The sequence below is a fragment of the Micromonospora sp. NPDC023737 genome, from assembly GCF_040639715.1.
Lineage (GTDB): Bacteria > Actinomycetota > Actinomycetes > Mycobacteriales > Micromonosporaceae > Micromonospora.
This window is the reverse complement of record NZ_JBFAAL010000002.1, coordinates 684,097-732,193: the sequence shown is the minus strand read 5'-3', so window position 1 is coordinate 732,193 and position 48,097 is coordinate 684,097. Positions and strand designations below refer to the sequence as shown.

Here is a 48,097-nt window from a genome sequence, read left to right as displayed (position 1 = left end):
TATCCGGTATTAGCCCCCGTTTCCGAGGGTTATCCCAAAGCCTAGGGCAGGTTGCTCACGTGTTACTCACCCGTTCGCCGCTCGAGTACCCCGAAGGGCCTTTCCGCTCGACTTGCATGTGTTAAGCACGCCGCCAGCGTTCGTCCTGAGCCAGGATCAAACTCTCCAACAAAAACCTGTTGAACAATCGTCCCGGCAACAAAAGTGTTGCCAAAGGAATCCCAACCAGAAGACCCCCCAAAAAGAGGCCAACCAGTCCGGGGTAATAAATCAATTTGGCACTGGCTTATCAAGCACCCTGTTGAGTTCTCAAAGAACAACCACACACCGGTCAGAAGCTCCGCTCTGCGGAACCCCGTCTCGGGGCAACCGTTCCAAACTACCCGAACCGAACTTCGTCGTCAACCTCAGTCTGAGGTGATCAACTAGTTGGCCGGACCCACGTCGACGCACGCCCGAGCTGGGCGGTCGTTGCTGTCGTGGAAACCGCAGACCGGCCGATCGCCGCTTCGCGGCAACCCGCCCGGCTCCTGCCGGCTTCAGTACTTTAGCCGGTCGGCTTCGCGTTCGCAACCCCAAGTTTCGGAGTGTTTCCCGCACCGCCCGATCCAGCCTCGCTCGGCGTCTCCGCCACGAGCCTGGCGCCCGCTCTCGGCCGGTTTGTCCGGCCTCCCGCGTGCAGAGAGAAAGTTACGCGGACGGCCGGAAGAAGGCAAATCAACGTTCACAACTGTCCGTGGAACGGCCACCCATCCACGGGAGAAGCACTCGCACCTGCCCCGTCCCAGTCCCCCGGTTCACCGGTTCGCATGACCGACGCCCGGGTTCACCAGCGCGGCTGACGGGCTGTCATCTCGCGCGGGACGCCGTACGCACGGATGACTGCTCCACGCGACCGGTGTTCCCCGGTCCCCGCACGTGCCAGAGTGTCTGTCATGGATGTCGTCTCCGAGCAGTCCGCTGCCCCGCTCGCCGAGGAGGCGGTGCTCGGGCTTCTCCTGCCGTTCTGGCAGCTGGTGATCGGCGCCTTCGTCCTCGTCGTCGTTGTGTTGTCGCTCGGTCGGCTGGCTCGCCGGGGACGTTCCCGCATGACCACCGCCCTGGTGGTGACCGCCGCCGCGATCGCCGGCTTCGCGGTGATCGGCGTGCTGTTGCAGGGGTGAGCCCGGTCAGAGCCGCCGGTTGGCGAGGCTGGGCAGCTCCGCGCGGATGGTGGCGAGCCGATCGAGGTCGAGGTCGGCGAACGCCACGCCGGCGCCGTCCGGCACCTGAGTGAGCACTGTCCCCCAGGCGTCGACGACCATGCTGCGACCGAAGCAGGTACGTCCGGGCTCGTGGTCACCGATCTGGCCGGCGGCCAGGACGTAGCACTGGTTCTCGATCGCCCGGGCGCGCAGCAGCACCTCCCAGTGGTCGCGGCCCGTGTGCAGCATGAATGCGGCGGGAACCACCAGCACCTGAGCGCCGCCCTCGGTCGCGAGCCGGCGGTACAGCTCCGGGAAGCGCAGGTCGTAACAGATGGACAGGCCGACTCGCACTCCGTCGACGGTCACCACCACCGGCTGTTCCCCCGGCGCCACCGTCGCCGACTCCCGGTAGGACACGCGGCCAGGGATCTCCACGTCGTACAGATGGATCTTCCGGTACGTGGCGGCGAGCGCGCCGCTACGGTCGAAGACCAGCGAGGTGTTCCAGGTCCGCTCCGGGTCCGGGCCGGCCTCATGGAAGGAGCCGGCGATCACCCAGATGCCCAGCCGGCGCGCGACGCTCGCGAAGAACTCGCTGACCTCCCCGCCGATCGGCTCGGGCGCGGGCATCCTGGCGGCCGGCCCGAGATAGTCGACGTACTCCGGTAGGAGTGCGAGATCCGCGCCACCGGCCGCCGCCCGCTCCAGCAGTTCCGCTGCGACAGCCAGGTTGGCCTTGCGGTCCTCGCGAGCGTTGAGCTGGCAGACGGCGACGCGCATGAGCCTCAGCGTACGGCGAGGACCGTTCCGCGGACAGGCCCGGTGCGCCGGCAAGCCGGGGCACCGGGCCTGGAAACCTGGACGGAGGAACTCCGGCTAGGCGGACTTCTCCTCGCGGTCCCGGCGAGCGCGACGGCCGGTGAACTCGCGCGGCACGATCGTCGGGTTGACGTTCTCGAGTACGACTTCGCGGGTGATCAGCACTCGTGCCGCGTCCGGGTTGCTCGGCACCTCGTACATCACGGAGAGCAGGACCTCCTCCATGATCGCCCGCAGGCCCCGTGCCCCGGTACCGCGCAACATGGCCTGATCGGCGATGGCCTCCAACGCCGGCTCCTCGAACTCCAGCTCCACGCCGTCGAGCTCGAAGAGGCGCTGGTACTGCCGGACCAGCGCGTTGCGTGGCTCGGTGAGGATCCGCACCAGGGCGTCGCGGTCGAGGCTGCGCACGTTCGTGATCACCGGGAGCCGGCCGATGAACTCGGGGATCAGCCCGAACTTGAGCATGTCCTCCGGCATGACCTGGCTGAAGATGTCGTCGGTCGACCGCTCGGAGACCGACCGGAGCCGGGCGCCGAAACCGGTGCCGCCGGAACCGGTGCGGGCCTCGATGATCTGGTCGAGCCCGGCGAAGGCACCACCGCAGATGAAGAGCACGTTGGTGGTGTCGATCTGGATGAACTCCTGGTGCGGGTGTTTCCGGCCGCCCTGCGGCGGCACGTTCGCCACGGTGCCTTCCAGCATCTTGAGCAGCGCCTGCTGGACGCCCTCACCGGAGACGTCCCTCGTGATCGACGGGTTCTCCGACTTGCGGGCGATCTTGTCGACCTCGTCGATGTAGATGATGCCGGTCTCGGCGCGCTTGATGTCGTAGTCGGCGGCCTGGATGAGCTTGAGGAGGATGTTCTCCACGTCCTCACCGACGTAACCGGCCTCCGTCAGCGCGGTCGCGTCGGCGATCGCGAACGGGACGTTCAGCATCCGGGCGAGGGTCTGCGCCAGGTGGGTCTTGCCACACCCGGTCGGCCCGAGCAGCAGGATGTTGGACTTGGCCAACTCGACGGTGTCCGAACCCGGCGCGCCGGCCGCCTCGGCCTGGATGCGCTTGTAGTGGTTGTAGACCGCGACGGAGAGCGCCTTCTTGGCCTGGTCCTGGCCGACGACGTAGTTGTCGAGGAACTGGCAGATCTCCATCGGCTTGGGAAGCTCTTCCCACTTCACCTCGCCGGACTCGGCCAGTTCCTCCTCGATGATCTCGTTGCAGAGATCGATGCACTCGTCGCAGATGTAGACACCAGGCCCCGCGATGAGCTTCTTGACCTGCTTCTGCGACTTACCGCAGAAGGAGCACTTCAGTAGGTCGCCGCCGTCACCGATCCGTGCCACCTACGTTCTCCCTGCACTCAGTCGGCCGGAGACCCGGCCATGACCCGCGGCGGCAGCGCCCCCGCCTCGTCTCGTTCACTCCGCCGGTCCGACCCAGCGAAGCGGTACAGACCCGACGTTACCCGCTGGCGGAGTTTTCTCCGACCCCCAAAACGGGTGTGTCAGAGGTCGGCCGGGATCAACGCCCCGACCGACCTCTGACCCGGTATCGGTCAGCTGGCGGCGTTGGCGGCCAGCAGGCCCTTCTTACGGCTGGTCAGGATCGTGTCGACCAGCCCGTACTCGCGGGACTCCTCGGCCGTCATGATCTTGTCGCGGTCGATGTCCTTGCGGACCTTGTCGATCGGCTGGTTGCAGTGCCGCGAGAGCATCTCCTCCAGCTGGGTCCGCATCCGCAGGATCTCCCGGGCCTGGATCTCGATGTCCGAGCCCTGCCCGTAGCCGCCCTCGGTGGCCGGCTGGTGGATGATGATCCGGGAGTTCGGCAGCGCCATCCGCTTACCCGGCGTGCCGGCCGCGAGCAGCACCGCGGCAGCACTGGCGGCCTGCCCCAGGCAGACCGTCTGGATGTCCGGCCGGACGTACTGCATGGTGTCGTAGATCGCCGTCATGGCCGTGAACGAGCCACCCGGCGAGTTGATGTACATGATGATGTCGCGGTCCGGGTCGGTGCCCTCGAGCGTCAGCAGCTGGGCCATCACGTCGTTGGCCGACGCGTCGTCCACCTGGACGCCGAGGAAGATGATCCGGTCCTCGAAGAGCTTGTTGTACGGGTTCGACTCCTTGACCCCGTACGACGTGCGCTCCACGAACGACGGCAGCACGTAGCGGTTGTGCACGGCCGCGAACTGGGGCGGCAAACTCAGGTCGGTCATCGTCAGCTCCTCAGCTCAGGGTCCCGGCACCTTCCGGAACCTGGGTGGCTCCGGTGATGACCTTGTCGATGAAGCCGTAGTCCACAGCCTCCTGGGCGGTGAACCAACGGTCGCGGTCCGAGTCCGCCTCGATCTGCTCAGGGGCCTGACCGGTGTGGTGCGCGACCCGCTCCTGGAACATCCGCTTCGTGTAGAGCATCTGCTCCGCCTGGATCGCGATGTCGGCGGCGGTGCCGCCCACGCCACCCGACGGCTGGTGCATCATGATCCGCGCGTGCGGGAGGGCGTAACGCTTGCCCTTGGTGCCCGCGCAGAGCAGCAGCTGCCCCATCGAGGCGGCCATGCCCATCGCGACCGTCGACACGTCGTTGTCGATGAACTGCATGGTGTCGTAGATCGCCATACCCGAGTAGACCGAGCCACCCGGGGAGTTGATCCAAAGGTTGATGTCGCGGTCCGGGTCCTCCGCGGCGAGCAGCAGCAGCTGCGCGCAGATGCGGTTGGCGACCTGGTCGGTCACCTCGCTGCCCAGGAAGATGATCCGCTCCTTGAGCAACCGGTTGTAGACCGAGTCGTCGAGGTTGCCAATGTTGTCGCCACCTCGGGCGTCAATCGCCCGGAGCGGCTTCGGTGGGATGTGCATGTCGGTCATGGCAGCCCTTCGCTCTCCGTACCGTCCTACCCGACACTAACCGCTCGGCCGGGCGGCAGAGTCCCGGTCGTGGCACTGTTCGCTCACAGCGCAGCCACTGCCGGGACGTACCCGGAAAAGGGTTTTGGCCGCCACCCACCGCAACTGGTGGATGGCGGCCGCACCCGACGATCAGTGCTCGTGGTTGTGGTGCTCGGCCTCGTTGGCGGCGCGCAGGGCGTCGAGGCTGACCTCGTTGCCCGCGGCGTCCTTGATCGTGATCCGCTCCATGATCGAGGAGAGGACCTTGCCGCGCCGGACGTCGCCGTACACGGCGGGCGCCGTGCCCGAGCGCACCAGCTGGTCGTAGTACTGCTGCGGGGCCATCCCGGCGTGCTGGGCCCGGTGCACGATCTCGTGACCGAACTCGTCGTCGGAGACCTCGACGTTCTCGGCGTCGGCGACGGTGTCCAGCAGCAGCTGGACCTTGACGCCCTGGGTGGCCGCGTCGGTCAGCTCGGCGTCGATCTGCTCCTCGGTCTTCTCCTCCGAGGCGAGGTAGTCCTCCATGGTGGCGCCGATCCGCTCGAGCTGGTCGACCATGGCCTGCTTGCGGCTCGCGACCTCCTCGCGGACGATCCCCTCCGGCGCCGGAACCTCGGCGGCGGCGATGAGCTGCTCCAGGGCCTTGTCCCGGGCGGCGTAGATCTGCTCGACCTGCTTACCTCGGGTCACCCGCTCGCGCAGGTCGTTGCGGAGCTCCTCGATGGTGTCGAACTCGCTCGCCATCTGGGCGAACTCGTCGTTGAGCTCTGGGAGCTCCTTCTCCTTGACCGTGCGCACGGTCACCGCCACGTCGGCGTCCCGCCCGGCGTAGTCGCCGCCGACGAGCTGCGTGGTGAAGGTCTTGCTCTCACCGGCCGCGACGCCGACCACGGCCTCGTCCAGGCCCGGCAGCAGCTGCTTGCTGCCGACCTCGTGCGAGATGTTGGTCGCCGAACCGCCCGGCACGTCCTCGCCGTCGACGGTGGCGTGCAGGTCGATCTGGACGTAGTCGCCCTCCTGGGCGGCCCGCTCCACGGTCTTCAGCGTCGCGAACCGCTCGCGCAGGTTCTTCACCTGCTCGTCGATCTCGCTGTCGTCGATCTGGAGCTCGTCCACCGTCACCTCGACGGTGGCGAGGTCGGGCAGCGTGATCTCCGGACGCACGTCGACCTCGGCGGTGAAGTTCAGGGAGTCGCCGTCGGCGAACTCGGTGATCTCGACCTCGGGGCGACCGAGCGTCTTCAGGTCGTGCTCGCGGACCGCGGCGAGAATCTGCTGCGGGATGGCCTCCTGCACCGCCTCGTTGAGGACGGTGCCCCGGCCCACCCGCTGGTCGATCACCGCGGCCGGTACCTTGCCCCGGCGGAAGCCGGGAACCTGGACCTGCTGGCCGATCTCCCGGTACGCCTTCTGGAGGCTCGGCTCGAGCTCGACGAACGGCACCTCGATGGCGAGCCGCACGCGCGTCGGGCTCAGAGTCTCGACGGTGCTCTTCACAGGCGTACTCCTTGACGGATCTCAGTTGAGTCTGGGCGTGGATTCAGCCCATCGAGTGTAGGCGAGCCGGCCGGGCGCTCCGGCAGCGCCCGGGAACCGCAGCGGAAACGGCGGCACCCGGGGCGACCCGGCCGCGGACGACAGTCGGGGTGGCGGGATTTGAACCCACGGCCCCTCGCTCCCAAAGCGAGTGCGCTACCAAGCTGCGCCACACCCCGTGGCGACGAAGAGTGTATGCCTTCGCGCCCCGGCTCGGGCCTCGGGGCACGGCCAACCCGACACTTCACGCAGTTCCACCCGCGCGTCGACGCGCCGGCACGCACCGGTCGAGCCCACCCGGCACCCCGCCGGGCGGCACCGGCGCGCGAACGGGTCCCGGTCCGGGCGGTGTCCGGACCGGGCCGGGCGGGCACGACTCGCCGGAAGGCCGCGGTGTCACCACGTCGGGAGGCCCCGACTTCGCCGCACATCGAGTCGATCTCGATACGCATGGCGCGGCGCATCGGGTGGGGCTGCGCGCGGCACCGGGACATTGGGTAGGCTGTCGGGCGCGCCTCGCGTGTCGAGGCGTACGCGGGCGTAGCTCAATGGCAGAGCTTCAGTCTTCCAAACTGACGGTGCGGGTTCGATTCCCGTCGCCCGCTCCAGCAACGACGGCCCAGGCAGACCGCATGATCGCGGCACCTGGGCCGGTTGCTTCTCCCGCATGTCGGATCTTGCGTGCCAGCCGCGTGCCACTCAGCGCCGGCGACCGATTTCGGCGGCCCGAACTCCAGGCGATCTTTCAGCGCGGCGAGTTTGCGGGGGCACCCGCACAGTGGCGGCGCCGAGGTCGGCATCGCGCCGCCGCAGGGCGGCCAGCTCTCCCCGCCGCAGACCGCAGAGGGCTGCGACGATGACCAGCGCGGCGAATCGGGCCTGCCTGGCGTCGGCCGGGGCGTAGACCCAGGCGACGGTGCCGGTGGCCCGCCCCGGAGGGTGGTAGCGCTCACAGCCCTCGATCCGACACCGGGTTCCGCCGAAGCCCGCCGTGCCTATGCGCGCCCAAGGGCGTCGGCGTCGTCATCGAGGCGGAGCATGCTCGCAATTGCTCAGGGCAACGCGCTGCCAGTCGCTTCCGGCGAGAGCGACCGGGTAGCCGACCTCTCTGACCTGCTTGTCCTCGGTCTCGACTTCGAACCTCAGCTGCAGCGGCTCTTGGAACAATGCGACCGAGCACTCGGACAACAGCTCGACCACGAGCTGACCGGTGCCGCCAAGGGGTAACAACCGGGGTCGCCCGGAGCTGGTGGACGCCATCCCCGGCGCCTCTACTGCAACTCCGCGGACGGCGATCGGCGCGGGGCCGGCGTTGATCAACAACAGGTGCCCGGTCAGTCTGACTTGGGAGACACCGCTGCCCCCTCCGACGGTGGCCGTCTGAAAGCTCGGGCTTCCCAGGCTGGCCGATTGAGCGACGGCCACGAGCGCGACCGCCGCGTCCCGTTCCCGCCGCTCACGTGAGTCTCGTCGTTGCACGGCGAAGCCGCCGAGCACAACGCCGACCAGGAAGACGGAGAGGAACCCCAGGGCCATCTTCCGCCTGACCATGAGGCGGTCACGGGCAGTGGTCCCCGACTCCGCCGGCTGGTGATTGCGCTCGTCCAGATCGATCAAAGCCTGCTCCCCGACATGGGCGTCAGCCTAGGGTCTCTCCGCACCAGCGCGCGTCGGCCGGCCGTACGGTCAAGCCTGCCCGCTGACGCCGAGGTCGCCCGGCAACGTCAGACGGGACCACCAGGGCACCACGCACCTGACCAGCCGTTGCTACTGCTAACTCCCAGGCCGCGTCCGGCCTTCGGCGGGAACGTAGCCCTCTGAAGAGTGGACGAGCAAGCGGAAGCCCATCGGCACCCGCTGGTGGCGAGGCAGGCCCAGCACGTCGTAGTCGACCGCGAGGTCATCGAAGAACAACCCCGCTCCGGGAGCCTGCTCCACATCCGGGATCCTGATCGTCACGAAGACCGGCAGCTCCATGCCGGCTCCCACTCTGACCGGCCGGAACGGTGCCGCCGTGGCCGGGTCGAACACGACGCCAGTGGACTCATCGACGGCATGGTTTGCCGCCAAGCCGGCGACCTTGAACACGTGCCGATCGGCAGGACCGTCATCGACCGCGATGCCGGTGATCGTGACCGGCCACGGACCGGGATTGCGGATGGACGCGCCGAACGTGATCTGCCCTCCGGGGTTGAAGGCGAACCGCAGTTCCGTCGTCGGCCCTTCCGTGCGGGACTCCGCATCGACCCCGTGCCACCAGGAGCTGCCGTGATCGAGGCGATGGCTGATGGTGGCCGACAGGTAACCGGCACCCAGTGCGACAACCAGCGCCCCGGCGATCAGGAGTTGCCGACGGCGCGTCACATGAGCCTCAGCGGAGGGACTTCACCAGCGTCAGCGTCATGACAGCGCACGCTACAACACGCACACCCCCGCGTTGCCCGGGCCGTCCGTCTGCCAGTGGCTCACTGTCCGACCTTGATGCCCGGTTCACCGGCCATGAACTGGATGACCTGGCGGGGCTCCTGGCCCGGCCGGTCCGGTGCCCGCATCTTGCCGATCGGCAGGATCACCCGCCGGTACGTCGCTTCCAGCATCATCGCGGTGGCGGTGTACCAGGCGATCACCGCGGAGGCGATGAAGATGTAGGCGCCCACCGTCCGCCAGCCGGAGATACCGGCGATCTGACCGATCGCCTGGCAGGTGGCGCCGGCCGCGAGCGTGGCGAGCACCAACGCCAGGCCGATGCTTTCCACGAGCGCGGCGAACGCGCCCGACCAGGTGATGGCGGCGAGCGCGATGAACCAGTAGCCGAGCGGCACGAAGGGGTCCGGCGGGGTCAGCGCGCCGACCGCGACGAGCAGGAAGAGCACGCCGTACGCGAGCCAGAATGCTCCCCAGATCCCGTGCATGGCGGTGGCCAGGCCGTCCCGTGCCCGGTAGGCCCACATTCCGGCGAGGAACTGGGCGAGCCCGCCGGTGAAGGCGGCGAACGGGAACAGGAAGCGCGGGGTGCCGGTGTCGCCGTACCAACCGGCGAGGTTCGCCGCCACGACGAAGGTGGCGGCGGCGAATCCGAACAGACCGAGGATGGAGGGCGCGGCGACCGGCTGCAACGAGATCTGGGCGTGGTTACGCCAGAATTCGAACTCGCCGTCGTGCGCGGGCGCGTGGGGCACGCGAGACATCTGATCCTCCTCCTCACGACGGCGGACCCTCCGCCGGTCCGGACGGACATCGGCGCCGTCTACCCCCTACGACAGGTCCCATTCGCCTGCGTGCCGCCGCAGTGCCGGTCGGTCCGTCGCCCGTCGCGTGCCCCCGGGCAGAAAACCCGTTGCGTGCGCCGGGCAGAAAAATGGCTGGTCCGGGCCGGGCGGACGGGCGAAGATCCGGCGCATGCCCCAAGCCGCGCTGCGCACCGCCCGGATCCGGCTCGTCCCGCTCGCCGACGAACACCTCGAGCACGAGGTGGAACTCGACGCCGACCCCGAGGTGATGCGCTACCTCGGTCCGACGCGTACGCGGGCAGAGGTGGAGTCGGTGCACCGCCTGCGGCTGGCGGCTGCACAACGGGTGCCGGGGCTCGGCTTCTGGGCCGGTTTCGTCGACGGTGACTTCGTCGGCTGGTGGCTCCTCGAGCCGCCGGAGCGGGCCGACCAGGGCTCGGTGGCGGGGCAGGCCGAACTCGGCTACCGGCTCCTCCGCCGGTACTGGCGCCAAGGGTTGGCCAGCGAGGGCGCCCGCGAGCTGATCCGGCACGGCTTCGAGGACCTGGGGCTGACCCGGATCTTCGCCGAGACGATGGCGGTGAACGAGGGGTCCCGAGCCACGATGGCCTCCGTCGGTCTGCGCTACGTCCGGACGTTCCACCTGGACTTCGACCACCCGCTGCCCGGCACGGAACTGGGTGAGGTCGAGTACGCGCTCACCCGGGAGGACTGGCTCGCCGGGCGGTCGACGGGGGCGGCCCGCGGCTGAGTCGAGCGCAGCCGCCCGGGTGGACGGCGTCCCGCCGGGGCCGGCCCGATGGCTGATCAGGCGTGGTCGTTCGGCGCGGGGCCGACGCCGATGTTCATCCGGTAGATCCAGACCGGGTAGTCGACGTGGTTCGCGCCACCGGACAGGCCGGGCGTGCGGTGCAGCTGCGCGGCGGGCAACCAGAGGTCGCCGTCGTGGTCGATCCACATGGCGTCCACCCAGGCCAGGCGGGGGTCGGCGACCAGGGTGGTCACCTCCCGTTCCGGCGTGATGCGCAGGACCCGCCGCTGCTCGGCGTCGCTCAGGTAGATCGTGCCGGCGGCGTCGATGGCGGTGCCGCCGGTCGTCGGCGTGTCGAGCCACGGTTCGATGTACCCGGCCACCGTGGCGGGGTCGAGCGCCGGGTCGTCGAGCCACCGCGTCTCGATGCGGAACAGCCCGCCGGAGGCGGGCTGGTAGTACAGGTGGCGGCCGTCCGGCGACACCTCGAGCTGATCGACGTGCAGGACGACCTCGTTGCCGTCGGGGTCGTGCAGCACCGCTCCGTCCGCGACCAGCCGCCGCCCCACCGTGCTGGGGTGCCCGTCCAGCACCCGACGGGCCCGCCGGGAGGCCAGGTCGAGCACGATCAGGCCGGGCGCTCCGGCGTCGGTGAGGTAGGCGGTCCGCCCGTTGAACCGCACGTCGTCGACGTAACTGTCGTTCCGGACCGCGTCGGTGAGGTCGTAGATCCGGGTCACCTCGCCGGTGCCCGGGTCCACCACGATCAGCCGGGCGCCCCCGGGCACCTGCCGTCGGCCCAGGCCGGGCGCACCGGAGTCGATGATCCACAGCCGGCCGTCCGGGCCGGTACGTACGCCGTTGACGTGCACGTACACCCCGTCGGAGCGCGGCTCGTCCGAGGCGGCGTTCCACGACTCGTCCGGCCACGGAGCCCGCCGGCCGTCCGGGAGCGCCTCGGCGACCTGCACGCCCGGCGAGTCCGCACCGGGGAAGCTCACGAAGATGCGTCCGTCGACGGTCGTCACACCGGTGCAGACGCGATCGTTCGGGAGCATCGGGGTCAGGCGCGGGTCCTCCCGGGTCGGAAGTGGCATGCGTTCCTCCAGCGGCCGCCAGGCGGTCGTCCTTGGTGTGTGACGGCGGCCCCATCCCCCGCCGCTGGCCGGCCAAACATCGTCACCGCGCCGAGCATCCTTGACATATGTCGATCTTTCGACTGGTGTGGGGGCAGCGACATCGATTTCCCACAGGAGGGCACATGATCGTCCGACGACGGTGGGCGGCCGCGGCCACCGCAGCGATCCTGGTCAGCGCGGTGCTGTCCCATCCCGGCTCCGGCGTCGCCGCGCCGACCCCCGCTCCAGCACCCAGGGTGACCCTGGCCAGTGGAGAGACCGCGTTGGTGCGGGTGCAGCTCCGCGACCAGGCTCAGCTCGACCAGCTGGTCGCCCGGGGCGCGGACCTCGCCAACCGACCCCGGTCGGTGGACGGGCGGATACTCGCCGACGTGGTGCTCACCGGCACCCAGCTCGCCGAGCTGACCGCGCAGGGAGCCACCGCGCTCCAGGTGGTGCAGCGCCCGGGTGACGGCGAGCGCCACTTCGCGGAGAGCGTCCGCGCCGCCCAGGCCCGCACTACCGCCGGGCTGCGCGCCCCGGCCGCCGACCAGCGTACGGCGAACGCGACGGCCGCCGTGGACACGCTCCAGTTCCTCCAGGCGTACTGGTGGACCAGCGGTGGGCAGACCTTCGTACAGACCGAGGTGGCCACCACCGCGACCGACGACCCGGACGTCGAGATCACCGTGAACTGGCGGACCGCCGACGGCGCGACCGGCTCGTTCCCGCTCTTCCGGTTCGAGGACTCGGGCGAGTACCAGTACCACTACGCGCAGCCGGTGCCGGTGCCGAGCCGACCGGTGCAGGTGACCGCCACGTCCAGCCTGGGCGGGGTGAGCCGCGCCGTCACCCCGACGTCCTGGCCCGGCGCCACTCCGCCGCCGCTGCCCGGCGGTTACCAGAAGGACTTCATCGACGCGTACCTCACTCCGGTGGACATCCAGGCGCGGATCAAGCGGCTGGCCCGCCAGTACCGCGATCTGGTCGACGTGATCGACCTGCCGTACAAGACCCAGGGCTACCGGCGTACCGCCGCCGCGTACCTCGGTGACCCGGCGGCCGCGGCCGTGGTGGTGGAGTCCTTGCGTTTCGGCGACCAGAACATGAACGGTGTCCAGGTCCGCACGGTCGACCCCGGCCGGGCGAACCGGCCGCTCACCGCGACCTACCGGGACCGGGTGCTGACCGTCTCCCTGGCCACCGACGGGGCCGGCAAGGTCACGAGCACCACCGACCAGGTCGCCGCCGTGATCAACGCGCGGTTCGCCAACCGGTTCCAGGCGTTCGTCGAGCAGGGCTCGCCCGGCCTGCCCATGCCGGTGGTTGCGCCCGTACGCCTCGACGACGGCCTCCAGGGCACGGAGGTGCCGACCAAGCCGTGGACCGTGCAGGCGCTGCGCATCGGCGTGCACCGCGACGGCTCCCGCGTCGGCGTCCTGGCCTATTCCCAGGAGCACGCCCGGGAGTGGGCCACCCCGCTGGTCACGCTGGAGTTCGCGGAGCGGATGCTGGCCAACTCGCGCACCGACGCGGCCACCCGCGAACTGCTGGAGCAGACGGACATCTTCGTCATCCCGGTGGTCAACCCGGACGGCGCCAACTACTCCTTCCACGACTTCAACTTCCAGCGCAAGAACATGGTGAACCACTGCACCGGCGCCAGCCGTGACCCCGGCAACCGCGACTCGTGGGGGGTGGACCTCAACCGCAACTACACGGTCGGTTCGTACTTCGACGGTTACGTCGGCGCCAGCGGCAACTGCCTCTCCGGCTCGTACGCCGGCACCAGTGAGCTCTCCGAGGCGGAGAGCCGCAACGTCATCGCACTGGCCCGGGAGCACAGCAACATCCGGTTCGCGATGAACGTGCACTCCTACGGCGGGTACTTCATGTGGCCGCCGGGGGCGTACAAGGCCGACGGTCGGGTCACCCTGCCCCGGCCGTCGATCGACGAGTCGAAGCTCTTCCAGGACAGCGCCCGGCGCATCGTCGGCGCGATCGCGCAGGAGCGCGGCACGGTCACCTGGCCGTCGCAGACCGGTCCGGTCGCGGACGTGCTCTACTCGGCCGCCGGCAACTCCGCCGACGAGCTCTACTACGAACTCGGGATCTTCGCCTGGGACTTCGAGGTGGGCAACGACCGCTGGAACGCGGCCACCGGCCAGTGGGAGGGCGTCGGCTTCCAGCCGCCGTTCGAGGAGGCGCACGCCGAAGCCCAGGAGTACGCCGGCGGGCTCGTCGAGATGGTCCGGGTCGCCCGCGACTACGCCGCCGCGCAGGAGGGCTGACGAACACCGGGCCGGCCGGGTTCACCCGGCCGGCCCGGTGCCCGGCCGAACGCCGGATCGCCCAGCTCACCGGACCGCAACAGCTGCCCCGGCCGGCCGCGGATGAACCGCGGCCGGCCGGGTAAGCAGCACCATCCTGGCGGAGAACGACCGAGGTCGCGGCGATCCCCGTGACCGGACGCGCGGGCGGGCGGCGCAGGCCGGCCCGCCCGCGGCGTACCCGCAGATCAGTTGCCGGTGATCCAGTTCCAGGCGGAGACGACCCATTCGGTCTGCTGGAGCCAGGCGACACCCAGCCCGACGAGGAAGACCGCCGTGATCAGGTGCGCACCCCGGGCGGTACGCCGGACCCGGCCGAGCTGCCGCTCGAGGATCACCCGGCCGAGCAGCCGGGAGAGCGCGAAGAGCCCGACCGCGACCAGCAGGCTCAGCACGAAGATGAAGATCGGGCCGGTCAGGTTCCCCTGGCCGGAAACGGCCCAGATGCCCCAACAGACGAAGGCGAAGAGCCCGCCTGCGGCGCTCCACTCACCGCCGCGGCGAAGTTGGGCCAGATGCCAGCTCACCGGCTGCCGCGGAACCGGTTCGCCCGGCCAGCCCGTTCCGGTCGGCTCCTCCACCACCGGGAACGGCTCGGTCTGCGGCGCCCGTGGCTGACCGACCGAGGCCACACCGCGGCGGTAGCCGTCCCGCTGCTGTGGCACGACCCCGGGCTGCGGCGGCACCTCGACGGTCCGCTCCGCCCACGGCTGTGTCTGGTCCGCCATGCTCGTCCCCTCCCCTGACCGACGACGCCGACGGCGCCTGCGTCCGAGGGTAGCCACCCGGCAATTCGGTCGCCGAGCCCACCACTGCCCGTCTCCGGACGGACCGACCCGCCGCGGGCCGGGTCCCGCTCTCCCCCGGCCACGGGGGTGCCGGCGATCGACGGGCAGCGGTACCCGGGCCACGGCGGTACGGTCGGTGGATGGGTGATGCGGAGCGACGGCGACGCCGGCTACGGCACCAGGGCGGTGAGCAGACCCGGGAGCCGGAGGCGCCCCTGGCCAGCACCGCACGGGTGTACGACGGCACTGAGCCGTCCCGCCGCCGCGGCGCGCCCGGCGACGAGCGGGAGGGTGAGCGCGGTCTGCGCGGCCTGGTCGGGTCGGGCTCGTCGCAGGTGAAGCCGAGCGCCGCCATGCGGGCCAGGGACGCCGCCCGGCCGACCGAGGAGGACCTGGCCGAGGCCGAGGCCCGAGTCGTCGTCGTGCGACGCAACTGGGTGCCCCGCGAGGAACTGCCCCGGCCCCCGCGCTGACGCGGCCGGGACGGCTCACCGCTTCGAGATGACACTTCGCCGCCGTGGCGATGACCGGCAGGGTGGGACCATCGGTCGTGGCCCCGCCCCGGAAGGGTCACGGCAGCGGCGGAAGTTCCCGGCTCGCCTCGTACGCGGCGACCTGTGCGATCCGGCGGGCGTGCCGCTCGTTGCCGGAGAACGGCGTGCTGAGGAACGCCTCGACGATGGCGGTCGCCTCGTCCAGGGTGTGCTGCCGGGCGCCGACGGCGACGATGTTGGCGTCGTTGTGCTCCCGGGACAGCTGGGCCGTCTCGGTGTTCCAGGCGAGCGCCGCCCGCACCCCGGCGATCTTGTTGGCGGCGATCTGCTCGCCGTTGCCGGAGCCGCCGATCACGACGCCGAGGCTTCCCTCGTCGGCCACCACCCGGTCACCGGTGTGCAGGCAGAAGGCAGGGTAGTCGTCGTCGGGGTCGAAGACGTGCGGACCGACGTCCACCACCTCGTAGCCCTGGTTGGCCAGGTAGCTGGCCAGGTGCACCTTCAGCTCGTAGCCGGCGTGGTCGGATCCCAGGTAGACGCGCATACCGCGCAGTCTGTCAGGCCGCGCCCGGTGACGCTGCGGGGGCGGCGTCACCGGGCGTTTTCGTCACAACTCAGCGGGGCAGCTCGGCGACGACGAGGCCACCGCGCGCCTTCGGCGTGAACCAGGTGCTCTTGCGCGGCATCTTCTCCCGGGCCAGATTCACGGCCACGAAATCGTCCACGGTCACTGGGGCGACCAGGACGGCCAGCTCGGCCCGACCGGAGTCGACCTCGCCGGTCAGCCAGCTCGCCGGGTAGTCGCCACCCACGTACGTGATCCGCTTGTCGCCCGGGTCGAGACCGAGGGCGTCGCGCAGCAGCAGCCGCTCGACCAGGGCGTGGTCCAGGTTCTCCAGCCGGCCGCCGGCCACGCGCGGCAGCCGCACCGCGTACCCCTGGCCGGCCAGCCGGAGGTGGACGGTGCCGCCGGTCGCCGGGACCTCGACCGGGCCGTCGATCGGGCTGATCTCCGCACCGGCGGCCCGGAGCCGCTCCAGCAGCTCTTCGCCGCTGGTGGTCAGCTCGCTGACCAGCCGGTTGTACGGCTGGATGGCGACCGAACGCGGCGTGGTCACCACCGCCAGGAAACGCGGCAGGCCGCCGGTCTGGGCGGCGAGGCTGCGGTGGTTGCCGTCGGCGACCACCAGCTCTCCGCCGCCGGCGAGCGCGGTCAGCTCGTCCTGTTGCCGTCCCGGCCCCACCAGCCAGATCGCATGGGTACGCCCCGCCTGGTCGATGTCGGTGGCGGCGGGTACCCCCGCCGCCTCGGTGGCCGCGGCGAGCGCCTCGTGCAGTTCCTCGCCGCGCCCGGTCTGCAGCAGCAGCACCGGGGAGAGCAGGTGGCCGAGCGCTTCGGCCAGGGCGACCCGCTCCCGGACCTTGGCGATGAAGACGTCCTCGTTGCGGATCACCAGCCCGGGCTCGTCGGCGCGGGTGGAGATCTGGTCGGTGTCCACCACCGCGAAGAGCCCGTACGCGGTCTCCTCACCGGGCGCGGTGATCCGGTAGAGCACCACCACCTGCTCGGCCGGGGTGTAGCTCCCGTCGGCCTTGGCCTCGGCCAGCCGGGCCACGGCGTCGGGCAGCGCGTCGAGGAAGGACTTGCCGAGGCTTCCCGGGGCTCGGTGCGGCATCTCGATGCCGAGAGCACTGTGCGGGTTCGCCTCGATGATCGCGGTGATCTCCGCGTCGTCGGCGAACTCGTCGTAGTTCTGCGCGCCGGTGCCGCCGGTGGTGATCCAGGCCCGGGCGATCGGATGCACGATCGTCATGCCCGCTGACGCTACCGTCGCCGTACCGACCGCGGACGCGGACCCGGGCCGCCGTCCATCAGGTGAAAGCGTCGGCCCGGACGGATCGGCCATCGCGGGCGGGCGGTCAGAAGCGGCGCTCGGCCGCGGTCCGGCGGTGCCGGCCGCCGGCGGGCGTGCTGATCGGGTCGGGTGCGCCCGCCGGGCGGGTGGCCGAGGTCGGCGCGGTCCGCCGGGCCGCCGTGGGGGCGGTGGTCGACGGGGCCAGCACGGCCGGCGTGGGCACCGCGCCGGGCGTCCGCCGGGTGCGGGTCGGCGCCGCGTCGGGCGGCGTCAGCCGGGACGTCGCAGCCACCCGGGCGACGCCCACCACGATCGGCGGTGCGAGCAGGTCCGCCACGTCCGTGGGCAGGTCGGGTCGGACCGCCGGCCAGCGGGAGTCGTCGACCGACCAGTACGCGGGGGGCTCGGCCGCCTCTTCCAGGTTCAGCGGATCGTCACCGGACACATGGCGGTGCTTGGCCATCGGAATGCCTCCACGAGCTGCGAACTCAGCGATTACGGCTGCGGCGGACATCCGGCCAAACGAGGTCGGCGGCGGGGCGGTGACGGGCGCGGTAACTGTGTTAACAGGGGCCCCCGCCCCGACGGAGACGATGACGAGGGCCCCTTCGCCGCGCCTCAGTCGAAGATCGGGTCGGCGTCGCGGGTCCGCTTCAGCTCGTAGAAGCCGGGGGTGCCGGCCACCAGCAGGACGCCGTCCCACAGCCGGCCGGCGGCCTCCCCCTTCGGAGCCGGCGTGATGACCGGGCCGAAGAACGCGACGGTGCCGCCGTCCGGGCCGGGGGCGTGGATGACAGGCGTGCCCACGTCCTCGCCGACCGGGCGCATACCGGCCTCGTGGCTGGCGCGCAGCGCCTTGTCGTACTCGGTGCTGTCGCCGGCCGCGGCGAGCGCCGGGTCCAGGCCGGCGTCGGCGAGCGCGGCGGCGTACAGCTCAGGGCCCCGCTTCTCCTTGCCGAGGTGGATCCGGGTGCCGAGCGCGGTGTAGAGGTTGCGCAGCGCTTCGCCGCCGTACCGCTGTTCCGCGGCGATGCAGACCCGCACCGGCCCCCACGCGGTGCTCAGGAACTCCTTGTAGCTCTCCGGCAAGTGGTCCCGGCCCTCGTTGAGCACCGACAGGCTCATCACGTGGAAGCGAATGTCCACGTCGCGGACCCGCTCGACCTCGAGCAGCCAACGAGACGTGATCCAGGCCCACGGGCAGGCCGGGTCGAACCACATGTCAACGGCGACACGTTCGGTCACGATGAGGTCCCTTCGAAACGAGGACGCCGATCGTCCGGCGTCTCTCTCGATCCTCACCCCGCGGGGCATCGACCGACAGAGGAATGAGACCGTGACCTCGGCCACCGCGCGAGGCCGGTGCATGGAAGACTCGGCTCCGGGCCGACCGCCACGAGCCGGTCGGTGAACGGGCGCCGCGCGGCGTACAGCGAATGGGATGGAGACGAACAGTGCCGGGAGTGCGCAACCTGACGCAGGTCGAGGCGACCGAACGGGCCCGCCTGCTCGAGGTGACCGGGTACGACATCACTCTGGACCTGTCGACCGCCGTGCAGGCGGCCGAGGGCCGTACCTTCCGGTCCACGACGGAGGTGCGCTTCCGCTGCGCCGAGCCGGGCGCGAGCACCTTCATCGAGGTGGCCGCCGACTCGGTGCGGTCGGCCACGCTGAACGGGTCCCCGGTCGACCTCGCCGACTGGTCCGCAGAGAATGGGCTCGCTTTGGCCGGCCTGCAGAGCGAGAACACGCTGGTCGTCGACGCCGACTTCGCGTACTCCCGCAGCGGGCAGGGCCTGCACCGCACCGTCGACCCGGTCGACGGCGAGACCTACCTCTACAGCCAGTTCGAGACGGCCGACGCGCAGCGGGTCTTCGCCTGCTTCGACCAGCCGGACCTGAAGAGTGTCTACACCTGGCGGGCCACGGTGCCGGAGCACTGGCGGGTCGTGTCCAACATGCCCGTCGACCGGGAGGAGCCGGCAGGCGAGGGGCTGAAGACCATCCACTTCACGCAGTCCGCGCGCATGAGCACCTACATAACCGCGCTCTGCGCCGGGCCGTACCACGAGGTGCGCGACAGCCACGACGGCATCGACCTGGGCGTGTTCTGCCGGGCCTCGATGGCGCAGTACCTGGACGCCGACGACCTCTTCCTGATCACCAAGCAGGGCTTCGACTTCTTCCACGAGCAGTTCGGCGTCCGCTACCCGCTGCCGAAGTACGACCAGCTCTGGGTGCCCGACTTCAACGCCGGCGCGATGGAGAACTTCGGCTGTGTCACGCACGCCGAGTCGCACTACATCTTCCGCTCCCAGGTGACCGACTTCGAGTACGAGCAGCGGGCCAACACGATCCTGCACGAGATGGCCCACATGTGGTTCGGTGACCTGGTCACCATGCGGTGGTGGAACGACCTGTGGCTCAACGAGTCGTTCGCCGAGTGGGCCAGCCACTGGTGCAACACCCACGCGACCCGCTTCCGTGAGGCGTGGACGACCTTCCTGTCCATCCGGAAGAACTGGGGCTACCGGCAGGACCAGCTCTCCTCGACCCACCCGGTCTACACCGAGATGCCGGACATGGAGGCCGTCGAGGTCAACTTCGACGGCATCACGTACGCCAAGGGCGCCAGCGTGCTCAAGCAGCTGGTGGCGTACGTCGGTGAGCAGCCGTTCCTGGCCGGGCTGCGCGCGTACTTCGGCAAGCACGCCTGGGGCAACGCCACCTTCGACGACCTGCTCTCCGAACTGGAGGCGGCCTCCGGCCGGGAGCTGCGGAAGTTCGCCGCCCAGTGGCTGGAGACCGCTCAGGTCAACACGCTGCGTCCGGAGGTGACCGTCGGCTCGGACGGCACCTACCAGCAGGTGGTCGTGCGGCAGGAGGCGCCGGCCGACTACCCGACGCTGCGTACCCACCGGATCGGGGTGGGCCTCTACGACCTGACCGACGGGCGCCTCGTCCGCCGGGACCGGCTGGAGGTGGACGTGGTCGGCGAGCGGACCGAACTCGGCGACCTGGCCGGCGTCCGGGCGGCCGACGTGCTGCTGCTGAACGACGACGACCTCACCTACGCGAAGCTCCGGCTGGACGAGGGCTCGATGGCCAACGTCGTGCAGCACATCGCCGGTTTCGAATCGTCGCTGGCTCGGGCGCTCTGCTGGACGGCCGCCTGGGACATGGTCCGCGACGCGGAGCTGGCGGCGCGGGACTACGTTGCGCTGGTGCTGGCCGGGCTGCCCGCCGAGAGCGACATCAACCTGGTCACCGCCACCCTGCGGCAGGCCACCACGACGCTCACCCTCTACGCCGACCCGGCCTGGGCGCCGACCGGTTGGGCGGAGCTGGCCCGTACCGCGAAGACGGCGCTCGCCGCCGCCGAGGCGGGCAGTGGCTTCCAGCTCGCCTGGGCCCGGGCCTACGTCTCGGCGGCCCGCTCCAGCGAGGATCTGGCGACGCTGCGGGGTTGGCTGGACGGCACGGACGTGCCGGCCGGCCTGACCATCGACACCGAGCTGCGCTGGAGCCTGCTCGCGTCGCTGGTCGCCAACGGCGCGGCCGGACCCGCCGACGTGGACGCCGAGCTGGCGCGCGACCGGACGGCGAGCGGCGAGCGCGAGGCCGCGTACGTGCACGCGCTGGTGCCGACCGCTGAGAACAAGGCCGCTGTCTGGGCGCAGCTCACCGGTCCGGAGGCGCTGCCGAACTCGCGGAACCGGGCGCTGCTGCAGGGCTTCACGCACCCGACGCAGGTCGAGCTGGTCGCGCCGTACCGGGAGAAGTACTTCGCGGCGGTCGGCCAGGTCTGGGCCAGCCGGGACAGCGAGCCGGCGCAGGAGTTCGCCCAGCTCGCCTACCCGACGTACCTCGTGGAGGACGACACGGTGGCGGCCACCGACGCCTGGCTGGCCGGCGACGGTCACCCGGCGCCGCTGCGCCGGCTGGTCGCCGAGGGACGCGACGGCGTGGTCCGCGCGCTCAAGGCCCGCGCGCGCGACACCCGCAGCGCCTGACGCGGAAAGCACCGGCCCGGGGCCGGCGTGGGCTTCGAGTCCGCGTCGGCCCCGTGCCGTTTTCGTGGTGAAGCCGGGGACCGGACAACGGAAAAGCCCGGTCCGCGCGAACGCGGACCGGGCTTCGTCGTACGAGGGTCAGCCTCGGCCGGCGTGGCTGGCGAGCTGGTCGAGGCCGTTGATGATGCCGCCGGCCAGGTCACCGAGGCCGAAGGCCGCCACCATGGAGAGCGCGGCGAGCCTGGCGTACGTGTCCGGGATCCGCTTACGCGCGTGCCGGCCGGTGACGACCTCCAGCCGTCGCTGGTTCGGCGACACCGCGATCAGCACCGAGCGGTCCGGGTCGGCGAGCTGACGGTGCAGCCGCTCCGCGTGCTCACGGATCGGCTCGTCGAGGCCACCGACGAAGACCGAAAAGACGAGGCCGGTGCCCTGGTCGGCCAGACGGAGCGCCTCGTCGATGCGCAGCAGCTGCCGAGTCGAGAACGGGCCGTCCAGCACCTCCGGCGGGTTGCCCCTACGGACCTGCGCCTCACCAACGGTCACTTGCGCCTCCGGTTCCACCGGCCGGCGTCTCACGGCCGGCCTGCTCCTGCTTTCGGCTGGTCAGCGCCGGTGCCAGCGCGCCGGCGGCCAGGGCGGTGCCGGCCGAGTCGGCCAGCTGCTCCGGACGGCCCAGGAACCAGACCGGAGTGAAGTCGAAGGGCCGGCCCGGCCGGTAGCGCTTGGCGCCGCCGCCACCGCCATTGCCGCGGCTGGCGGCGTACGCCAGGCCGCCGATCACCAGTATGGCTGCCGCCGGGATGCCGACGAAAACCAGCAACGTGTCGGTAACAGACAATCCCAACGCCCCCAGGCGGAAGAAGAGACCTCAGGCATCAAGGTCGGTGGACAGGTTCAAGGCGTCAACCGCCCGACTCCGCTGCCATTCACGTTAGCGGAGTCGACGGCTCGCCAGATCGCGGGGTGCCGATCCCAACCGCCACTCAAGTTCTCCAATTCCGCAGCGGTAGCGATCAGCCGCGCGTCGTCACCGTACCGACCGGTCAACAGGATGCCCACAGGTAGTCCCGTCCCAGTCGTCCCTACCGGCAACGAGACGGACGGTTCTCCCGTGACGTTGAAGATGGCGCAGTACGGCGAGAACCGGCGTTGCCGGTCGAAATCCGCCGCCGGGTCACCACCGGAGGTGAACCAGCCGACCGGCGCCTGGGGGGCGGCGAGCGTGGGGCACAACAGCAGATCACAGTCGGCGGTACGGCGAGCCCCGAGACGCACCTGGGCCTGGAGTTCGCCGAGCGTGGCGGAGAGCATGCCCGCCGAGACCCCCGCGCCCCGGTCGCGCAGGAACCGGGTGAGCGGCAGCAGTTCGCTCTCCCGCTCCGGCGGCACCGGAGAGAGCGCCAGTACGTACCAGACGACCTCGAACAGCGGCCACGCCGCGGGCCCGAGCGGCGGCGGCACGTCGACCACCTCGTGACCGGCGGCGGCGAGCAACTCGGCGGCCCGGTCCACCGCGGCCACGCAGTCGGGGTGCACCGGCTCCTCGGCGAGCATCGGCGCGGTGAACCGCCCGATCCGCAGCCGGCCCGGGGCGGCTGCGCGGGCCGCCGCGAGGTAGCCCCCGGGCGGCGGTCCGGGCGACAGGTAGGGCTCGCCCGGCACCGGCTGCGCCAGCACGTCGAGCAGGGCGGCGACGTCGGTGACCGTACGCCCGATGGGGCCGTGGGTGGGCAGGCCGAACGCGCCGAAACCGAGCGGGCCGCCGGAGACCACCCCGCGGCTGGGTTTGTAGCCGACCAGACCACAGAGCCCGGCGGGGATGCGCAGCGAGCCGCCGCCGTCGGAGCCCTGTGCCACCGGCACCAGCCCCGCCGCCACCGCGGACGCCGCACCGCCGCTGGACCCGCCGGCGGTGTACGAGAGGTCCCACGGGTTGCGCGCCGGAGGCGCCACCAGACCCTCCGAGTAGAGCGAGCAGCCCAGCTCGGAGGTGGTGGTCTTGCCGAGGCTGATCAGGCCGGCGGCCCGGATGAACCGGACCACGTCGGCGTCGACCGGTGGCACGAAGTCGGCGAAGGCGGCCGAGCCGAAGGTCGTCCGTACCCCGGCGGTCAGCGTCAGATCCTTGATAGCGGTCGGTACGCCGTGCAGCGGCCCGCGCTCGTCCACCGGTACCGCGTCGGCGGCCCGGGCCGCCTCCCGGGCCGGCTCGGCGGTGACGGTGACGAACGCGCCGACGGTGTCACCGAGCGCCGCCACCCGCGACAGGTGGTGCTCCACCAGTTCCACGCTGGACAGCTCGCCACGGGCGATCGCGGCGGCCTGATCCAACGCGGTCAGGTCGTGCAGCTCGGCCATGCCCTCATCCTGCCCGTCCGGGTGCCGTCGGGCGCGAAAGACACGGAAGCGTTCTCCGAACGCTCCGGCACCGGACGGGCCGGCCGGCCCGCTAGCGGCCGAGGAAGCGCAGGGCGTTGCCGGACAGCAGCTTCTGCCGCTGGTCGTCGGTGAGGAAGTCCGCCCGATGGACCACCTGCCCTACCGGTCGCTCGCCCAGCGGGTACGGGTAGTCGCTGCCGACCAGCACACGGTCCTCCCCCATGGTGTCGACCAGCAGCCGCAACGCCGCCGGGTCGAAGACCACCGAGTCGACGCAGAACCTGTCGACGTACGTGCTGGGCGGCGCGGTGGAGGCCCCGCGCACCAGGTCACCGCGACGGTGCCAGGCGTTGTCGGCACGGCCGAGCCAGAACGGGAAGCTCCCGCCGCCGTGCGCGAAGCAGATCCGCAGTGTGTCGGGCACCCGGTCGAAGACCCCGCCGAGGATCAACGCCAGCACCGACAGGTGCGTCTCGGCCGGCATGCCGGTCAGCCAACGGGCCATCCAGCGATCCAGTCGAGGCCCGCCCGGCATGTCCCACGGATGCACGAAGACGGGGGCGCCCACCTGGGCGCAGTGCGTCAGGAACTGCACGATTCCGGCGTCGTCGAGGTCACGGTCGCCGACGTGGTTGCCGATCTCCACCCCGACGTGCCCGGCGGCGAGACAGCGGTCCAGCTCGGCGCAGGCGAGGTCGGGGTCCTGCAACGGCACCTGGCAGAACGGCACCAGCCGTCGCCCGCCGGCGGCGGTCACCTCCAACGTCAGGTCGTTGAAGATCCGGGCCACCTTCGCCGCCTGGCCGGCCGGCCGGTCGTAGCTGAAGAAGACCGGCGTGGGCGAGACGACCTGCACGTCGACGGCGTCCGAGTCCATGTCGGCCAGTCGGGTCGCCGCGTCCCAGCACTCCGCGCCGACCGGCCGGAACTCCGTCTCCCCCACCATGATCATGGCGGCGCGCTCGGAGTCGATCCGCAGCCAGGGCCAGCCGGACCCGCCGCACGCGGCGGCGAGGTCCGGCCACCCCTTCGGCACGACGTGTGTGTGCACGTCGACCACCGGTGCGCGCATCAGCCCTTGCCCGGGTGCAGCGCGCCGCAGCCGGCGCAGGTACGCGCCCTCTCGTCGGCGTAGAACGCCTGGAAGACCGGGGGCAGGTCGGCGGCGATGTCACGCACCTGCAACTCGACCTCATGCACCTTGTGCCCGCACTCCTGGCAGTACCACTGGAACTTCTCCAGGGTGCCCTCCTCGCGGACCCGCTCCACGACCACGCCGATCGAGCCGGCCTCCGGACGCTGCGGCGAGTGCGGGGTGTTGCGCGGCAACATCCACATCTCTCCTTCGCGCACGTGCACCGTACGCGGCCCCTCCGGGAGCATCAGGTTGATGTGCATGTTGCCCTTGACCTGGTAGAAGAACTCCTCGTACGGGTCGACGTGGTAGTCGGTCCGCTGGTTCGGGCCGCCCACGACCATCACGATGAAGTCGTCCCGGCCGGGGAACATCTCCTTGTTGCCCACGGGGGGCTTGAGCAGGTGCTGGTTCTGAGCGATCCAGCCCGGAAAGCTGAACGGCTCGGCGATGTCGCTCACGACTGACCTCCTGAGGGAAGAAGGGCCACGGCCTGAATCTCGATGAGCAGGTGCGGGTGGGGCAACTGGTGCACGGCGACGGTGGTCCGGGTGGGGCCCGTGGCGTCGAAGTACTCCGCCCACACCTCGTTGTAGCCGCCGAAGTCGTTCATGTTCACCAGGTACGACGTCACCTGGACCAGGTCGGACAACTCGGCGCCGACCGACCGGAGCAGATCTGCGATGTTCTCGATGACCGCACGTGTCTGCGCGCGGATGTCCAGGTTGGTGGTGCCGAACTCGTCCACCTCCACGCCCGCGAAGGTGTTGTCCGGACGCCGGGACGACGTACCGGAGACGAAGACGAAACCACCCGCGACCTTGACGTGCGGGAACGCCCCGCGCGGCACGGCCTTGCCCGCCACCACCCTGGCACCCTCACCCATGATTCCCACCCCCCGGCACCACGACGGACGGCACCCGCCGGGCCACGTCAGGGGTTCCGCGCAGGCCGACCGGCGCAGGGATCAAGCCTGACCGCCCGGAACCGGTCGGTCTGCCCGGAGCCCCCACCCCGCAGATCACGATGACGCCCGCAGCGTCGCCGTGCCGAGCTTCTCGACGACGGCCCGGACATGCGCGCCCGGACGCAACGGGACGGCGGCGGTCGCGGCACCGGCGAGGAACAGCCACCCCTCACGCAGCCGCACGCCGTGCCGGCCGGCCAGCCGGATCCCCTCGTCGAGGGCGCGGCGCGGGTCGCCGAGGATCGCCGCGGTCGAACCGACCTGGGCCACGCGACCGTCGATCTCCAGCAGCACGCCCAGGTTCTCCAACCCGTCCGGCACCGGCGACCAGGGGCCGACCACGAAAGCCGCGGCCGACGTGTTGTCGGCGACGACGTCGGGCAGCGAGAACGTGAAGTCCGCGTACCGCGAGTCGATCAGCTCGATCGCCGGCGCGACCGCGCGGACCGCGTCGGTGAAGTCGCCGACCGGCTCGCCCGGCTCGGGGAGGCGGTCCAGCAGGAACGCCACCTCCGGCTCCACTCGCGGGTGGATGTACGCCCCGGAGTCGACGGTGCCGCCGTCGGGCACCCGCATGACGTCGGTGAGCCGGCCCCAGATCACCTCGTCCACGCCGACCTGGGCCATCTTCGCCCGGCTGGTGAGCCCCATCTTGAGCCCGACGAGTCGCTCCCCCCGGTCCAGCCGGCGCTGCAGAAGCGCTGTCTGCACCGCGTACGCGGCGTCGACGTCGAGGCCCGCCTCCGCGGCGAGCTGTCCGATCGCGGTGGCGGTCTCCGCGGCGAGGCCGAGCCGCTCGGCGATCCCCGCGACGTCCGGCCCGATCATGCCGACTCACCCCTCGTCCGTGCGGTCCGCCGGCGTGGTTCGTCCCTCGCGTTCACTTGCCCTCCCGGCCGGCGAGGTCCAGTGCCACGTCGACGATCATGTCCTCCTGGCCGCCGACCATCCGGCGCCTGCCCAGCTCCACGAGGATGGAGCGGACGTCCACCCCGTACTTCGCCGAGGCACGCTCGGCATGGCGCAGGAAGCTCGAGTAGACGCCGGCGTACCCGAGTGAGAGCGTCTCCCGGTCCACCTGCACCGGCCGGTCCTGCAACGGCCGGACCAGGTCGTCCGCCGCGTCCATCAACGCGAACACGTCGCAGCCGTGCTTCCAGCCGTGCAGCTCGGCCACCGCGACGAAGACCTCCAGCGGGGCGTTGCCCGCGCCGGCGCCCATCCCGGCGAGCGAGGCGTCCACCCGGACGGTCCGCCCGTACGGCGCGTCGGGCCCGGCCGGCCCGGACCCGGCGATCCGGCCGTGCTCGACCGCCGTAACGCTGTTCGCCACGCCGAGCGACAGGTTGTGGTGCGCGTGGATGCCGATCTGCGTCTCCGGCTCCAGCACCTGCCGGTACGCGTCGACCCGCTCGGCCACGTCCGACATCAGCAGCCGGCCACCGGAGTCGGTGACGTAGACGCAGTACGCGCCGTACGACTCCATGAGCTTGGCCTGGGCGGCCAGCCCGGCCGGGTCGTTCATGTGCGACATCATCAGGAACCCGGAGACGTCCATGCCGTTCTCGCGGGCCCACGAGATGTGCTGGGCGGAGATGTCCGCCTCGGTGCAGTGGGTGGCGATCCGCACGCTGGTCACCCCGAGCGCGCGGGCGGCCTTCAGGTCGGCGATGGTGCCGATACCGGGCAGCAGCAGCGTGGTCAGCTTCGCGTCCGTCAACGCCTCGGCCGCCGCGGCGATCCACTCGGCGTCGCTGGCCGCGCCGTGACCGTAGTTGACGCTGGAACCGGCGAGACCGTCGCCGTGGGCCACCTCGATGGCGGCCACACCGGCCGCGTCGAGCGCCGCGGCGATGGTGCGTACCTGGTCGACCGTGTACCGGTGGGCGATGGCGTGCATGCCGTCGCGCAACGTCACGTCCTGGATGTACAGCTCGGTCACGCGGTCACCTCACTGTTCACGGCTGCGGAGCCCCGCTCCGCCGCGCTCACGGCCAACCCAGCGGCCACGGCTTCGCGCCGCGCCACCACCCGTTCGGCGGTGCGCAGCGCCGCCGAGGTCATGATGTCCAGGTTCCCGGCGTACTCGGGCAGGTAGTGCCCGGCGCCGGAGACCTCCAGGAAGACCGAGACCTGCAGGCCGAACAGGTGGCAGCCGAGCGACGGCACGTACGTGTCCACCCGGTCGAACTGCACGTCCTGCTTGAGCCGGTAGCCGGGCACGTACTCCTGCACGGTCGCCACCATCTCCGCGACGGAGGCCGAGATCGCGCCGGTGTCGGCCTCCGGATCCGGGCAGAGGCAGTAGACCGTGTCCCGCATCAGCAGCGGCGGGTCGGCCGGGTTGAGCACGATGACGGCCTTGCCCTGCTCGGCGCCGCCGACCACCTCGATGGCCCGCGCGGTCGTCTCGGTGAACTCGTCGATGTTCGCCCGCGTGCCCGGGCCGGCCGACCTCGAGGAGATCGAGGCGACGATCTCGCCGTACGCCACCGGCGTCACCCGGCCCACGGCCGCGACGATCGGCACGGTGGCCTGGCCGCCGCAGGTGACCATGTTGAGGTTGCGCTCGTGCAGGTGCTCGTCGAGGTTGACCGGCGGCACCACGTACGGACCGATCGCGGCCGGGGTCAGGTCGATGACGGTGCGCCCGTGCGCGGCCAGCACCGCGTCGTTGCGCCAGTGCGCGCCGGCCGAGGTGGCGTCGAACACGACCTCGACGTCGGCGAACTCCGGCATCGCGACCAAACCGTCCACCCCACCGGCGGTGGTGGCCACGCCGAGCCTGCGGGCCCGGGCCAGGCCGTCGGACTCCGGGTCGATGCCGGCCATCGCCACCATGCGCAGGCTGTCACTCAGCCGCAGCACTTTGATCATCAGATCGGTCCCGATGTTGCCGGAGCCGATCACCGCCACCCCGACACTCATCGCGCCAACCTTTCGTTCGCGACCGCGGGGCTCGCAAGCTCTTTCACCGGTCACCGTCCTTTGTGAAGCAGGTACGTACCGAGCCGAGGCCGGAGATCCGCGCCTCGTAGGCGGCGCCGGGCGTGACCGGCACCATCGGGCCGAGCGCCCCGGAGAGCACCACGTCCCCGGCGCGGAGCGGGTCGCCCGAACGGGCCAGGGTGCGCGCGAGCCACTCCAGCGCGTGCAGCGGATTGCCCAGGCAGGCCGCGCCGGCGCCGACCGAGACCGGCTCCCCGGCCTGCTCGAGGACCATGCCGCAGAGCCGCAGGTCCACGTCGGAGAGACGACGCGGCGTGGCGCCGAGCACGAAGAGCCCGCTCGAGGCGTTGTCGGCCACGGTGTCGACGATGGAGATGTCCCAACCGGCGATCCGGGAGGCGACGATCTCGATGGCCGGCAGCAGGTGATCGACCGCGCGGATCAGGTCGGCGGTGGTGATCCGTTCGTCGGGCAGGTCGGCCCCGAGCACGAAGGCGACCTCCGCCTCCACCCGGGGTTGGAGCAACCGTCCCATCGGCACCTCGACGCCGTCCGGGACCGCCATGTCGTCGAAGAGCACGCCGAAGTCCGGCTGGAAGACGCCGAAGCTCTCCTGCACCGCGCGGGAGGTGAGCCCGATCTTCGCCCCCACCCGGCGGTGGCCCGCGCCGAGCCGCTGCCGGGTGTACACCTGCTGCGCCTGGTAGGCCGACTCGATGTCACCCTCGGGCAGCAGCCGTCCCCGCAGGGGCGGGCACGGCTTGCCCTCCTGGCGGGCGCGCACGAGTTCGCGGCTCGCCGCTTCGATGTCGACGGTCATGCCCGCTCCTCGATGCGTACGGTGGCGACGCGGCGCATTCTGCCCGCCGCGCCCACTCGCGGTGCCCCGCGGACGAGCCGAACGGCCGGCCCGCTCATGCGAGGTCCACGCAGACATTGGTGAGTTCGGAGTAGAAGTCCAGCGAGTGGATGCCGCCCTCGCGGCCGATGCCGGACGCCTTCACACCGCCGAACGGGGTGCGCAGGTCGCGCAGGAACCACGTGTTCACCCAGACGATGCCGGCGTCGAGCCGGACACCGGCCCGGTGCGCCCGGCCCACGTCCCGCGTCCACACCGTCGCCGCGAGGCCGTACTCCGTGCCGTTGGCCAGCGCGTACGCCTCCTCCTCGTCGTCGAACGCCGCCACGTGCACGACCGGCCCGAAGATCTCCTCGCGGTTCGTCCGGGCGTCCGGGCTCAGCCCGGTCAACACCGTCGGCTGCACGTACGCCCCGCCGTCGCGGGCGTCCCCGAAGCGTGGCGTGCCGCCCCCGGCAAGCACCTGCGCGCCCTCGGCGCGGGCCAGGTCGTAGTGGCCGAGCACCTTGGTGCGGTGCCCGTGCGAGATCAGCGGCATGGTGGCGGTGGCCTCGTCGGTCGGCCAGCCGTACGCCAGTTCACCCGCCCGCTCCGCGAGCCGTGCGGTGAACTCCTCGAAGACCGGCCGCTGCACGTAGATGCGTTCGGTGCAGAGGCAGACCTGTCCGCCGTTGGTGAAGCTGGAACGCACCGAGCCGGCGACCGCCGCGTCCAGGTCGGCGTCGGCGAAGACCAGCCCGGCGTTCTTGCCACCGAGCTCGAAGCTGACCGCCTTCACCCCGTCGGCGGCGGCCCGCATGATGGCGCTGCCGGTGGCCGATTCGCCGGTGAACGTGATCGCGTCGACTCCCGGGTGCCGGGTGAGGTGCTCCCCCGCCGAGTCCGGGCCGAAGCCGTGCACCAGGTTGAACACCCCCGCCGGTACGCCCGCCGCGGCCATCACCTCGGCGAGCAGCGTCGCCGAGGCGGGGGTCTCCTCGCTGGGCTTCACCACCACCGCGTTGCCGCAGGCCAGGGCCGGCGCCACCTTCCAGGTGAGCAGCAGCAGCGGCAGGTTCCACGGCACGATGACAGCCACCACACCGACCGGTTTGCGTACGGCGTAGTTCAGTGCGCGCCCGCCGGTGGGGGTGACGGTGGTGAACGACTCGGTGGGCGCGGTCGCGACGATCTCGGCGAAGGCTCGGAAGTTCGCGGCCCCGCGCGGGATGTCGAGCGTACGGGCCTGCGAGATCGACTTTCCGGTGTCGGCCACCTCGGCGGTGACCAGGTCGTCGAAGCGACGTTCCAGCTCGTTGGCGACCCGGCGCAGCACCTCCGCGCGCTCCCGCTCGCCCATCCGGCCCCACGGGCCGCGCAGCGCCGCCCGGGCGGCGGTCACCGCGTCGTCCACGCAGGACGCGTCGGCCTCCGCTACCTCGAAGACCGGGTCGCCGGTGACCGGGCTGGCCTTGGTGAAGCGCCGTCCCGAGTCGACGAACTCACCGGCGACGAAGTTGCGCAGCAGGCTCGGCCCGTCCGACGCCCGCCCGGTCATCAGCCGGGGATCCCACCTGACGGTCATCGACGCCTCCCTCGGCCGAGCGCCGCACCGACGGCGCCGACCAGCAGGGCCGCCGCGCCCGCGGCGACCACACCGAGCGCCTGGTGTTGCCGGCGCACCCGACGGACCACCTCCGCGTACGGCGTGGTGGAGAAGGACACCAACTCGTAGCGGGAGACGTACCGGCCCGGCAGCGCCCGCTCCAACGCGTGCTCGACCTTGCGGCCGAGCTGGAACAGTGGCGAGGCGACCTTGTCCCGCATCTCCACGAAGTTCGCCAGCGCCATCCGGGCGATCGCCTCGGTGTTCTCCTGCCGGCGCTGCTGGAACAGCGGCAACGCGGCCGCCCAGTCGTCGGCGCACTCGTCCAGGCAACGGTCCAGCTCGACCACGTCCTCGAACGCGCAGTTCGCGCCCTGGCCGTAGAACGGCACGATGGCGTGCGCCGCGTCGCCGAGCAGGCCCACCTTCCCCGTGACCTGCCACGGCGTGCAGCGGACCGTGCCGAGGACGCCGACCGGGTTGTGCTGGTAGTCGTCCACGAGGTTCGGCGCGAGCGGGATCAGGTCCGGGTAGTGCTCGGCGAAGTGCCGTTCGATCGCCGCCGGGCTGCCCAGCGAGGCGAAGGCAGACGTGCCGTGCGTCGGCCAGAAGAGCGTGCAGGTGAAGGAGCGGTCCGGGTTCGGCAGCGCGATCATCATCGAGGTGCCGCGTGGCCAGATGTGCAGGGCGTCCGGATCCAGCGCGAAGTCGCCGCCCATCGCCGGGATGGTCAGCTCCTTGTAGCCGTAGTCGAGGAAGTCCAGGCTCTCCTCGAGCAGCCCGTTGGCGAGCAGCTGACCCCGTACGGCCGATCCGGCCCCGTCCGTGCCGAGGACCACCTGGGCGTTCGCCGTCACCTTGCCCTGTGGGGTGTCGAACGTCATCTCACCGGTGGCCGGGTCGAGCCCCACCAGCCGGTGATCGAAGGCGGCCCGTACGCCGGGCAGCGCGGTGGCCGCGTCGAGCAGGGCGTTGTTCAACGCGCCCCGGCTGATCGAGTTGATCGCCCGATCCCCGGAGGCGCTGTAGGACTGGAACTGCGGTTCCCCCGCCACCGGGTGGATCATTCGGCCGCGCATCGGCAGGGCGTCGGTCATCACCTGCTCGTCGAGGCCGATCCGGCGCAGCGCGTCCAGGCCACGCTCGGAGAGGGCCAGGTTGATCGAACGGCCCCGCTCGACCCGGCCGGTACGCGGATCTGGCCGCCGCTCGTAGAGCGCCACCCGGTAGCCGCGGCGGGCCAGGAAGCAGGCCAGCAGACAGCCGGCCAGGCCCGCGCCGACCACCGCGATCTCGTCGTGTTCCCGGCTCATCGGGTCACCTCCGCGACCGTCGCGGCCAGCGCGTCGGCGACCCGCCAGCAGTCGTGGTACGTGGAGTAGAGCGGGACCGGGGCGAACCGGACGACGTCGGGCTCCCGGGCGTCGGCGATCACCCCGTGCTCGTGGCGCAGCCGCTTGCTGAGTTCCGCGGCGCTGCCGGCGGCGATGCGTACCGACAGTTGGCACCCGTGCCGCTGCGGTTCCCGCGGGGTGACCACGGTCAGCGGCCGGTCGACGCTCACCTCGTCGAGCAGCCGCCGCAGGTATCCGGTGAGGCGCAGGCTCCGCTCACGCAGCGCCGGCATGCCGATGGTGTCGAAGAGCTCGAGCGAGGTGCGGACCGGACCCATCGAGAAGATCGGCGGGTTGGAGATCTGCCACGCCTCCACGGTGGCCGGTGGCCGGGACACCGGGGTCATCTCGAACCGGGTCGCGGCGTCGGTGCTCCACCACCCCTCGAAGCGGGGCAACGTCGGGTCGCCGAGGTGCCGCTCGTGCACGAACGCCCCGGCCAACGCCCCGGGACCGGAGTTCAGATACTTGTACGAGCACCAGGCGGCGAAGTCCACCCCCCAGTCGTGCAGGTGCAGCGGCACGTTGCCGGCGGCGTGCGCGAGGTCCCAGCCGACGATCGCGCCGGCGGCCCGGCCGGCCGCGGTGATCGCCGGGATGTCCAGCAGCTCGCCGGTGAGGTAGTTGACGCCGCCCAGCAGCACCAACGCCACCCGGTCGCCCGCCGCGGCCAGGTAGTCGGTCACCTCCTCGGTGCGCAGGGTGTCCTCACCCGGGCGCGGCCGCAGCCGGACCACGGTCTCGTCCGGGTCGAGCCCGTGGAACCGGGCCTGGCTGCGTACGGCGTAGCTGTCCGACGGGAAGGCACTGTCCTCGATGACGATCTGCGTACGCCGGCCGGCCGGGCGGTAGAAGCTGACCATCAGCAGGTGCAGGTTGACCGTGAGCGAGTTCATCACCACGGTCTCCGCCGGCTGGGCGCCGACCAGTCGCGCGGCCGGTTCGGTGAGCAGTTCGTGGTACGGCAGCCAGGGCCGCTGCGCCTCCAGGTGCCCCTCGACGCCGAGCTGACCCCAGGCGTCCAGGTCGGCGAGGAGTTCCTCGCGGGTGGCTCGCGGCTGCAGTCCGAGCGAGTTCCCGGCCAGATAGGCGGCCTCCGGGTAGCGACCACCGTCGGCGGGAGGCACGTGGAACAGGTGGCGGTGCCCGGGATCGGTCGCGTCGAGCTGCCGGGCCTCGTCCTCCGGCGCGGTGATTCGGGGTGGGACGGAGTGAGGGGCGTTCATTCGGTTGCTTTCTCGCTCTCGTTCACATACTGGTGCGGGCCGACCACAGCTCGGGGAAGACCACCCGGGCCATGCTGCGCTGCAGCCACGCCAATCCGGCGGAGCCGCCGCTGCCGACCTTGGCGCCCATCGTCCGCTGCACGGCCTTGACGTGCTGCCAGCGCCACTCGCCGAACTGATCGGCCACCTCGGTGAGCGCCTCGCCGAGCAGCCGGAGGTGGTTGTCCGGCCCGTTGTCGGCGTAGATCGCCACCCAGGCCGCCTCGATCTGCGGGTGCGTCTCGTGCTCGATGCTGACGTCCCGGTCGAGCACCTCGGCGGGGACGTCGAAGCCGTGCCGGGCGAGCAGTGCGACCACGTCGTCCCATAGGCTCGGCGCGGCGAGGGTATCGCGCAGCTCGTCGTACACCTCGGTGTGCCGGCGGAACGGACGGATGAGCGCCGGGTCCCGGAGACCGAGCAGGAACTCCAGCTGCCGGTACATGGCGGACTGGAAGCCGGACGCCTCACCGAGCAGGTCGCGGAACCGGTTGAAGTCGGCCGGCGTCATCCAGCGCAACCCGCGCCACGCCGCGTTGAGCGCCTCCAGGTGCAGGGCGGCCCGGCGCAGCGGCGCGAGCGTGTCCCACACCTGGTCGGCGCGGATCATCCGCTGGGCCTGGAGCAACTCGTAGCGGGTCAGCCCGAAGTAGAGCTCCATGATCTGGGTGACCATGAGGAAGGACATCTCGCCCGGGTCGTCGCTGAGCGGTTGTTGCAACTGGTGCAGGGTGCTCGCGTGGGTGTACACGTCGTAGGGCACCCGGCCGGCGAACTCCAGAGTCGGCTTGCCGCCGGTGTGTGCCGCCTTGGCCGCCCGCTGCTGCGGCGTGACCGGGCGTACCGCCGAGGTCAGCGTCGGGCTCCGCAGCTCCATCTGCTCCACCTGTCGTCTCCTTCGAGCCGGATTCACAACATGATGTCGCGGGTGGTTCGCCCGATGGAATGCCTGATCGACGGTACTTCCCGAAGCCCACCTGTCGCACGAAAGGCATGAAGGCCCTTCTGGTTCAGGAACGTAAGATCGGCTGATGGACGACATGGACTGGACGCTGCTCCGGGAGTTGCAGACCGATGCGCGCCTCTCCTTCAGCGAACTCTCCCGCCGCGTACACCTCTCACCGCCCGCAGTGGCCGAGCGGGTTCGCCGGCTGGAGGAGTCGGGGGTGATAACCGGCTACCACGCCCACGTCGACCTGAGCCGGGCCGGGCGCACGGTGGGCGCGCTCATCCAGATGAACTGCTACGGGCCGCGTTGCATCCTCAACAACGAACAGGTCGCCGGCTGGCCGGAGATCCTGGAGATCCACCGCATCACCGGAGACGCGTGCTGTGTCCTCCGGGTGGCTGCCGGGTCGATCGTCGAGTTCGAGCGCGTCATCGACCGGCTCGCCCCGCACGGCCAGCCCTCCAGCACGATGATCCTCTCCACCCCGCTGGACTGGCACCCGATCACCCCGCTGCCCGGGCCGGCCGGACCGGAGGCTGACCTCCGCCGCCGCTGACCGGGCTCGTCACCACGCGGTCGCCCGACGTCCCGTCCCGATCCGCTCCGGGTTTGCCGGCAGACCAGAGGGAAAGCACCGCAGGTCGCCCCAGCAGGACCGGTGCACCGGTGCCGGGAGGGAGGATCATGCGGGGTCAGCGACCAGACGGTGGTGTGGTTCCCGCCCCGTCGACCATCAGCAGGCTGCTCGGGGCGTTCGCGCTGATCGCGGCGTTCGTCCTGGCCGGCGCCGCGCCCGCTCGGGCGGGTGAGAACGTGTTCGTCGAGGTCACGCCGAACAGCGTCCAAGCTGGCGAACGGGTGCAGATCCGGGCGAGTTGCGACAACAACAACCGGCAGGCGCAGGTCGAGTCGGACGCATTCGGTCGGGTGACGGTACGACCGGACAACGGGTTCCTGACCGGCTCGGCCAACGTGCCACGGGACAAGCAGCCCGGTGACTACCCGGTCAATCTGCGCTGCCCCAACGGGAACACCGCGTCCGCCATGCTCACCGTGCTGAACATGGCCCAGCCGAGCAAGGGCCCGGCCACCGGCGGCGGGGGCACCGCCACGGGCGGGCGCACCGGCACGATGCTGCTGATCGGCGGACTCGCCGCGGCCGGCGTCGCGGTGGCCCTGGGCATGCTGGGCAGCCGCCGTCGCGGAGCCGGTTCCTGATCCGGGGGCAGCATGGCCCGCTCAGCCGCAGGGCGGAGGCGGCCGGATCGGAACACGTTCCGGACGGCCACCCGGTCGGCCCTGCGCGCGTCCGGACGGCTGACGGTCCGGGCCTCGCGACGGCTGCGCCGGGTCGCCCGGCACACGCTCTCCGCGGGCGTCGCCACCACCGATCCGAGGACGGCGCCACTGCCGACCCGGCCCGGACGTCCACGAACGCGCCACCGGATCGGAGCGGCCGGCGGCCCGGGAATTCCGGTGATGCTCGTCGCCGCGCTGATGGTGCTGATCGTCGCGGTGCTCGGGGTGGAACGGGTGACCGGGCTCAGCGTCCTTCCGGACCAGCTCAGCGCGGGTCTGCGCCCGCCGCCGAAGAAGTTCCCGGTGCTGCCGGCGAGCCCACCGGCGGAACTCTCGATCCGCACGATCGACCTCCGCGCCCCGGTGCACAACGTGGGGATCGCCCCGGACGGCAGCATCGGGGTGCCGGAAACCAGCCGGGCACAGGAGGCGGGCTGGTACGACCAGGGTCCCACCCCCGGCCAGTACGGTCCGGCGGTGATCGTCGGGCACGTGGACACCACCAGCGGGCCGGCGGTGTTCCACCACCTCAAGGAACTGCGCGCCGGCGACCAGGTGGAGGTGACCCGGGAGGACGGCACCGTGGCGGTCTTCGAGGTCAACTCGGTGCAGCGGTTCGACAAGAACGAGTTGCCGGTGGACGAGGTCTTCCGCGACTTCAGCCGCCCGAACCTGCGCCTGATCACCTGCGGTGGCCGGTGGGTCGGTGGGGCGACCGGCTACGCGGACAACGTGGTGGTCTTCGCGTCCCTGGTGAAGGCACACCGGTGAGGCACGTCGGCTCAGGCCGCCTCGGGCTCGCGCAGGTCCAGCCAGTCGGCCCAGCGCGGGTCGGGCGCACGGTGGCCGAGCACCCGCCAGGCGGTGCCCTTCGGCGCCGTGGGCGCCGAGCGCAGCCGCCAGCCCAACTCGGCGGGCGTCTTGTCGCCCTTCGTGTGGTTGCACCGGGCGCAGGCGGCCACCACGTTGTCCCACGCGTGCCGGCCACCTCGGCTCCGCGGGAAGACGTGGTCGATGGTCTCCGCCGGCCCGCAGCAGTAGGCGCAACGCCAGCCGTCGCGAGCGAAGATCGCCCGGCGGGACAGCCCGACGTGGGTGCGGTAAGGCACCCGGACGTACCGGGTCAACCGGACCACCGACGGCACCGGGAGAGCCTCCCGGGCGCTGTGCAGGATGCCGTCACCATCGGCGACGCAGACTGCTTTCGCGGACAGGACGAGGATCGCGGCACGACGCACCGACACGACACACAGCGGCTCGTAAGTGGCATTGAGGACCAGCGCACCGGAGCCCACCGTGGGTCGTATGTCAGGCATCGCGCTCACCCTCCCGGTTCAGCGGCACCTTCCGCGCGCCGCCGACCGGGGACGGGCACGCGGCCACCACGGTCGACGCCGGCCGGATCACCGACGTCCGTTGCGCCAATCGTCCCTGATCGGACCCCGGATTGCACGTACTAATCCGGGGTCCCTCGTGAAGCATTTTCCGGACGTGGCACGATGACCGGTTTCACCACCGACGGGACGGGCGTCTGCTTCCCCGTGTCCGGCCTCGTCGCCACCCGCCGAACCGGGCGATCGACGCAATGACGTCCCCGGCGTCACCCGGCGGTGGGTCGGCCACGGTCCCGCCGACGGATTGCGGTACGAATTCACCGTGACTGCCTCCGCCCTCACGGCCCTCGCCGCCGCCCTGCCGGACGACACACCCAGCCCGGAGTGCCTGAACGAGGCGTTGTGCAACGCCGTCTGGCGGGCGACCAACTGGTCCTGGCTCGCCGAGGGCAGCTACTGGATCCTCGTCAAGCCGCTGCGGGTCATCCTGATCGTGCTGCTCGCCGTGATCGCCCGCTGGGCGGTGCACCGCACGATCAGCCGGCTGGTCCGCACCACCAGTGACGCCGGCGTGCCGGCCATGTTGCGGCCGCTGCGTGAGCGGGTGCCGACGGCCGCGACCGAGCCCGGGGAGTTCGTGCCGGAGCGGCGTCGGCAACGGGCCGAGGCGATCGGCTCCGTGCTACGCAGTCTGACCACCGCGTTCGTCTTCAGCATCGCGCTGCTGATGGTCCTGCGCGAGTTCAGCTTCGACCTGGCTCCACTGCTGGCCAGCGCCGGGATCGCCGGTGTGGCGCTGGGCTTCGGCGCGCAGAGCCTGGTCAAGGACCTGCTGGCCGGCCTGTTCATGTTGATCGAGGACCAGTACGGCGTCGGCGACACCGTCGACCTGGGCGAGGCGACCGGCGTGGTCGAGTCGGTCGGGCTGCGGGTCACGACGGTCCGGGACGGGCGCGGGGTGCTCTGGTACATCCGCAACGGCGAGATCGTCCGGGTCGGCAACAAGAGCCAGGGCTGGGCGCTCGTCGTGATCGACCTGCCGATCGGCTTCGCCGGTACGGAGGAGGCCACGGCGGTGCTGCGTACCGCGGCCGCTTCTCTGGCGGTGGACCCGGAGCTCGCCCCGGAGATCGTCGAGCCGCCCGAGGTGCTCGGCGTGGAGCAGATGACCATGGAAGGCGCGGTGATCCGGACGGTGGTGAAGACGACCGCGGACAGCCAGTTCGCAGTCGGCCGGGAGCTGCGCCGCCGGCTCGCCGAGGCACTCGAGAACTCGGGGATCACCGCGCAGATCGCTGCCGCCCGCCTGTTCCCCGGTACACCGGGCCGGCCGGCGGCCGACGGGGAGACCGATCGGGGCGGCGCGACCTGAGACTTTCTCGACCATCCATCGATGGAGGGGTCGCGAGCCGCGCGGCCCCTCAGGTATCGTCCGTTCGTTCAGTCGGAGATGCGACGATCTATCCGTTCGCCCTAGCCAGTTGTCAGACGATCGGGCAGAATCCGGGGCACGTGTTCCCGCCAGAAGCGTGCTGCGTCCTCGCTGATCCGCAGATCTGACGAGAGTTCTCGAGCCGGCGGTCACCAGTGGCCTGCCCCCTCGGGAACGATGGAGGCGACGGTGACCGACGAGCGACCCTCTCCGGAGGGGCCGGCGACCTTCCGTGAGGTCTTCGCCCAGCGGGAGTACGGGGCGGTCTTCACGGCGGGCGTACTCTCCTGGGTCGGCGACTACCTCGCCAAGGCCGCGGTCACCGTGCTGGTCTACCAGGAGACCCGGTCGGCCGTGCTCTCCGCCACCGCCTTCGCCGTCAGCTTCCTGCCGTGGCTGGTCGGCGGCCCACTACTCGCCGCACTGGCGGAGCGTCACCCGTACCGACGGGTGATGGTGGTGTGCGACCTCATCCGGATGACGCTGATGCTGCTCATCGCCATCCCGAACCTACCGATCTACCTCGTGCTGGGTCTGCTCTTCCTCGCGACCCTGGCCAACCCGCCGAGCCAGGCCGCGAAGTCCGCACTGCTGGCACAGATCCTCACCGGGGACCGGCTGGTGCTCGGGCTCTCGATCAACGCCAGCGCCGGTCAGGCGGCCCAGGTCGTCGGCTACGTGGTGGGCGCTGCGATCGCCCAGTTCGACCCGGCCGTCGCACTGCTGTTCAACGCTGCCACCTTCGCCGTCTCGGCGGCCCTGCTCCGCTTCGGAGTCCGCCAGCGGTCGGCGGCGCTGCACGAGACGGACCGCACCCACCTGCTCCGGGAGACCGCCGAGGGTTTCCAGATCGTGTTCGGCACCCCGGTGCTGCGGGCGATCGCCGTGCTGGTGTTCAGCTCCATGCTCTTCTCGATCGTGCCCGAGGGCCTGGCCGTGGTGTGGGCGGACCGGTCCAGCGGCGACCTGGACCCGGGTCTGGCACAGGCGGTCATCATGGCGGCCAATCCGGTGGGTTTCGTCCTCGGCGGGCTGCTGATCGGGCGCGTCTTCGGCCCGGCCCGCCGGCTGGCCCTGATGCGGCCACTGGCCGTGCTCGCCCCGCTGACCCTGGTGCCCTCCCTGCTCGACCCGTCCCCGGTGGTGGTCGCGCTACTCGCCGCCGCCTGCGGCTTCGCGGTCGCGGGCATGCTCCCAACCGCGAACGGACTCTTCGTCCAGGCCCTCCCGGACGCCTTCCGCGCCCGCGCCTTCGGCGTGATGGCCACCGGGATGCAGGTGCTCCAGGGGCTGGCGGTGCTGGTCACCGGAGCGCTCTCCGACCGATTCGACCTCCCGTCAGTGGTCGGCCTGTGGAGCGCCGCGGGCGTCGTGTTGATGTTGGTGGCCAGCCTGAGCTGGCCGAATCGCCCGACGGTGGAGGCCGCCGTCGCCGCCGCCTCGGGCCGACACACCGGCGCTCGACCCGGATCTGCCAAGACGCCAACGGCCACCCCAGCCGTCAGCAGGACCAACGGAGCAAGGGCGGACGTACCGAGCGGCGACGCCATCGACGGCGAGCGGGCGCGGCACGCGGTCACCTGAGCCAGCCTGCGGTCACCGCCGTCGGGCGGCGGTGCCGGATGCCGCCCGCACGGCCCGCTGAGGTGCAGTCGATGGGAAGCGCGACCGGACCGGACCCGTCCGTCGGGAATCGCCACCCGTGACTCGGCGCACAGGGCGGCAGCGGTCTCCTCCGTGCCGCCGTGGCCCGAGTGCCTGGCAGGATGGAACGGTGAACCCCGCAGGCGAATCCGACCGCTCACAGCCGTCGCAGACTCTCTTCGACGCCATCGGTGGCGAGCCCACGTTCCGCAAGCTGGTGGACGAGTTCTACGCCGGCGTCGCCACCGACCCGCTGCTGCGCCCGATGTATCCCGAGGAGGACCTGGGCCCGGCAGCCGACCGGATGACCCTCTTCCTCATGCAGTACTGGGGTGGCCCGAACACCTACTCCGCGCAGCGGGGACACCCCCGGCTGCGGATGCGGCACGCGCCGTTCCGGATCGGGGTGGCCGAGCGGGACGCCTGGCTGCGCCACATGCGCCGGGCCGTCGACCGGCTCGACCTACCGGCGGACCACGCCACCGCGCTCTGGGACTACCTGGAGCGGGCCGCCTACTTCATGGTCAACGTGATGGAGGACCCGGCCTGAGCCGCCGGCCGCGCCTCTGGCGGGGCGTGGCCGCACGCCGTCACGGCAGCGGCCGGCCCATGCCCAGGCCGCCCCAGAACGACGGGCCTGGCGGCGGGGCGTGGCCGCACGCGGTCACGCCAGGGCAGTACGCCGGACCGCCGCGGGCCACTCACCGGATGCGCTCCGGACCGCCCCGGCGCCGGCCCTAAGGCCGGCCCCGAACCGGTCGAGCCGCTGGCCGGCGGAAGGAGCCGCCGGCAGGGCGACCCCGGAGTTCAGAGCAGGGCACCCTCGTCGTGCAGCCAGTCCACGAAGCTCGTGGCCACCGCCGCGCCGCAGTCGAGCATCTCGACCAGGAGCGCGTCGTGCGTCCCGGCGCCCATCGGCACCTGCAGTTCCGCGTAGATGGGCAACTGGCCACGCTCGGTCGGATCACCCACGTACGCCTTGCAGAACCGGCGGGTGTGGTTCCACTCGTTGACCACGCGGTAGGCCCGGTCGGCCCAGTCCGGCGGGACCGTCGCGTGTGGACGGGCCCGCATGACCAGGATCTCGTCCTCCGGCCCTTCAAGGGTGACCAGCACGGCGTGCCGCTCCCACATGGCGAGCAGGTTGCCGTCGCCGTCGGCCAGGTAGCGCACGTCCAGCAGGTCGAGCGCGTCGCAGACCCGGCTCAGTGTGACCGGTGCGACGGTCGCCGGAATCTCGGCGAGCACCGGTCGGTCGGTTGGCTTACAGTCGTCTCCCGGTTGGCGCGGGGCCGGCGGTCCGACCCGGACGGTGCCCTCCACTGTGATCCCGCTTCGAGTTTCCGGGTCGCCGCCGTTGGCGGGACCGGGGCGCCATGACCACCACGGCATCGCTCGCGCACCTCACTCCCCAGCGGATCCACTCGCCTACCGTGCGTTGGATCCGAGGATGGACGGTACCCGGACAGCCGGGATGAGGCATCCCCCCAACGACCGCACCAAGCCAGAAGGATGAACGCCGGTCATCCGTTCGTACGAGGCGTGAGGGACGTCACGGCAAGATCCGTGCCCTTCTGCAACCAAGCGGCTCCGTACGGTCCCACCAGTCCGACCCATCGGCCGACGACACGCACCTGCACGTCGGCCACCGGTCCGGGCCGCTCCGGCGTGCCCAGGAAGCCCATCCGGACGAGTCCCTGCACCAGTCGCTGGGACACCTCCACGGCCGGGCCGGGCGGGTCTTCCGGAGTCACCACCACGGCCACGTGGTCGAGCAGGGCGTCGCGCAGGGCCCGCTGCCCCACCGCCCGACCGCCCACACCCTGCTCGCTCGCCGTACGCAGGGTGCCAGCGGCCGCCTGAGCGATCCGCCACACCTCGTCGGCGGGCAGGACCTCCACCGGACGGCTCGCCGCCGGAGGCAGCGGCCACCGCCACTGCGCGTCCCGGCGGGGTGGCAGCGCCGGCCCGGAGCGTTCCAACTCCGCCAGCAGATCGGCGGCGCCGACCGCGACGTCACCGGCGCCGGGACCGGCGACGGTCCGCACCACCAGCACCTGCCACGGCAGGCGGGCCCAGATCGCGATCCGGTCCGCCCCGACCGGCCGGAGCCGGACCGACGCGGACCGGTCCAGCCGGACCAACCGGGCCAGGAACGCCCCGGCGTCGGTCAGCCCGACGATGCCGTGACCGCCGTTCGGCGCCGCGGCCCGATCCGGCGGAGCGCCGTGCGCGGCACCGACCCCGGCCGCCGCCTCCGGGCGCGTCATGCGGGCCCGCCCGACGGGGCGTGGTTCAGCAGGAACTCCCGCTCCCGCTCGGTGATCCGGCGCGGCACCTGCCGGCTAAGGTCGAACGGCACCAACACCGAGCGGGCCCGGCCGGCCAGCACCTCGCCGTCGTAGAGCTCGTACGCGACGGTGAACCGGGAGGGCCGGATCTCCTCCACCCACAGCTCGATGCGTACGGTCGGCGCGGCCTCGGCGGTGCCCCGGTCGAGGGAGTAGTCGACCGGGCGCAGGTAGTCCACCTCGTGCCGGCGAATCACCACGCCCGCCGCGAACGAGTCCACCCCCCACGCCCGGGCACCGGCGAACATCAACGCCACCCGCGCCTCCTCGTACAGGGTGAGGAAGCGCGAGTTGTTGACGTGCCCGTAGGCGTCGAGATCGGACCAGCGCAGGGCGCAGTGGTAGACGAACCGGTCAGCCATGCTCAGTCGCGCGTCAGCTTGCGGTACGTCACCCGGTGCGGCCGCGCCGCCTCGGCCCCGAGCCGGTCGATCTTGTTCTTCTCGTACGCCTCGAAGTTGCCCTCGAACCAGAACCACTTCGCCGGGTTCTGGTCGTCGCCCTCCCAGGCCAGGATGTGCGTGGCGACCCGGTCGAGGAACATCCGGTCGTGCGAGATGACCACGGCGCAGCCGGGGAACTCCAGCAGCGCGTTCTCCAGGCTGGAGAGGGTCTCCACGTCCAGGTCGTTCGTCGGCTCGTCGAGCAGGATCACGTTGCCGCCGATCTTGAGGGTCAGCGCCAGGTTGAGCCGGTTCCGCTCGCCGCCGGAGAGCACCTTGGTCGGCTTCTGCTGGTCCGGCCCCTTGAAGCCGAACGCGGCGATGTACGCCCGGGACGGCATCTCGACCTTGCCCACCATGAGGTGGTCGAGCCCGTCGGAGACGACCTCCCAGACGGTCTTGTCGCCGTCGAGGCCCTGCCGGTTCTGGTCGACGTACGACAACGACACGGTCTCGCCGACCCGGACGTCGCCGCCGGTCGGCTGCTCCAGCCCGACGATCGTCTTGAACAGGGTGGTCTTACCGACGCCGTTCGGACCGATGATGCCGACGATGCCGTTGCGCGGCAGCGAGAACGACAGGTTGTCGATCAGCAGCCGGTCGCCGAAGCCCTTGCTGAGGCTGTGCGCCTCGATGACCGTGCTGCCCAGGCGCGGGCCCGGCGGGATCTGGATCTCCTCGAAGTCCAGCTTCCGGGTCTTCTCCGCCTCGGCGGCCATCTCGTCGTAACGGTCCAGGCGGGCCTTCGACTTGGTCTGCCGGGCCTTGGCGTTGGAGCGGACCCACTCCAGCTCGTCGGAGAGGCGCTTCTTCATCTTGGCGTCGCGCCGCCCCTCGACGGCGAGCCGGGCGGCCTTCTTCTCCAGGTAGGTGGAGTAGTTGCCCTCGTACGGGTAGGCCCGGCCGCGGTCCAGCTCGAGGATCCAGTTCGCCACGTTGTCCAGGAAGTACCGGTCGTGGGTGATCGCGATCACCGTGCCGGCGTACTTGGCCAGGTGCTGCTCCAGCCAGGAGACGCTCTCCGCGTCCAGGTGGTTGGTGGGCTCGTCGAGCAGCAGCAGGTCGGGGGCCTCCAGCAGCAGCTTGCAGAGCGCCACCCGGCGACGCTCACCACCGGAGAGTGCCGTGACGTCGGCGTCCGGCGGCGGGCAGCGCAGCGCGTCCATCGCCAGCTCGAGCTTCGAGTCGATGTCCCACGCGTCGGCGTGGTCCAGCTCCTCCTGGAGCCGGCCCATCTCCTCCATCAGCTCGTCGGAGTAGTCGGTGGCCATCTGCTCGGCGATCTTGTTGAACCGCTCCAGCTTGGCCTTGGTCTCGGCGACCGCCTCCTCGACGTTGCCGAGGACGGTCTTGGCGTCGTTGAGCGGGGGCTCCTGGGCGAGCATGCCGACGGTGAAGCCGGGCATCAGCCGCGCCTCGCCGTTGCTCGGCCGGTCGAGCCCTGCCATGATCTTGAGAAGGCTGGACTTACCGGCGCCGTTCGGACCGACCACACCGATCTTGGCCCCCGGCAGGAAGTTCAGCGTCACGTTGTCCAGCACGACCTTGTCGCCGTGCGCCTTGCGCGCCTTTTCCAGGACATAGATGAACTGGGCCACGGTGCGGACTACCTCCGTAGGTTTCGACTGGGAGCCGGCGGGCGAGGGTACGGGCGGCGGATGCCACCGCAGCCGCCGGCCGGGCCGGCCGCACGCACGCCATCGTCAATCCTGACAGGTATTCGACGCAGCGCCCACATCACCCCGCCCGGGCTCAGCGCCGCGTCGCGGCTGCTCCGGCCCGACGGCCGCCCCGGCGTCGGGCCGGAGCGCGACTGTTGGCAAGATCACCGACGGGATTCGGCGAGCGTGGCGAGGGTAGGGAACTCCGGCACGGTCTCCCAGACCTCGCAGCTACGCTCAGTACGCCCATGCGGTTGATCCGCCCAGCACCGGAGGTGGCCGAACGTGACCGTCCGCAGCTCCTTTGTCGTAGTGGCGAACCGCCTGCCGGTCGACGAGGTGAGCACACCCGAGGGGCGGCAATGGCGGCGCAGCCCGGGTGGTCTGGTGACCGCCCTGCACCCCGTCCTCGCCGAACACCAGGGCACCTGGGTTGGCTGGGCCGGCGGCACCGGCGCCGCCCCGGAGCCGTTCGACCTGGAGGGCATCCACCTGCACCCGGTGCCGCTGAGCGCCGAGGAACTCGAGCGCTACTACGAGGGCCAGTCCAACGCGACGATCTGGCCGCTCTACCACGACGCGGTGGAGACGCCGGTCTACAAGCGTCGCTGGCGTGAGACGTACCGCCTGGTCAACGCCCGGTTCGCGGAGGCCGCGGCGGACGTCGCGGCCGAGGGCGCGACGGTCTGGGTGCAGGACTACCAGCTCCAGCTGGTCCCCGCGATGCTCCGCGAGCTGCGGCCGGATCTGCGCATCGGCTTCTTCCTGCACATTCCGTTCCCGCCCATCGAACTTTTCATGCAGATGCCGTTCCGCACCGAGATCCTGCGCGGGCTGCTCGGCGCCGACCTGGTCGGGTTCCAGCAGCGGCTGGCCGCCCAGAACTTCGTCCGGCTGGCCCGGCACCTGCTCGGGCTGCGCTACGAGGGCCAGATGATCCAGGTCGACGGCCGGCAGGTGAAGGCCGGCGCGTTCCCCATCTCGATCGACACCCGGGAGATGGAGCGGATGGCCGCCGACCCGGCGGTCCAGGCCCGGGCCAAGGAGATCCGGGAGGAACTCGGCAATCCCCGGACGATCATTCTGGGCGTGGACCGGCTGGACTACACCAAGGGCATCGAACTGCGCCTGAAGGCCTTCCGGGAACTGCTGGCCGACGGGAAGCTGAGCGTCCCGGACGCGGTCATGGTGCAGGTCGCCACGCCGAGCCGGGAGCGCGTCGAGCACTACCAGGCCCTCCGCGTCAAGGTCGAGCGCGAAGTTGGTCGGATAAATGGCGAATTCGGCAGGGTAGGTGTGCCCGCGGTGCATTATCTCCATCAGTCGTACAGTCGCAGCGAACTCGCCGCGATGTACGTCGCTGCCGACGTCATGATGGTGACCCCGCTGCGAGACGGGATGAATCTGGTGGCCAAGGAGTACGTGGCATCGCGCGCCGACCAGGGCGGAGCCCTCGTGCTCAGCGAGTTCGCCGGGGCAGCGACCGAGCTGCGCCAGGCGTTCCTGTGCAACCCGCACGACCCCGACGCGGTCAAGGATGCCCTGCTGCGGGCCGTGCATGTCGAGAAGCCGGAGGCACGCCGCCGTATGCGGACGATGCAACGCCATCTGCGTACCAACGATGTGGGCCACTGGGCCCAGTCCTTCCTCACCGAGCTCGGTGCTCCCGAGGCGGAGGCCGCGTGACCACCTCTCTGCCCGGTGGCGTCGCCACCGACGTCATGGACCCGGAGCTGCGCACCGCGATCGGCCGGATCGCCCGGGTGCCGCAGCTCCTGATCGCCTGTGACTACGACGGCACCCTGGCGCCGATCGTCGAGGACCCGAGCAAGGCCGTACCCCTGCCCGAATCGGTGGCCGCGATCCGCGCGCTGGCCGCGATGCCGCAGACCACCGTGGCCGTGGTCTCCGGCCGGGCCCTGCGTGACCTGGCCGCGCTGTCCCGGCTGCCCAGCGAGGTGCACCTGGTCGGCAGCCACGGCTCCGAGTTCGACATCGGGTTCGTCGAACGACTCTCGCCCGAGCTGATCGAGATCCGCACCCGGCTGCGGGACGCGCTGCGCGAGATCGCCGCGGCCCACCCGGGCGTCCGGCTGGAACGCAAGCCGGCGAGCGTCGCCGTGCACACCCGCGGCCTCGACCCGCAGATCGCCGGGGCCGCCATCGAGGCGGTCCGCAGCGGCCCCGCGACCTGGGACGGCGTCACCGTCACCCAGGGCAAGGAGGTCATCGAGCTCTCGGTGGTCGCCACCCACAAGGGCACCGCGGTCGACCAGCTGCGTACGCAGCTCTCCGCCAGCGCGGTGCTCTTCATCGGTGACGACGTCACCGACGAGAACGCGTTCGGCAACCTGCACGGCCCGGACGTCGGCATCAAGATCGGCCCCGGCGACACCCAGGCCCAGTACCGGGTCGCCGAGCCGCTCGAGGCCGCCCGCGCCCTCGGCCTGCTGCTGGAGACCCGCCGGCACTGGCTCTTCGGCGAGCGGGCGGTGCCGATCGAGCGGCACTCGATGCTGGCCAACGGCCGCACCGTCGGGCTGGTCACGCCGGAGGCGAAGATCACCTGGCTCTGCCACCCGAAGCCGGACTCGGCGGCGATCTTCGCCGACCTGGTCGGTGGCAGCCCCGCCGGGCACTTCACCGTCTCACCCGAGCGGGGCGGCATCCCGCTGGGCCAGCGCTACCGTCCCGGCACCATGACCGTGGAGACCCGCTGGTCCGGCCTGACCGTCACCGACTGGCTGGACACCCCCGCCAGCGAGACCACGCCGGACGGGCCGGCCGTCATGGGTGGCGACTCGACGCTGATCCGGGTGCTCAGCGGCACCGCGCGTGCGCGGATCGAGTTCGCTCCCCGGCCCGAGTTCGGCCAGGTGGCCGTGCAGCTGCAACCGCTCGACGACGGCCTGCTGGTGCTCGGCTCCAACGAGCCGATCGCGCTCTACTCACCGGGCGTCGAGTGGGAGATCACCAGCGACGGCGTCTACGAGAGCGCCAGGGCGGTCGTCGACCTCCGCGCCATCGGCGGTCAGGCCGTGCTGGAGATGCGCTTCGGCACGCAGAGCCTGGAGCACCACCGGCTGTCGATCCACGAGCGGCAGGCCGCGGCCGAGCAGCCGTGGAAGGACTGGGTGTCGACGCTCCGGCTGCCCAGCACCGCCCGTGACCTCGTCGTTCGCAGCGCCCTCACGTTGCGCGGCCTCTGCCACGAGCCCACCGGCTCGATCCTGGCCGCCGCGACCACCTCGCTCCCCGAGGAGCTGGGCGGCGTACGCAACTGGGACTACCGCTACTGCTGGCTGCGGGACGCCGCGCTGAGCGCCCGGTCGCTGGTCGACCTCGGTTCGACCGAGGAGGCCGAGGGGTTGCTGCGCTGGATCGACGGCGTCGTCGAACGCACCGGCGGGCACCCCGAGCGACTGCAC

Annotated in this window: 46 protein-coding genes, 2 tRNA genes and 1 rRNA gene (1 of these 49 cut by a window edge); 14 read left to right on the top strand and 35 right to left on the bottom strand. The window is 71.3% G+C overall.

What is annotated here, in order from left to right:
* Positions 1-172: ribosomal RNA gene (locus AB0F98_RS08765) — 16S ribosomal RNA — on the bottom strand; the annotation flags it as partial.
* Positions 173-935: 763 nt separating this feature from the next.
* Here AB0F98_RS08765 and AB0F98_RS08760 point away from each other — a divergent pair.
* On the top strand, positions 936-1,163 hold the full coding sequence (locus AB0F98_RS08760; protein ID WP_357730822.1) for a hypothetical protein: 228 nt from the start codon (positions 936-938) through the stop codon (positions 1,161-1,163).
* 6 nt (positions 1,164-1,169) lie between these two features.
* Here the strand turns inward: AB0F98_RS08760 and AB0F98_RS08755 are convergent, their stop codons facing one another.
* The 6 genes from AB0F98_RS08755 to AB0F98_RS08730 all read right to left on the bottom strand — a co-directional run bounded on the left by AB0F98_RS08755 (position 1,170) and on the right by AB0F98_RS08730 (position 6,619).
* The gene (locus AB0F98_RS08755; protein WP_357730819.1) at positions 1,170-1,967 is read right to left on the bottom strand and encodes a carbon-nitrogen hydrolase family protein; all 798 of its coding nucleotides are present in this window, start codon (positions 1,965-1,967) and stop codon (positions 1,170-1,172) included.
* Positions 1,968-2,063: 96 nt separating this feature from the next.
* Complete coding sequence (gene clpX / locus AB0F98_RS08750) at positions 2,064-3,353, bottom strand: ATP-dependent Clp protease ATP-binding subunit ClpX (RefSeq protein ID WP_357730816.1); 1,290 nt, start codon at positions 3,351-3,353, stop codon at positions 2,064-2,066.
* 212 nt (positions 3,354-3,565) lie between these two features.
* Positions 3,566-4,228 (bottom strand): ATP-dependent Clp protease proteolytic subunit, encoded by a 663-nt coding sequence (locus tag AB0F98_RS08745; protein WP_091103946.1) that lies wholly within the window; start codon positions 4,226-4,228, stop codon positions 3,566-3,568.
* 10 nt (positions 4,229-4,238) lie between these two features.
* The gene (locus AB0F98_RS08740) at positions 4,239-4,880 is read right to left on the bottom strand and encodes an ATP-dependent Clp protease proteolytic subunit (protein ID WP_076472584.1); all 642 of its coding nucleotides are present in this window, start codon (positions 4,878-4,880) and stop codon (positions 4,239-4,241) included.
* Positions 4,881-5,051: 171 nt separating this feature from the next.
* Complete coding sequence (gene tig / locus AB0F98_RS08735) at positions 5,052-6,401, bottom strand: trigger factor (RefSeq protein WP_357730811.1); 1,350 nt, start codon at positions 6,399-6,401, stop codon at positions 5,052-5,054.
* Positions 6,402-6,545: 144 nt separating this feature from the next.
* Positions 6,546-6,619: transfer RNA gene (locus tag AB0F98_RS08730), tRNA-Pro, on the bottom strand.
* A 355-nt stretch (positions 6,620-6,974) separates the two neighbouring features.
* Here AB0F98_RS08730 and AB0F98_RS08725 point away from each other — a divergent pair.
* Positions 6,975-7,048 (top strand) — tRNA-Gly (locus tag AB0F98_RS08725).
* Between the two features lie 415 nt (positions 7,049-7,463).
* Here the strand turns inward: AB0F98_RS08725 and AB0F98_RS08720 are convergent.
* From AB0F98_RS08720 to AB0F98_RS08710, 3 genes are all read right to left on the bottom strand, one after another.
* A complete protein-coding gene (locus AB0F98_RS08720) occupies positions 7,464-8,057 on the bottom strand; it encodes a hypothetical protein (RefSeq protein WP_357730809.1) in 594 nt (197 codons plus the stop codon).
* 156 nt (positions 8,058-8,213) lie between these two features.
* On the bottom strand, positions 8,214-8,804 hold the full coding sequence (locus AB0F98_RS08715; protein WP_357730806.1) for a hypothetical protein: 591 nt from the start codon (positions 8,802-8,804) through the stop codon (positions 8,214-8,216).
* Positions 8,805-8,905: 101 nt separating this feature from the next.
* Positions 8,906-9,628, bottom strand: coding sequence for a GPR1/FUN34/YaaH family transporter (locus tag AB0F98_RS08710; RefSeq protein ID WP_357730803.1), 723 nt, complete (start codon positions 9,626-9,628; stop codon positions 8,906-8,908).
* A 211-nt stretch (positions 9,629-9,839) separates the two neighbouring features.
* Here AB0F98_RS08710 and AB0F98_RS08705 point away from each other — a divergent pair, with 211 nt between their 5' ends.
* Entirely contained in the window at positions 9,840-10,421 is a 582-nt protein-coding gene (locus tag AB0F98_RS08705; protein ID WP_357730800.1) for a GNAT family N-acetyltransferase, read from the top strand.
* Between the two features lie 56 nt (positions 10,422-10,477).
* On the opposite strand, the gene AB0F98_RS08700 is transcribed toward AB0F98_RS08705, so the two are convergent.
* Positions 10,478-11,518, bottom strand: coding sequence for an L-dopachrome tautomerase-related protein (locus AB0F98_RS08700; RefSeq protein WP_357730796.1), 1,041 nt, complete (start codon positions 11,516-11,518; stop codon positions 10,478-10,480).
* 164 nt (positions 11,519-11,682) lie between these two features.
* Here AB0F98_RS08700 and AB0F98_RS08695 point away from each other — a divergent pair, with 164 nt between their 5' ends.
* Positions 11,683-13,830 carry a M14 family zinc carboxypeptidase gene (locus AB0F98_RS08695; protein ID WP_357730793.1) on the top strand — a complete coding sequence of 716 codons (2,148 nt, stop codon included), beginning with the start codon at positions 11,683-11,685 and terminating at the stop codon, positions 13,828-13,830.
* Between the two features lie 227 nt (positions 13,831-14,057).
* On the opposite strand, the gene AB0F98_RS08690 is transcribed toward AB0F98_RS08695, so the two are convergent.
* Complete coding sequence (locus AB0F98_RS08690) at positions 14,058-14,597, bottom strand: hypothetical protein (RefSeq protein WP_357730790.1); 540 nt, start codon at positions 14,595-14,597, stop codon at positions 14,058-14,060.
* Between the two features lie 200 nt (positions 14,598-14,797).
* Here AB0F98_RS08690 and AB0F98_RS08685 point away from each other — a divergent pair, with 200 nt between their 5' ends.
* Entirely contained in the window at positions 14,798-15,130 is a 333-nt protein-coding gene (locus AB0F98_RS08685) for a hypothetical protein (RefSeq protein ID WP_357730787.1), read from the top strand.
* 97 nt (positions 15,131-15,227) lie between these two features.
* Here AB0F98_RS08685 and AB0F98_RS08680 read toward each other — a convergent pair whose 3' ends face one another.
* From AB0F98_RS08680 to AB0F98_RS08665, 4 genes are all read right to left on the bottom strand, one after another.
* Positions 15,228-15,695 carry a ribose-5-phosphate isomerase gene (locus AB0F98_RS08680; protein ID WP_357730784.1) on the bottom strand — a complete coding sequence of 156 codons (468 nt, stop codon included), beginning with the start codon at positions 15,693-15,695 and terminating at the stop codon, positions 15,228-15,230.
* A gap of 70 nt (positions 15,696-15,765) precedes the next feature.
* Positions 15,766-16,965, bottom strand: a complete 1,200-nt coding sequence (locus AB0F98_RS08675; RefSeq protein ID WP_357730781.1) for a DUF1015 family protein — start codon at positions 16,963-16,965, stop codon at positions 15,766-15,768.
* Between the two features lie 106 nt (positions 16,966-17,071).
* On the bottom strand, positions 17,072-17,470 hold the full coding sequence (locus tag AB0F98_RS08670) for a hypothetical protein (protein WP_357730777.1): 399 nt from the start codon (positions 17,468-17,470) through the stop codon (positions 17,072-17,074).
* Between the two features lie 155 nt (positions 17,471-17,625).
* Positions 17,626-18,252, bottom strand: a complete 627-nt coding sequence (locus AB0F98_RS08665) for a disulfide bond formation protein DsbA (RefSeq protein WP_357730774.1) — start codon at positions 18,250-18,252, stop codon at positions 17,626-17,628.
* 218 nt (positions 18,253-18,470) lie between these two features.
* Here AB0F98_RS08665 and pepN point away from each other — a divergent pair, with 218 nt between their 5' ends.
* Positions 18,471-21,020, top strand: a complete 2,550-nt coding sequence (gene pepN, locus AB0F98_RS08660; RefSeq protein ID WP_357730771.1) for an aminopeptidase N — start codon at positions 18,471-18,473, stop codon at positions 21,018-21,020.
* A 138-nt stretch (positions 21,021-21,158) separates the two neighbouring features.
* Here pepN and AB0F98_RS08655 read toward each other — a convergent pair whose 3' ends face one another.
* From AB0F98_RS08655 to AB0F98_RS08590, 14 genes are all read right to left on the bottom strand, one after another.
* The gene (locus AB0F98_RS08655; protein ID WP_357730768.1) at positions 21,159-21,566 is read right to left on the bottom strand and encodes a DUF5130 family protein; all 408 of its coding nucleotides are present in this window, start codon (positions 21,564-21,566) and stop codon (positions 21,159-21,161) included.
* Complete coding sequence (locus AB0F98_RS08650) at positions 21,553-21,843, bottom strand: hypothetical protein (protein WP_355150853.1); 291 nt, start codon at positions 21,841-21,843, stop codon at positions 21,553-21,555. Before AB0F98_RS08650 ends, AB0F98_RS08655 begins: the two co-directional genes overlap by 14 nt.
* Before the next feature lie 74 nt (positions 21,844-21,917).
* Entirely contained in the window at positions 21,918-23,381 is a 1,464-nt protein-coding gene (locus tag AB0F98_RS08645) for an amidase (RefSeq protein ID WP_357730765.1), read from the bottom strand.
* Positions 23,382-23,472: 91 nt separating this feature from the next.
* The gene (locus AB0F98_RS08640; RefSeq protein ID WP_357730761.1) at positions 23,473-24,474 is read right to left on the bottom strand and encodes an amidohydrolase family protein; all 1,002 of its coding nucleotides are present in this window, start codon (positions 24,472-24,474) and stop codon (positions 23,473-23,475) included.
* The gene (locus AB0F98_RS08635) at positions 24,474-24,998 is read right to left on the bottom strand and encodes a 3-hydroxyanthranilate 3,4-dioxygenase (RefSeq protein ID WP_357730758.1); all 525 of its coding nucleotides are present in this window, start codon (positions 24,996-24,998) and stop codon (positions 24,474-24,476) included. Before AB0F98_RS08635 ends, AB0F98_RS08640 begins: the two co-directional genes overlap by 1 nt.
* Positions 24,995-25,423 (bottom strand): RidA family protein, encoded by a 429-nt coding sequence (locus AB0F98_RS08630; protein ID WP_357730755.1) that lies wholly within the window; start codon positions 25,421-25,423, stop codon positions 24,995-24,997. Before AB0F98_RS08630 ends, AB0F98_RS08635 begins: the two co-directional genes overlap by 4 nt.
* A gap of 135 nt (positions 25,424-25,558) precedes the next feature.
* Positions 25,559-26,332 carry a fumarylacetoacetate hydrolase family protein gene (locus AB0F98_RS08625; protein WP_357730752.1) on the bottom strand — a complete coding sequence of 258 codons (774 nt, stop codon included), beginning with the start codon at positions 26,330-26,332 and terminating at the stop codon, positions 25,559-25,561.
* Positions 26,333-26,384: 52 nt separating this feature from the next.
* The gene (dmpG, locus tag AB0F98_RS08620; protein WP_357730748.1) at positions 26,385-27,446 is read right to left on the bottom strand and encodes a 4-hydroxy-2-oxovalerate aldolase; all 1,062 of its coding nucleotides are present in this window, start codon (positions 27,444-27,446) and stop codon (positions 26,385-26,387) included.
* Positions 27,443-28,432, bottom strand: a complete 990-nt coding sequence (locus AB0F98_RS08615) for an acetaldehyde dehydrogenase (acetylating) (protein WP_357730745.1) — start codon at positions 28,430-28,432, stop codon at positions 27,443-27,445. The genes dmpG and AB0F98_RS08615 overlap by 4 nt, the downstream gene beginning before the upstream one ends.
* Positions 28,433-28,475: 43 nt before the next feature.
* Positions 28,476-29,273 (bottom strand): fumarylacetoacetate hydrolase family protein, encoded by a 798-nt coding sequence (locus AB0F98_RS08610; protein WP_357730742.1) that lies wholly within the window; start codon positions 29,271-29,273, stop codon positions 28,476-28,478.
* A gap of 94 nt (positions 29,274-29,367) precedes the next feature.
* Positions 29,368-30,849 (bottom strand): 2-hydroxymuconic semialdehyde dehydrogenase, encoded by a 1,482-nt coding sequence (locus AB0F98_RS08605; protein WP_357730962.1) that lies wholly within the window; start codon positions 30,847-30,849, stop codon positions 29,368-29,370.
* A gap of 23 nt (positions 30,850-30,872) precedes the next feature.
* Complete coding sequence (locus tag AB0F98_RS08600) at positions 30,873-32,210, bottom strand: NAD(P)/FAD-dependent oxidoreductase (RefSeq protein WP_357730737.1); 1,338 nt, start codon at positions 32,208-32,210, stop codon at positions 30,873-30,875.
* Positions 32,207-33,517, bottom strand: coding sequence for a kynureninase (kynU, locus tag AB0F98_RS08595; RefSeq protein WP_357730733.1), 1,311 nt, complete (start codon positions 33,515-33,517; stop codon positions 32,207-32,209). Before kynU ends, AB0F98_RS08600 begins: the two co-directional genes overlap by 4 nt.
* A gap of 22 nt (positions 33,518-33,539) precedes the next feature.
* Positions 33,540-34,442, bottom strand: coding sequence for a tryptophan 2,3-dioxygenase family protein (locus AB0F98_RS08590; RefSeq protein WP_357730730.1), 903 nt, complete (start codon positions 34,440-34,442; stop codon positions 33,540-33,542).
* A gap of 145 nt (positions 34,443-34,587) precedes the next feature.
* On the opposite strand from AB0F98_RS08590, the gene AB0F98_RS08585 reads away from it, so the two are divergent.
* The 3 genes from AB0F98_RS08585 to AB0F98_RS08575 all read left to right on the top strand — a co-directional run bounded on the left by AB0F98_RS08585 (position 34,588) and on the right by AB0F98_RS08575 (position 36,575).
* Complete coding sequence (locus AB0F98_RS08585) at positions 34,588-35,061, top strand: Lrp/AsnC family transcriptional regulator (protein ID WP_357730727.1); 474 nt, start codon at positions 34,588-34,590, stop codon at positions 35,059-35,061.
* 128 nt (positions 35,062-35,189) lie between these two features.
* Complete coding sequence (locus AB0F98_RS08580) at positions 35,190-35,723, top strand: hypothetical protein (RefSeq protein ID WP_357730724.1); 534 nt, start codon at positions 35,190-35,192, stop codon at positions 35,721-35,723.
* 12 nt (positions 35,724-35,735) lie between these two features.
* The gene (locus AB0F98_RS08575) at positions 35,736-36,575 is read left to right on the top strand and encodes a class F sortase (RefSeq protein WP_357730721.1); all 840 of its coding nucleotides are present in this window, start codon (positions 35,736-35,738) and stop codon (positions 36,573-36,575) included.
* Positions 36,576-36,586: 11 nt separating this feature from the next.
* On the opposite strand, the gene AB0F98_RS08570 is transcribed toward AB0F98_RS08575, so the two are convergent.
* A complete protein-coding gene (locus tag AB0F98_RS08570; RefSeq protein WP_357730719.1) occupies positions 36,587-37,120 on the bottom strand; it encodes an HNH endonuclease in 534 nt (177 codons plus the stop codon).
* 340 nt (positions 37,121-37,460) lie between these two features.
* On the opposite strand from AB0F98_RS08570, the gene AB0F98_RS08565 reads away from it, so the two are divergent.
* From AB0F98_RS08565 to AB0F98_RS08555, 3 genes are all read left to right on the top strand, one after another.
* Positions 37,461-38,510, top strand: coding sequence for a mechanosensitive ion channel family protein (locus tag AB0F98_RS08565; RefSeq protein WP_357730715.1), 1,050 nt, complete (start codon positions 37,461-37,463; stop codon positions 38,508-38,510).
* A 237-nt stretch (positions 38,511-38,747) separates the two neighbouring features.
* On the top strand, positions 38,748-40,154 hold the full coding sequence (locus AB0F98_RS08560; protein ID WP_357730713.1) for an MFS transporter: 1,407 nt from the start codon (positions 38,748-38,750) through the stop codon (positions 40,152-40,154).
* A gap of 190 nt (positions 40,155-40,344) precedes the next feature.
* Complete coding sequence (locus AB0F98_RS08555; RefSeq protein ID WP_357730710.1) at positions 40,345-40,764, top strand: globin; 420 nt, start codon at positions 40,345-40,347, stop codon at positions 40,762-40,764.
* 257 nt (positions 40,765-41,021) lie between these two features.
* Here AB0F98_RS08555 and AB0F98_RS08550 read toward each other — a convergent pair whose 3' ends face one another.
* From AB0F98_RS08550 to ettA, 4 genes are all read right to left on the bottom strand, one after another.
* Positions 41,022-41,606, bottom strand: coding sequence for a YbjN domain-containing protein (locus AB0F98_RS08550; protein WP_357730707.1), 585 nt, complete (start codon positions 41,604-41,606; stop codon positions 41,022-41,024).
* A 131-nt stretch (positions 41,607-41,737) separates the two neighbouring features.
* Positions 41,738-42,484, bottom strand: a complete 747-nt coding sequence (locus AB0F98_RS08545) for a hypothetical protein (RefSeq protein WP_357730703.1) — start codon at positions 42,482-42,484, stop codon at positions 41,738-41,740.
* Complete coding sequence (locus tag AB0F98_RS08540; RefSeq protein WP_357730700.1) at positions 42,481-42,927, bottom strand: thioesterase family protein; 447 nt, start codon at positions 42,925-42,927, stop codon at positions 42,481-42,483. Before AB0F98_RS08540 ends, AB0F98_RS08545 begins: the two co-directional genes overlap by 4 nt.
* Positions 42,928-42,929: 2 nt before the next feature.
* On the bottom strand, positions 42,930-44,606 hold the full coding sequence (gene ettA, locus AB0F98_RS08535) for an energy-dependent translational throttle protein EttA (protein ID WP_357730698.1): 1,677 nt from the start codon (positions 44,604-44,606) through the stop codon (positions 42,930-42,932).
* A gap of 348 nt (positions 44,607-44,954) precedes the next feature.
* Between ettA and AB0F98_RS08530 the strand changes: the two genes are divergently transcribed.
* Positions 44,955-46,355 (top strand): trehalose-6-phosphate synthase, encoded by a 1,401-nt coding sequence (locus tag AB0F98_RS08530; protein ID WP_076472525.1) that lies wholly within the window; start codon positions 44,955-44,957, stop codon positions 46,353-46,355.
* 35 nt (positions 46,356-46,390) lie between these two features.
* Positions 46,391-48,097, top strand: partial view of a trehalose-phosphatase gene (gene otsB, locus AB0F98_RS08525; protein WP_357730959.1) — the 5' portion only. The gene runs 855 nt beyond the window's last position; only the first 1,707 of its 2,562 coding nucleotides appear in the window; it begins with the start codon at positions 46,391-46,393; its stop codon lies off the right edge, out of view.

What these genes read in the sequence shown, in the direction of transcription:
- AB0F98_RS08560 (WP_357730713.1), top strand. Translation starts at nt 38,748, where the DNA reads ATGGAGGCGACGGTGACCGACGAGCGACCCTCTCCGGAGGGGCCGGCG.
- AB0F98_RS08625 (WP_357730752.1), bottom strand. Translation starts at nt 26,332, where the DNA reads ATGATCGGGCCGGACGTCGCGGGGATCGCCGAGCGGCTCGGCCTCGCC.
- AB0F98_RS08680 (WP_357730784.1), bottom strand. Translation starts at nt 15,695, where the DNA reads ATGCGCGTCTACCTGGGATCCGACCACGCCGGCTACGAGCTGAAGGTG.
- AB0F98_RS08745 (WP_091103946.1), bottom strand. Translation starts at nt 4,228, where the DNA reads ATGACCGACCTGAGTTTGCCGCCCCAGTTCGCGGCCGTGCACAACCGC.
- AB0F98_RS08700 (WP_357730796.1), bottom strand. Translation starts at nt 11,518, where the DNA reads ATGCCACTTCCGACCCGGGAGGACCCGCGCCTGACCCCGATGCTCCCG.
- AB0F98_RS08690 (WP_357730790.1), bottom strand. Translation starts at nt 14,597, where the DNA reads ATGGCGGACCAGACACAGCCGTGGGCGGAGCGGACCGTCGAGGTGCCG.
- AB0F98_RS08695 (WP_357730793.1), top strand. Translation starts at nt 11,683, where the DNA reads ATGATCGTCCGACGACGGTGGGCGGCCGCGGCCACCGCAGCGATCCTG.
- AB0F98_RS08645 (WP_357730765.1), bottom strand. Translation starts at nt 23,381, where the DNA reads ATGGCCGAGCTGCACGACCTGACCGCGTTGGATCAGGCCGCCGCGATC.
- AB0F98_RS08580 (WP_357730724.1), top strand. Translation starts at nt 35,190, where the DNA reads ATGCGGGGTCAGCGACCAGACGGTGGTGTGGTTCCCGCCCCGTCGACC.
- AB0F98_RS08615 (WP_357730745.1), bottom strand. Translation starts at nt 28,432, where the DNA reads ATGAGTGTCGGGGTGGCGGTGATCGGCTCCGGCAACATCGGGACCGAT.
- AB0F98_RS08575 (WP_357730721.1), top strand. Translation starts at nt 35,736, where the DNA reads ATGGCCCGCTCAGCCGCAGGGCGGAGGCGGCCGGATCGGAACACGTTC.
- AB0F98_RS08640 (WP_357730761.1), bottom strand. Translation starts at nt 24,474, where the DNA reads ATGCGCGCACCGGTGGTCGACGTGCACACACACGTCGTGCCGAAGGGG.
- AB0F98_RS08610 (WP_357730742.1), bottom strand. Translation starts at nt 29,273, where the DNA reads ATGACCGTCGACATCGAAGCGGCGAGCCGCGAACTCGTGCGCGCCCGC.
- AB0F98_RS08570 (WP_357730719.1), bottom strand. Translation starts at nt 37,120, where the DNA reads ATGCCTGACATACGACCCACGGTGGGCTCCGGTGCGCTGGTCCTCAAT.
- AB0F98_RS08675 (WP_357730781.1), bottom strand. Translation starts at nt 16,965, where the DNA reads ATGACGATCGTGCATCCGATCGCCCGGGCCTGGATCACCACCGGCGGC.
- AB0F98_RS08550 (WP_357730707.1), bottom strand. Translation starts at nt 41,606, where the DNA reads ATGCCGTGGTGGTCATGGCGCCCCGGTCCCGCCAACGGCGGCGACCCG.
- AB0F98_RS08585 (WP_357730727.1), top strand. Translation starts at nt 34,588, where the DNA reads ATGGACGACATGGACTGGACGCTGCTCCGGGAGTTGCAGACCGATGCG.
- AB0F98_RS08740 (WP_076472584.1), bottom strand. Translation starts at nt 4,880, where the DNA reads ATGACCGACATGCACATCCCACCGAAGCCGCTCCGGGCGATTGACGCC.
- AB0F98_RS08755 (WP_357730819.1), bottom strand. Translation starts at nt 1,967, where the DNA reads ATGCGCGTCGCCGTCTGCCAGCTCAACGCTCGCGAGGACCGCAAGGCC.
- AB0F98_RS08545 (WP_357730703.1), bottom strand. Translation starts at nt 42,484, where the DNA reads ATGACGCGCCCGGAGGCGGCGGCCGGGGTCGGTGCCGCGCACGGCGCT.
- AB0F98_RS08710 (WP_357730803.1), bottom strand. Translation starts at nt 9,628, where the DNA reads ATGTCTCGCGTGCCCCACGCGCCCGCGCACGACGGCGAGTTCGAATTC.
- AB0F98_RS08600 (WP_357730737.1), bottom strand. Translation starts at nt 32,210, where the DNA reads ATGAGCCGGGAACACGACGAGATCGCGGTGGTCGGCGCGGGCCTGGCC.
- AB0F98_RS08630 (WP_357730755.1), bottom strand. Translation starts at nt 25,423, where the DNA reads ATGGGTGAGGGTGCCAGGGTGGTGGCGGGCAAGGCCGTGCCGCGCGGG.
- kynU (WP_357730733.1), bottom strand. Translation starts at nt 33,517, where the DNA reads ATGAACGCCCCTCACTCCGTCCCACCCCGAATCACCGCGCCGGAGGAC.
- AB0F98_RS08705 (WP_357730800.1), top strand. Translation starts at nt 9,840, where the DNA reads ATGCCCCAAGCCGCGCTGCGCACCGCCCGGATCCGGCTCGTCCCGCTC.
- AB0F98_RS08670 (WP_357730777.1), bottom strand. Translation starts at nt 17,470, where the DNA reads ATGGCCAAGCACCGCCATGTGTCCGGTGACGATCCGCTGAACCTGGAA.
- AB0F98_RS08540 (WP_357730700.1), bottom strand. Translation starts at nt 42,927, where the DNA reads ATGGCTGACCGGTTCGTCTACCACTGCGCCCTGCGCTGGTCCGATCTC.
- AB0F98_RS08760 (WP_357730822.1), top strand. Translation starts at nt 936, where the DNA reads ATGGATGTCGTCTCCGAGCAGTCCGCTGCCCCGCTCGCCGAGGAGGCG.
- AB0F98_RS08685 (WP_357730787.1), top strand. Translation starts at nt 14,798, where the DNA reads ATGGGTGATGCGGAGCGACGGCGACGCCGGCTACGGCACCAGGGCGGT.
- AB0F98_RS08605 (WP_357730962.1), bottom strand. Translation starts at nt 30,849, where the DNA reads ATGACCGGGCGGGCGTCGGACGGGCCGAGCCTGCTGCGCAACTTCGTC.